We start from the raw sequence: 56,291 nt of genomic DNA, 5'->3' as shown, positions 1-56,291 counted from the left end.
GTTGTCGCCCCCTGTGGCTCCCTCGACACCGCACCACCCGGTCCGAGGGCCGTGGGGCCGACCGGAGAAAGGACCGTATCGGTGTACGCCGCCCTGGACATCGGAGGGACCAAGACCGCGGGAGCGCTGGTGGACGAAGGGGGGTCCGTCGTCCACCGCGCCGAACTGCCCACGCCCGCGAGGGAATCCGCCCGAAGCATGGCGCGAACCGTCGACGCCGTGATCGACACCCTGTCGGCCGCTCCGGCCTGGGACGCCGTGCGTGGGATGGGCATCGCCAGCGCCGGCCCCGTCGACACGGTGGCCGGCACGGTGAGCCCTGTGAACATCCCCGCCTGGCGGACCTTCCCCCTCGTCGACAGCGTGCGCGCCCATCCCATGATCTTCCCGGGCCTTGCGCCGGTCCTGCTCGGCGACGCGGTGGCGATGGCCGCCGCCGAGCACTGGCTCGGCGCCGCTCGCGGCGTGGACAACGCCCTGTGCATGGTGGTCTCCACCGGAGTCGGCGGCGGATACGTCCTGGACGGCCGGCTGCATCCCGGCCCCTCGGGAAACGCCGGGCACATCGGCCACATCTGCGTCGGCATCGACGGACCGCCCTGCTCCTGCGGTGGGCGCGGATGCGTGGAGGGATACGCCAGCGGTACCGCCATCGCCCGCTACGCGGTACAGGCCGGCTGGTCACCGCGACCGGGCTCGCAGGCTTCCGCAGCCGCGGTCGCGGCGTCGGCGCGCGAGGGTGACGAGCGCGCGCTGGCCGCCTACGACCGCTCGGCCCGAGCACTCGCCGCAGCGATCGCGGGCAGCGCGGCTCTGCTGGAGATCGAGCTCGCGGTCATCGGCGGCGGTGTCGCACAGGCGGGCGAGACACTGTTCACCCCGCTGCGCCGCCATCTGCGCGCGTTCGCGGTGCTCGACTTCGTCCGCGGCCTCGAAGTGCGCCCGGCGGAACTGGCGCGGGACGCGGGTCTGATCGGTGCGGCGGCGGCCGCCCGGCAGCAGTTCACCAGGCTGGGTGGAGCGGCACCTGCGGCTTGACCGGTTTCTGGAAGTGTTCCCGACCGGGTGCTCCCAAGAGACTGTGTTCTCGCCTCCGGCGTCCCTTGCCGCAATCCCGGCGGGCAGTTTCCGAGGCGGGGCCGGCGACGGCACGCGAAGGGGCGCGGCATGACGCCGCGCCCCTCAGCCACCCGTTTCCGCCGCCCTACGAAGGAGGCGGGGCGGTCGACGCCCGCGGTACCAGTGACGGTGTCGCGACGGGCTGGGACGTCACGTCGTGACCGGCCAGCACCTCGAACAGCACCCGGGCGACCTGTGCCCCGAAGCCGTGCACGTCGTGACTCATCGCCGACAGCGTCGGATGCGTCAGCCGGCACAACTGGGAGTCGTCCCAGGCCAGCAGCGACACGTCGTCCGGCACGGAGACACCCATCTCGGCGGCGACACCGAGCCCGGCGACCGCCATGATGTCGTTGTCGTAGAGGATGGCCGTGGGACGCCCGGCGGACAGCAGCAGGGAGCGGGTGGCGCGTGCGCCGTCGTCGCCCGAGAATCCCGTCTCGATGTGCGGCCCTCGCTCCAGACCGAGTTCGGCCATGGTCTGCTCGAACGCGGCCGTCCGGATGGCGCTGTGGCCGAGCCCCTGGGGGCCGCCCACATGGGCGATGCGCCGGTGACCCAGCACCGCCAGGTAGCGCACCGCCTCGGCGACGGCGGCGGCGTCGTCGGTCCACACGGAGGGGAACCCGCCGGTGAGGGAGGGGTGGCCGACCGCCACCGCGGGGAGGCCGATGCGCCGCAGCGGCGCGATCCGAGGGTCCTCGCGATGGAAGTCGACCAGGATCGACCCCCCGGTCTGCCGCTGACGCCACCAGCGTTCCTGGAGACCGATCTCCTCGTCGAGCGAGCCGACCAGGCGCAGCAGCAGCGAGCAGTCACGCTCGGCCAGCACGCTCTCGATGCCGGAGACGAACTCCATGTAGAAGGGCTCCAGGCCCAGCAGTCGGGCAGGCCGGCAGATCGCCAGCCCGACGGTGTCCACCGACTGGCGCGACAGGCTGCGGGCCGAGGAGTTCGGGGCCCAGCCGAGCTGCCGGGCCACCGCGAAGATCCTCTCCCGGGTGGCGTCGGAGACCCCCGGCTTGTCGTTGAAGGCCAGGGACACGGCACCCTTGGACACGCCGGCGGCAGCGGCCACGTCCTTGATGGTGACGCGTACGGACGGTCCGCTCACGCCGGTTCCACGCAGAAGAGTGCCGCTCGCACGGCGTTGGCCCCGGTGTCGGTCGCGCCCGAGACCCGCAGGCGGAGCTGTTCGCCGGGGAGCAGGGTGCGCAGCCCGGTGTCACAGACCGCGTCGGGGCCGAGCCGGTCGACCTGCAGCAGGAGGTCGCGTACGAGGGTGTGTGCGGTTACCACGACCTCGACATTACCCGTCCCGGCACCCACCGGGGACTCCACGGCCACGTCGTAGCGCGGTACCGGGTAGGCGAACTCCCGGTCCGTGACGGTGAAGTGCACGGCGCGCAGCTCCTCGCTGTCGGCGACGAGGAACTCCTTGGCCGACTGCGGCGCGGGAGCCAGGTCGCGCGGCACGGGCCGCCGGTGCACCGAGCGGGCGGGGACGGTCACGTCGAGCACGTGCTCGGCCGCCTCGGTGCCGTCCGCCCGCAGCCGGCGCAGGGTCACGCGTGTCCGCCAGGGCTCGGCCGCCTGGTTGACGACGGCGAGTACGGGGCCGCCGTCGCCGGGCTGGAGCGTGAGGAGCCGGTCCGCGTAGACCCGGCGCAGCTCGTGGTACAGCGGCTTGAGCCGGCCGTCGCCGTCGATGGCCGACCAGGAGCTGACCGGCCAGCAGTCGTTGATCTGCCAGACGACGGTACCGGCGCACACGGGCCAGTTCGCCCGCCAGTGCTCGATCCCGGTGGCGATCGCGCGGGCCTGCACGACCTGGGTGAGGTAGTGCCAGCGGTCGAAGTCGTCCTCGGGCAGCACGAAGTGGCGTTCCACGCCCCGGTTCAGCTTGCCGTTGCCGTCCTCGGCCTTCTGGTGGTGCAGCATGCCGGGCGAGTCGGGCGCCAGGCGTTCGCCGGGCAGCGCGCGCCGCAGGGTCGCCATGGCGGGCGGGGCCTGCCAGCCGAACTCCGACACGAAGCGCGGCACCGAGTCGCGGTACTCGGCGTAGTCCCGGCGGTTCCAGACCTCCCAGGAGTGGTACGTGCCGTGGGCCGGGTCGTTGGGATGCTGGTCCCAGGAGCCGGACCAGGGGCTGCCGGCGGTGTACGGGCGGGTGGGGTCGAGTTCGGCGACGATCCGCGGGAGCAGGTCGAGGTAGTAGCCGCCGCCCCAGGAGTCGCCGCGCAGCTCGGGCTCCCAGTCCCAGTCGCGGAAGCCCCAGAGGTTCTCGTTGTTGCCGTTCCACAGGACGAGTGAGGGGTGCGGCATGAGCCGGACAACGTTGTCGCGGGCCTCGGCCTCGACCTCGCCGCGCAGCGGCTGCTCCTCCGGGTAGGCGGCGCAGGCGAAGAGGAAGTCCTGCCAGACCATGAGGCCCAGTTCGTCGCAGGCGTCGTAGAAGGCGTCGTCCTCGTAGATGCCGCCGCCCCAGATGCGCACCAGGTCCACGCCCGCGTCGGCGGTCTGGCGCAGCCGGGTGCGGTAGCGCTCGGGGGTGATCCGGGACGGGAAGACGTCGTCGGGAATCCAGTTGACCCCACGCGCGAAGATCCGTTCGCCGTTGACGACGAGGGTGAAGCCGGTGCCGTGCCGGTCCGCCGAGCGGTCCAGTTCCACGGTCCGGAAGCCGATCCGCCGGTGCCAGGAGTCGAGGCGCCGCTCCGTGGCACCGTCGCCGCCGTCACTCTCCTCCACCAGCGCCACTTCCAGGTCGTACAGGGGCTGTTCGCCGTAGCCGCGCGGCCACCACAGAGAGGCGTCGGGCACCTCCAGCGTCAGCACGGCGCGTGTCCCCTGCACCACGCCGCGCGCCTCGGCGAGACCGTTCCCGACGGTGGCGCGCACGGCGAGCGGGCGGGCCGTCCCCCGCGCGGTCCGCTCGACCTCGACGCGCACCTCGACGCGGCCCGTGCCGCCGTGGACCGTCACCAGGGGGCGGACGTCGGCCAGTCGGGCCGTCGACCACCGCTCCAGCCGGACCGGGCGCCATATCCCGGCCGTCACCAGGGTCGGACCCCAGTCCCAGCCGAAACTGCAGGCCATCTTGCGGATGTACTGGAACGGCTCCGGGTAGACGTTGGGGCGCTCCCCCGTCACCGCCCGCACCGAGGCCGCCTCGTCGTAGGCCGAGGCGAACTCCACCGCCAGGAGCCCATGGCGGCCGGTGACGTCGAAGCGGTGGCGCCGGTGCATGTTCCGGGTGCGGCCCACCTCCCGCCCGTCCAGGGTGATGCTCGCGGCGGTGTCCAGACCGTCGAAGACCAGGTCGGTCCGCTCGTACTCCTCACCCGCGGTGCCGGCGGCCGGCAGGTCGCGGACGTAGGTCCAGGCCCGCCGGCCGACCCAGGCCACCTCGGACTCGTTGACGCCGAGGAAGGGGTCCGGGATCAGGCCGGCCGCGAGCAGATCGGTGTGGACGCAGCCGGGGACCTGAGCGGGCAGCAGGTCACCGCTGTGGCGCAGACTCCAGCCCTCGGCGAGCGGGACGACTTCCTTCATGTACGGCTCCTTCGGCGGGACGGGCCCGGTGTCGTAGGCAACGCGGCTCAACCTAACCCCACAGAAGTGAACCGGTCTAGCCCTCTTTGCACGACAGAAGCCCTCTCACGGAAACACGAATTACCTGAACAACCCACCTACGTCTCTCATCTGAGGTAACGATTGAGTATCGCGAGGGATTGGGAAGCTTTACCGGTTCACGAGCGGCTGACATAGTCGCCGTCAACCACCACCGGAGCCCGAGCCGTAATCCTTGGAAAGGAGCTGGGCACATGGGGAAGAGGACGCTGAGCGTCGCACTGCTCGCCACCGCGGTGCTGACCGTCGCGGGGTGCAGCGGAGGGGGAAGCGCGGACGCCGGCGAGACCGCCGCCGCGCCGGTGAACCCGGACGGTGTCTCGGGAGACATCACCGTGCTCACCAATCGCACCGACCTGGTCGAGGACGGGACGATGAAGAAGTACGCCGCCGAGTTCAACAAGACCTACCCCGATGTGAAGGTGGAGTTCGAGGGCCTCACCGACTACGAGGGGGAGGTGAAGATCCGCATGAACACGGAGGACTACGGCGACGTCCTGCTGATCCCGTCGGCGGTGGCCAAGGGCGACTACCCGAAGTTCTTCGCGCCGCTCGGCGAGACCTCGTCGATGAAGCCCACCTACCGCTTCACCGACAAGACCGACGTCGGCGGCAAGACCTACGGCATCGCCACCTTCGGAACGGCCAACGGCGTGGTCTACAACAAGGCGCTGTGGAAGCGGGCCGGGATCACCGACTGGCCGGCGACGACCGAGCAGTTCCTCGACGACCTCCAGGCGGTCAAGGACAAGACCGAGGCGGTTCCGTACTACACGAACTTCAAGGACGGCTGGCCGCTGGAGAGCCCCTGGACCAACAGCGTCGGTTCCGTGAGCTGCGACACCCAGGGCCACGACAAACTCGCCGACATGGACAAGCCCTGGGCCCCGGGCAACGACCTCAACGCCCTCGACACCCTGCTCTACGACATCGTCCACGAGGGGCTGTCGGAGAAGGACCCGGCCACCACCAACTGGGAGAGCTCCAAGACCCTCCTGGCCAAGGGCAAGGTGGGCAGCATGGTGCTCGGCTCCTGGGCCGTCAACCAGATGCGGGGCGCGGCCGAGAAGGACGGCGAGAACCCCGACGACATCGGCTTCATGCCTCTCCCGTCCCAGCGGGCCGGCAGGTTCTGCTCCACCCTGGTCTCCGACTACCAGCAGGCCGTCAACATCCACTCCGACCACAAGGAAGCCGCCCGAGCGTGGATCGACTGGTTCACCGAGAAGTCCGGGTACGCGGCCAAGGAGGGCGCCGTCTCCGCCCTGAAGTCCGAGGGGATGCCGGAAACTCTCCAGGACTATGTTGACAACGATGTCAAGATGATTGAGCGCTCCGCGGAGCGGACGGCCGAGGTCGACGCCATCGACAACGCCTCCGAGATCGGACTCAACAAGCCGGACTACCGCAAGAAGCTGATCGACATCGCTCGCGGCGCCACCGACGGATCGCTCGAGGAGTATTTCGACGAGTTGAGCGAGCGCTGGTCCGAGGCGAGGCAGACCGTCGGCTCCTGACCCGGCACCCGCCTGTACCCAGCACCCGCCGGGTCCCCTCCCCGGTGAGCGGGACCCGGCACCCAGTGCCCTCAGCGGACGACGAAAGGCCCTGGCTCCGCAATGACCCGAACCGCTTCCACCGCTTCACCGCCCGCCCCGGCCGCCGCGCCGGGCCGGACCGGAGAACGCCCCTCCCGGCACCGCTCGCGGGCCGGCGCCTCGTGGTACGACCGGCCCATGCGCAAGCTCACCCCGTGGCTGTTCCTGCTGGCGCCCCTGGCCCTGCTGATCACGTTCACGTACGTGCCGGTGGGCAACATGATCTACTACAGCTTCACCGACTGGGACGGTGTCAGCCCCGACCGCGACTATGTCGGGACCGAGAACTACACCGAGATCCTCACCCGGCCCGAGCTGCTGCGGGTGTTCGCGGTGAGCTTCTACTACCTGGCGGCATCCGCCGTACAGATCGTCATCGCCCTGTACTTCGCCGCCGTCCTCAGCTTCGACCTGCGCTTCAGGAACCTGTTCAAGGGCATCCTGTTCTTCCCGTACCTGATCAACGGCGTCGCGATCGGCTTCGTCTTCCTGTACTTCTTCCAGGACGGCGGCACCCTCGACTCCGTCCTGTCCTGGTTCGGCGTCGGCACCGACCATGCCTGGCTGGGCAGTCCCGAGTCGGCCAACACCTCCATGGCCGGGGTGTCCGTGTGGCGGTTCACCGGCCTGAACTTCGTGCTGTTCCTCGGCGCGATCCAGTCCATCCCGGGCGAGCTGTACGAGGCCGCCCAACTGGACGGCGCCGGCCGGTGGAAGCAGTTCCGGCACATCATCGCGCCGAGCATCCGGCCGGTGCTGAGCCTGAGCGTCATCCTGGCGATCTCCGGCTCCCTCAGCGTGTTCGAGATCCCGTACATCATGACCGGCGGTGCGACGGAGACCTCGACGTTCGTCATCCAGACGGTGAAGTTCGCCTTCCAGTTCAACAAGACCGGCCTGGCCTCGGCCTGCGCGGTGGTGCTGCTGGCGATCATCCTGGTGATCACCTGGCTCCAGCGCCGCCTCGTACCCGACGAGAAGGTGGACCTCGTATGACCCTCACCGCCCCCACCCGCCGCGCGCTGGAGCCGGCCCGCCGCCGCCCGCGTGTCAGCACCGCCCTGACGTACCTGTCGCTGGTGGTCGCCTCCCTGGTGGTGCTGCTGCCGCTCGCCGTGGTCTTCCTGACCTCGCTGAAGTCCTACGCGGAGATTTCCGACGGCCAGGGCGCCCTCGCCCTGCCGGACGACTGGCTCAACTTCTCCAACTACGCCACGGCCTTCACCGACGGCCACATGCTGACGGCCTTCGGCAACACCGCCTTCATCCTGCTGTTCTCCATCACCGGCACCGTGATCATCGGTTCGATGACCGCGTACGCCATCGACCGCTTCGACTTCCGCTTCAAGAAGCTCGTCATGGCCCTCTTCCTGATCGCCACGCTGGTGCCGGCCGTGACGACCCAGGTCGCCACCTTCCAGGTCGTCAACAGCTTCGGGTTGTTCAACACCCGGTGGGCCCCGATCCTGCTGTACATGGGCACCGACATCGTGGCCATCTACATCTTCCTGCAGTTCATCCGCGGCATCCCCCGGTCGCTCGACGAGGCCGCGCGGCTCGACGGCGCCAACTCCTTCACCATCTACCGCAAGATCATCTTCCCGCTGCTGAAGCCGGCCATCGCCACCGTGGTCATCATCAAGGGCATCACCACGTACAACGACTTCTACATCCCCTTCCTCTACATGCCCTCCGAGGAACTCGGGACCATTTCGACGGCTCTGTTCCGGTTCAAGGGCCCCTTCGGAGCGCACTGGGAGAACATCTCCGCCGGAGCCGTCCTCGTCATCGTGCCGACACTCGTGGTCTTCCTGTTCCTCCAGCGCTACATCTACAACGGCTTCGCTCAAGGAGCCACGAAGTAGCGGTTCCCCCGCGATGCGTCAGTCCTCGACCCACCCGTGGCTCTCGCTGAACTTCATGAGTTCATGGCGCAGTTGCAGGATCTGCTCCCCGGTCAGGCCCGGTCCCGCCTTCAGCAGCAGCTCGGTGACGTCCCGGGTGAACTCCTCGCCCGTGAGCACGTCGCACACGGGATAGTCACCGTCCGACGCGGCGCCCTGTGCCGCCTGGGCCGCCCCGGCCGACGCCGACCGGGCGGGCGAGGGCGCCGCGGACCTGCCCGCAGCGGGGACGACGGGCGCCTCGGCCCCCTCGGGGAGCCTGATGCGGGACGCCCGCTGCCCGCGGTCACCGTCCGCGATCTCGAAGGCGACCGTCAGTCCCGGGCGCAGACAGTCCTCGGGAATCAGCAGGTCGTTCACATGGAGGAAGATGTCCTCGCCACCGCTCTCCGGAGCGATGAACCCGTACCCCCGCGTGCTGTCGAACCGCACCACACGCCCCGTCGCCATGAGACACACCCCCAGCCAGCCGCCCCGGGCCCCTTGCCCGCCGCGCTCCGATCGTAGTTTCCCCGGCGCGGCGGTGAAGCGGCACCGGCAGTCTCGCCGAGGAGCCGAGCCTGCCGCCCGACGCGACCGGCCCCGAACAGCCCATGGCCGTCCACGGCCCGGACCCGGTCCGGGCCATCACCCGGATCACGGAGGCCGAGGACCGCGGGGGCCGCGAACCCGACCCCGACTGCCTGCGGGAGGCCCCCGCCGTGGTCCCGTTCGCCCGTCTGCTCGCCGAGCACGTCACCCGGCACCGTACGGCGTCGTGACCCGCGGGGCGGCCGGGGTGCCCGGACGGGGCGGGCGGTTCACGCCGCTCCGCTGAGCAGTTCCCGGGGCCGCCCGGCGGTCGCGTCCCGCAGCTTCGCGCACTTCCCGCGGCGGGCGAGGGCCGCCGGGGCGCGCAGGTCCTCCAGTTGGGCGAGGAGCTGCTCGCGTACAGCCGTCAGATCGTCGATGCGGCGCTGGATCACGGCCAGGCGCTGCTCGAAGACCTCGACCTTGGCGGCCGGGTCGGCGCAGTGGTGGCCGCCGATCACCTCGTCGCGCAGGCAACCGCCCAGCAGCAGCAGGTCCTCGGTGGTCAGACCGGCGGCGAGCAGGAGGCGGATGTTCTCCACCAGCTTCACGGCATCGGGCGGATAGCTCCGGTACCCGTTGGCCGAGCGTTCGGGGTGGAGCAGGCCGTGCTCCTCGTAGTACCGCAGCGCCCGGGTGGTGGTGCCGGTGGCTCGGGCGAGTTCTCCGATGCGCATGGGGCGACTCCTGTCGGGAACGGGTCGTCGGCACGGCGTCCGCCGGCCCGGGGGCCGGGCCGGCGGACGCCGCCGTCACTGGCCGACCGTCTCGGCGGCCGGGTGGGCGCCGCCCCCCTCCTTGCGGGCGGGCGCCGAGGACTTCGCGGCGGACACCGGCCGCGAGGGCTGGGGGGCGGGCTTCGTGCCGCGGCGGCGTTCGCCGGCCTGCTCGCCGAGGGCGAGGACCAGGGCGACCGCCGCGACGATCGCGCCCGCCACCGGCAGCCAGCGCAGCCCGGCTCCGGCGGCGATGACCCGCCCGCCGAGCCAGCCGCCGAGCGCGGTGCCCAGGTTGAACGCCGAGCTCTGCACGGTCAGCGCCAGGGTGCGGGCCTGCTGCGAGGCGACGTTGAGCAGCCGGGTGTTCACCGCCGGGATGACCGCGTAGTACGCGGCGCCGAACAGGAAGAGGAACACCACGGCCGGCACCTTCAGGGACGCCGTGACGCCGAGCAGCAGCAGGGAGGCGCCCAGGGCCGCCACCGACACGGAGACCGCGCCGAGCACCGAGCGGTCGGTGAGCCGGCCGCCGACGAGGTTGCCGACGGTGCCGCCGATGCCGAACAGCAGCAGGAGCACGGTCACCGTCGACTCGTCGAAGCCGACGCTGTCGGTGAGCAGCGGGGTGACGTAGGTGTACGCGGTGAAGGAGGCGGCCGCGGCGAGCGCGGTGACGCCGGTGACGATCTGCACCCGGCGGTCGCCCAGGACGCGGAGTTCACCGAGGCGTCCCCGGTCGTCCTCCTCGGAGATGCCGGGGGTGTCGGGCGCGAGGGCGGCCACCGGGACCGTGACCGCGAGGGTCAGCAGGGCGACGGCCCAGAAGGTGGCACGCCAACTGAGCCACTGGCCCAGGGCGGCGCCGATCGGCAGGCCCGCGATCATGGCCAGGCTGAAACCCAGGGAGACCCGGGCGACCGCGGAGCCGCGCCGCTCGGGCGGGACGATGTCCGCGGCGATGCCGAAGAAGAGCGGCATCAGGGCCGAGTGGGCGAGGGCCGCGACGATCCGGCCCGCGGCCAGCGGCAGGAACGACGGGGCGAGGGCGGACAGCACGTTGCCCACGGCGTAGCAGGCCATGAGCGCGATGAGCAGCCGCCTGCGCCGGGCGCGCCCGGTGGTCAGCGCGAGGACCGGGCCGCCGAGGACGACGGTCATCGCGAAAGAGCTGACCAGCAGGCCGGCGGTGGACAGGGACACATCGGCGTCCGAGGCGATGTCGGGCAGCAGACCGGCGATCATGATCTCGCCCGTGCCGAGGGTGAAGGAGCACAGGGTCAGTACGGCCAGTGCCCAGTTGGTGCCGCGCTCGGAACGCGTGGGAGTGGGGTTGTGGGAAGTCTGCATGTCTTCGAGGGTCAACCTTCACGCCGGGGTCAAGGTCAAGTCGGCGGCGGGGCGGGACGGCCGTCCGGCGGTGTCCCGCGCCGGCCCGGACGCCAGAGTGATCTCGGCGTCGAAGCAGGTGCGTTCGTGCTGGCGGATCACCACGCACACCCGGTCGGGGCCCAGCTTCTCGGCGTGCACCCAGCACGGCGCGTCGAGTTCGACGTACCGCGTGAAGCGGGTGCGCATCCCGGCGGTGCGCACCGGGCGCGGGTGGCGCAGGGCGCGGGCGGCCTGCCGCGCGGCGTCCAGCAGCAGGATGCCGGGGACGTGGTCCACCGGGTGGTCGAAGAGGACGGGGTGGTCGAGGTCCACCCGCAGCCGCCAGCGGTCCGTGGCGCCGCCGGCCGGGGCGAGCACGACGTCCTCGGGGCGAGTCCGGCCGGTGAGCCGGTGCGGCAGCGGTTCCGGTACCGGCAGGGCGCGGGCCCGCGCCCGCTCCAGGTCGGCGTACTCGCCGCGCAGCCTGCGGTAGACGGCCGGGGGCTGGATGTGGAAGCGGGTGACCGCGGTGCCCAGCGGTGTCCCGCCGTGGCCGACCCGGGTGCGCAGGGTCATCGCGGTGGTGCGGGTGCCGCGGCGGCGGATGTCGGCGCAGGTGATGTCCAGCGTGACGTCCCGGTCCGGGGCGGCCGGGAGCACCGCGCCGGGCACCAGGTCGAAGTCGTAGCTCTCCCAGAGCAGATGGTGGCCGAGGGGCACGTCGTGCAGGGCGTGCGAGACGAGCGGCAGGGCCTGCCGGACGGTCTCGGAGAAGAGCAGCGGGTCGATCTGCCCGGCGTCGCCCCCGCCCGGGTAGAAGGCGTGGCCGCGGGGCCAGCGAGCGCGGACGGCGAGGGTCTGCTCGCCGGTCTCCCGCCAGGCGGTCAGCAGGACCTCGGCGGGGTTGAGCTTGTGGACGTACTGTTGCGGCACGGATGCCCACTGCGGCATCGCGTGGTCCCGGGCGTTCCGGGTCACGATCCCTCCCTGTGGTGACTTCCGGCGCGGCCTTCGGGGTACGTCACCGCACACGGGCGCCCCCCGAACGGCCCGCCGACCGACATCCGGGATATTATAAAGGGCGATTGTTTTGTTTCTGTGAACTGGCAAGGGAGCTGGTGCGGTGGGACGGCCCAAACAGGCGCGGGCGGTGCGAACGCGTGAGGCGCTGCTGCTGGCCGCGGCCGAGGTCTTCGACGAGTTCGGGTATCCGGCGGCCAGCGTCAGCAAGATCCTCGCCCGAGCCGGCATAACCCAGGGGGCCATGTACTTCCACTTCAAGTCCAAGGAGGACCTGGGCCGGGCCGTCCTGCTGGAGCAGGCGTCCATGCTGGAGCTGCCGGCCACGCCGGCGGGCCTGCAGCAGCTCATCGACATGACGCTGTACCTGGCCCATGAACTCCAGCACAACGTGCTGTTCAGCGCCGGGGTGAAGCTGGCGGTCGAGCAGAGCGAGGCGGGCCTGGGCGACTTCTCCGTCTACCAGGACTGGATGGACCGCTTCCGCGCGGAGCTGGACCACGGGGACACCCGGGGCGAGCTGCTGCCGCAGGTGGACACCGCCGAGTTCGCCCGGGTCCTGGTGGCCTCCTACACCGGCACCCAGCTCATGTCCCGGCTGGAGTCCCGCCACCGCGACCTGCCCCGGCACATCGCCGTGCTCTGGTCCTACCTGCTGCCCGGCATCGCCACCCCCGCGACCCTGGCGCGGCTGGTCGTCGACCCCAAGCGCGGGGAGGTCCCGGCGTGAGCGGCGGGGCGGTCCTGGTGACCGGCGCCACCGGCTTCGTCGGGTCCGCGGTGGTCCGGGCGCTGGCACGACGGGCCGCGGCCGGGGGCCCGCGGGTGCGCGCCGCGGTCCGGTCGGTGCCCGGGGACGGGCCGCCGGGGGTGGAGTGGGTGCGCGCGGACCTGACGGAGCCGCGTTCGCTGCGCGGGATCGCCGAAGGCTGCTCGGTGCTGCTGCACCTGGCGGCGCGGGTCGCCGGCCCCGAGGAGGCGTGCGCGGCGGTCAACGTGGACGGCACGTCCGCGCTGGTGGCGCAGGCCCGCGCGGCCGGTGTGCGGCGCGTGGTGCAGCTCTCCACGGCGGCGGTGTACGGCGCCGGCCCGCACCACGGCATCGCCGTCGGCGGGGAGCCGGCGGTGCCGGTCTCGGCGGCCAGCCGGACCCGGCTCGCGGGTGAGCGGTTCGTGCTCGACGCGGGCGGGACCGTCCTGCGCCCCGGCCTGGTCCTGGGCGCAGGCGACCGCTGGGTGGTGCCGGCGCTGGCGGAGGCGCTGGCCCGGGTGCCCGGCCGCTGGGGCGGCGGGCGGGCGCTGCTGTCCGTCGTCGACGTGACGGACCTGGCCCGGCTGATCGTCGCCGCCGGCCTCTCCCCCCGGCCGCTGCCCGGGGTGCGGCACGCCAGCCATCCGGTGCCGGTGCGCGTCGGCGACCTGCTGGACCGGCTCGCGGAGCTGGAGATCCTGCGGGCGGGCGGCCGGGAGCGGCGCCGACTGCCCCTGGAGCGCTGCCTGGAGCTGCTGCGGAGCACGCCCGGCAGGGTGTCGGAGCGCCAGTTCCGGCTGCTCGCCGAGGACCACTGGTACGACAGCCGGGAGGTGTGGGACGCGGCCGGGTGCCCCCCGGGGCCGGGCCCGCTGGAACGGCTCGCCGAGGCCGCCGACTGGTACCGGGGCCACCTGGGGGCGGCCCGACTGTGACACGGGCCTCACCAGCTTTACAAAACAATCGATCGGTTTTATTTTCGGAGAGTGATCAGTGACTCTCCCGCAGTGAGTGAAACCCGCGGCGGACCGTGGCCGGTGCCCGGCACGGCGGCTGACACAGCGGCCGTGGCCGACATAGGAATACGCCACCTGCGTTCCTTCCTGGCCCTCGCCGAGCACCTGAGCTTCACCCGGGCCGCGGCGTCCCTGAGGACCAGCCAGCCGTCCCTGACGCGCTGCATCCACCGTCTGGAGGAGTCCCTCGGTGTGCGTCTGTTCCACCGCACCACGCGCAGCGTCCGGCTCAGCGAGGCCGGGCTGAGGCTGCGCGAGGAACTGAGGGTCCTGGTGCCCCGGCTGGAGTCGGCCCTGTCCTTGCCGGCCGACATCAGCACCCTGCGCATGGGCTTCGCCTGGCTGTTCCCCGACCAACTGCTGGACGGCGCCGTCGTCCGCTTCGAGAAGACCTTCGGCGTCACGGTGGAACTCGCCCGGCGCGATGTGCGCAACGCCGGCCTGGACGACGGGGACGTCCAGGTCGCCGTCCTGCGGGGGCGCCGGCCCGCCCGGGGGCTGCGCTCCGTGCTGCTCGCCGAGGAACGGCAGGTGGCGGCCGTGGCCCGGACCTCACCGCTGGCCCGCAGACGCGCGATCGCCTGGACCGAGCTGGGCAGTCACCCGGTGGTGCTCAACACCGTCAGCGGGGCCACGCAGCCCGGGGACTGGCCCCCGGACGCCCGGCCCGCCCGGATCAGGCCGTGCGGCAGCTTCACCGAGTGGCTGGAGCTGATCGCCGCCGGGCACGGCGTCGGTGTCGCGCCGGAGCTGGCCCTGCACCGGCGCCCGCACCCCGGCGTGCAGTTCGTGCCCCTCACCGGGGCGCCGGCGCTGCCGCTCTGGCTGGCCTGCCCGTCGGCGGGGGCGCATCCGCTGGCCACCCGGTTCCTGGACCGGATGAGCCGCTCGGCGACGCGGTCGGCGGCATGACGGGCGCCTGACGGGCGGATCGGCGGCATGACGGGCGCCTGACGGGCGGGGGGGGCGGCGCCGCGCGCCGGTCCGGGGCGCGGGGTGCCGGGTGCCGGGTGCCGGGTGCCGCCGGGACACCGACCCCGTCGACCGCGCTCACGGCATACGAGGGGTCACTCGCCGCGCCACTGCGCGATGGCCAGCTCGTAACTGTCCAGGGCGCGTTCGACCAGGCCGCGCCCGGCGGCCGGCAGCATCGTCAGGACCCGGGTGATCCCGGCCCGTTCGCAGCGCTCCAGCACCCGCGGGTCGTGCGGCACACCGGCGAGGACCACCGGGATCTGCCCGCGGCCCGCGTCCCGGGCCCGCGCCCGCAGCTCGCCGACGCGGTCCAGGGTGGCGCGCAGGGTGTCCTCGTTGCCGTAGTCGGGCAGCCAGACGTCACCGTACGCGAGCACCCGGTCGAGCACCTTCGGGCCCATGCCGCCGACCATGACCGGCGGGTGCGGCCACTGGCGGGGCCTGGGCAGGGAGAGCACCCCGGTGAACGCGACGGACCGGCCGGCGTAGGACGCCTCCGGCTCGGTCCAGATGGCCTTCATCGCCTCCACGTGCTCGCGCATCCGGGCGAACCTGCGGTCCGGGTCCACGCCGTGGTGCCGCATCTCCTCTCGCGCCCAGCCGCCGCCGACGCCGAAGTCGACCCGGCCGCCGGAGAGCTGGTCGACGCTGGCCACGGTCTTCGCCAGGACGATCGGGTCGTGCTGCGCCACCAGGCAGATCGCGCTGCCCACCCGCAGCGAGCGGGTGGCGCAGGCGGCGGCCGTGGACGCCACGAACGGGTCGAGCGTCTCGCGGAACCGGTGCGGCGCCGCCGCGGCCCCCGGGCCCGCCACGGCGTGCGTGTGCTCCGCGAAGTACAGCGCCGTATGGCCGCGTTCCTCCAGCAGTCGGGCCAGCGGCCCGGGGGGCATGGTGGCCGTGGTGGCGAACACCGAAGCGCCGGTCTCCATCGGGAAGTACTCCGAATCTCCGCCCCGGCGGGGGCGGTTGCGGTGGTGCGGGTACGCGACGTGCCGGGAGCCGGCGCGCCGGGACGCCGTGTGCGGGAGGGACGGGCAGGGCGGGTGCCGGGGCTTGTGGCCGTGACACCCGCCGCTGCGGTGGTGCCGCGGGCGGTTCCCGTCGGCGGCACCGTGGTTCAGGCGCTCAGTCGGGTGATCGACCGGGCGAGCGCCTTCAGCATCGAGGAGGCCCGCTTGTCGTCGGGACCGACCGCGATGAGCCTGTTGGTGATGTACGAGACGCCGACCCCCGCGCCGGGCCAGGCCAGGTGGGCGGAGCCGCCGCCGCCGTCGTGGCCGAAGGAGTCGCCGTCCGCCCCCTCGCGCGGCGTGGCCCGCAGCCGGAAGCCGGCGCCGCCGTAGACCATCCGGATGTCGATCAGCGGGTCGGTCATCCGGACGTACTCGCGGCGCGCGTCGTCGAGGACCGCGCGGGAGGCGAGGGCGTACTCCTCGCCGGGCTCGCGGGTGGCGTCCGCGGCGAGCAGGGAGTAGAGGCGGGAGATGGCACGGGCGGTGCCGATGACGTTCGCCGCCGGGATCAGCGAGGTGCGCCGCTCCGGGCGGTTCCAGACCATCTCCTCGTGCGGGAACGGGATCGGGTTCTGCCAGATCCGCTGGGTCATCGGGTCGTCGCTGGTGAAGAACCCGGTGTACTGCTCCAGGAAGTGCGTGCCGTACTGGAGCTGCGCGACCTCCTCCGCCCGGTCGGCGGGGATGCCGTAGGACATGTCGAGCCCGTGCGGGCCGGCGATCTCCTCGGCGAAGTAGCGGTCGATGGTGCGGCCGTCGACGCGGCGGACCACCTCGCCCGCGATCCAGCCCGCGGTGTACGGCCCGTAGAGGATGCCCCCGGCGCGCTCGTCCTCCTCGGGGGCCTGGCCGGCGATGAGGCGGGCCATGGCCTCGGGGTCGGTGATGTCCTCCTGGCTCAGCCGGGCGCGTACGCCGGGCAGTCCGGCGGTGTACGTCATGACCTGGCGCAGGGTGATCCGGTCCTTGCCGTGGGCGCCGAACTCGGGCCAGTAGTGCGCCACCGGGGTGTCGAGGTCGATGACGCCCCGGTCGACGAGGACCAGCAGGGTGATCGCCACGATGCCCTTGCTGCCGGAGAAGATCAGGGACTTGGTGCCGGCCTCCCAGGGGCGGCCGGTGCCGGCGTCGGCGGTACCGCCCCAGATGTCGATCACCTTGGTACCGCGCCACCAGGCGCAGAAGGCGCCGCCGAGTTCGTCGCGCTCGCGCAGGTTGCGTTCGAACTCCTCGCGCACCGACTCGAATCCCTCGGCGACGAAGCCGTGCACGGCGGTCGATCCGGTGCCGGTGCCGGTGTGGAGACCGGCGGTCAGGGTCTCGGGGCTGGTGTCGGACAGGGTGGTCATCGCTGTGCTCTCTCTCCTACGGGTGGTCGGTAAGCGGGGCGGGCCGGGTCAGGCGGCGGGGGCGGGGGCGCGGCCCAGGGTGACGTCCAGGGCCCCGGTGGCGGTGCGGCGGACGGTGACCTCGCGCAGGTCGCGGACCCGGGGCAGGCCCCGGGCGGCGGGGCCGCCGTGGCCGCCGACGACCACGGGCGTGGCGCCCGAGGCGCGGGCGGCGCGCAGGCCGGCCTCGGCGTCCTCGAAGACGACCGTGCGGGCCGGGTCGACGCCGAGGGCGGCGGCGGCCGCGAGATAGCCCTCGGGGCTGGGCTTGCCCTCGGTGACGTCGTCGGCGCTCACCAGGACCTCGGGCACGGGCAGGCCGGCCGCGGCCATCCGGCGGTGCGTCAGTTCCCGGCCGGCGGAGGTCACCACGGCCCAGGTGCCCGCGGGCAGGGCGGCCAGCAGGCCGGCCGCGCCGGGCACCGGCACGATGCCGTCCACGTCCGCCACCTCCTCGGCGACGAGCCGGGCGGTCTCGGCCGCCGCGTCGGTGCCGGGGGGCGCGTAACGGGCCACGGTCTCGCCGGTGCGCCGGCCGTGCGCGGTGGCGAGGATCTCCTCGGCGTCGAGGCCGTGCCGGCGGGCGAAGCGGCGCCAGGTGCGTTCGACGACGACGGTGGAGTCGACGAGGGTGCCGTCCATGTCGAACAGCAGTGCCACGGGGGTCAGGGTCGTGCTGGGGGTCATCGGTGCACCTTCACGGGTCGGGTGGGGCGGGCGGCGAGGCGGGCGGCGGCGCGCCTCGCCCAGGCCAGGTCGGTGTCGAGGCGGCCGGGGCCGCCGTCCCGGTAGTCGTTCTCCAGGACCAGCGCCCGCGGGCGCGGCCCGGTGCGCGCGTAGGCCGCCAGTACGTCCTCCAGTCGTCCGTCGCCGGCGCCCAGCGGCGGGCCCGGCAGGCCGTCGCGGCCGTCCTTGAGGTGGACCTGGTCGGCGAGGTACGGGCCGGTGGCCTCGGTCCACCGGGCCGCGTCGAGGCCGGCCGCGCGCAGGTTGTAGGTGTCCAGCAGCAGCCGGAACGCCGGGGAGCCCACCCGGTCCACCAGCTCCAGCGCCCGGTCGGCGGGCAGGGCGTTCTCCGAGGCCAGCAGCAGCCCCCGGGCCTCGGCCTCCCGCGCCGCCCGGCCGAGGACGGCCGCGGTGCGCGCGAGGTCGGCGGGGGTGCCGATGGCGCTGCGCCGGAAGCTGGGCACGAACACCTGCCCCACGCCGAGCAGTTCGGCGGTGTCCAGCAGCCGGACCAGTACGGCGCGGGCGCGGGCGGCGGCGGCCGAGCCGGGCGCCGCCGTGAGCCCGATGTCGTTGAGCGTGTTGGCGGTCAGGGCCAGCAGTTCCACGCCGGTCGCGGCGACGGCCTCGCGCACCGCCCCGGTCGCCGCGGGGCCGTCGAGGGGCTCCCCGCGCCCGGGGCCGCCGAGGTCGAGCTGGACGCCGTCGGCACCGGCCCGCGCGGCGAGCCGTACCGCCTCGGCGCCGCCCGCGGGCAACCGCCACCCGGTGACACCGACGCACGGCCGGCCGGGGTCGGTGACCTGGCCGCTCATGCCGTGAGCACCCGGCTCTGCGAGACGGGACGGGCCTCCCGTACGGAGTGCCACCGGCCGCCGCGCTCGACGACCAGGCTGTCGCCGTGGTGGACGGACGGGTCGGCGGTGACCAGTTCCCGGGCGAGCGGGGCGAAGTCGGCGGGCACCATGTAGTCGCCGTAGTCGAAGTCCGCCGGGCGGCGCCTGCGGATGCCCGGGGTGTCGACCATGCCGGCCGGCAGCGCCTGGACCACGCGGATGCCGTCGCCGGCCCGGTCGTTCTCCTCCTGGGCGACGGAGTCCAGCAGGGCGGCGGCGGCGGCCTTGGTGGCGGCGTAACCGGCGCGGCCGGGACCGGCGTTGTAGACGACCTCGGAGGAGATGCCGAGGAAGACCCCGGTGCCGGCCCGGCGCAGCGGGCCGAGGGTGGCGGAGAGGGTCAGCCACAGGCCGTTGAGGTTGACCTCCACCTGGTGGCGCCACTCGTGTTCCCCGGTCTCGTCGAAGAGGGCGCGGCGGGTGCCGTAGGAGACCGCGGCGTAGCAGACCGCGTGCAGCGGGCCGGCGGCGGCGCGGGCCAGGGCGGCGTGGGCCGCCGCACTGTCACCGAGGTCGACGGCGGACCAGCGCAGCGCGTCTGCGCCGGGTCCGGTGGGCCGGCTGCGGCTGAGGACCGTGACGTCCAGGCCGGCCGCGGCCCAGGCGTCGGCGACGCCGCGGCCGATGCCCGTGGACCCGCCCACCACGAGGGCGCGGCGGCCGGCCGGGGAGTGCTGGGGGTTGGCGGACATGTCAGTTCTCCAGGTCGGGGGCGGTCGGCGGGGCGAGGCGTACGGCGAGCTTGACCAGACGGCGGCCCTCCCAGGTCCGGTCGCGTCCGGCCGCCAGGTGGCGCATGATGCGGGCCGCCTGGTCGATGCCGGTGACGTGGGTGACGAGGTCCCGGTAGCGGTCGGGGGCGGCGCCGAGTTCGGCGGCGGCGGTCCGCAGGTGCCGGTCCGCGACACCCCGGTGGCCGAACAGGCGGACCCGGGCGCCGGTGGTCGCGGTGAGCGCGACGCTGTGCGGCGGGTCGGGCCGGCCGCCGCAGTTCGCGGCGCGTACGGCGGCGAGGGCGACGCCGGGCAGGAGGGGGGTGGTGGCGTCGGCGGGCAGTCCGCCGAGCAGGTCGACGGCGAGGTCGCGGGGGGCGGCCCGCAGCACCTGTTCGAGACAGGTGGGGGTGGCGTCCCGGGGGGTCGCCAGGACGACCCCGAGCGGGCCTTCGCCGAGGGCCTCGCGCAGCGGTTCGCGGCCGTTCCGTCCCGCCGCCAGGTCCTCGGCCGTGAGCAGCGTGTCGGCCCGGTGGGACCGGTCCCGGCTCCAGCGGAGGCCGGCCTCGGTGTGGTGGACGTGCACGGTGCGCACGGCCGGTCCGAGGCGGCGGGTGGCGGCCCGGACGGCGAGGTGGCCGACCGTGCCGTCACCGACGACCAGCAGCGTGCGCGGCCGCTCGGCGGCCAGCACCGACAGCGCGTAGCAGACCGTGGCGAGCGGTTCGAGCAGGGCGGCCAGGTCACCGGCGGCGAGGTGCTCGGGCAGCGGTGTCACCAGTCCCCCGTCGACCGCGGTCGCGGGGATGAGGGCGCGTTCCTGGAGCAGGCCGTCCACGTGGTGGCCGAGCAGGAAGGACGGGTCGGACGGATGGGTGGGGTTGATCACCACGCGGGTGCCCGGGGCGAGGCCGGGGTCGACTCCGGGGCCGGCCGCCAGGACCACGGCCGAGCCCTCGTGGCCGATGACGGGGGCCGGGTCGTCGCGCAGGCCGCGCAGCATCTGCAGGTCGGTGCCGCACAGCCCCGCGGTCTGCGGCGCCACGAGGAGTTCGCCGGCGACGGGGCGCGGGGTCGGCCGGTACTCGACCCGGACCCGGCCGCCGGAACGGACGATGGCACGGTGTGCGGCCCGGGTCATGGGGTCACCTCCGGGGAGTGCGGGGCGGTCGTGGTCGCGGCGCGGGTCCGTCCGCCGGCGCGGGCCGGGACGCCTTGAGCGGTCCGGTCCGCACGGCCGCCTCCGCCGGTGCGTGCCCGTTCGCCGTGGGTGCGGTGGGTGCCGTGGTTGCCGCGGGTGCCGTGGGTGCGGTGAGTGCCGCGGGTGCCGTGGGTGCGGTGGCGGGCCGGCCGGTTCATGCCGCCACCTCCGCCGGGGCGTCCAGCGCCGCCCTCGACGCGGCGATCCCGGCGCCCGCCAGGGGGTCGGCCTCGCCGGGGCCGGCCAGGGTGATCCGGCGTTCGATCCAGTCCGGGGCGCGGTCGCTGGTCAGGTAGAGGCCGGTCCGGTCCAGGTGTCCCAGCAGTGCCTCGCGGTAGTGGCGGCCGAGGCCGTGCACCACTCCGCCGGTCAGCACGGCCTCGTCGATCTCCGGGTCGAGGCAGAGCGCGGTGCGCAGGACGTCGGCCATGGGCGCGGTCGCCGTGGCGAGCAGGTCGCGGGCGAGGGCGTCACCGGCGTCCAGGGCGGCGCGCAGGGCGGCCTCGAACTCCTGTCCTTCGCCGGTACGTCGGCCGAGTTCCGACCCCGCCCAGCGCCCCGGGTCCCGTTCCCGGGCCAGCGCGGCGAGCCTGTTGATGCCGGGGCCGGAGGCGTAGGCGGCCACGTGTCCGGGGCGGCCGCAGTCGCACACCGGTACGGTGCCGGGGGCGCCCGGCGTCGGGACTTCGGAGTCCGCCGGGACCGTGGCGGCCCCGGTGGCACCCGGGATCGCCGGGGCCGCCGCGGTCGCCGGGTTCGCCGGCAGGTGGCCGATCTCGCCCTGGAGGCCGGCGCCGTCGACGGGGACGGTGCCGGTGCGCAGGTCCAGGGTGCGGCAGGCGACCCCCGTGCTGACGGTCGCGAGCAGCAGCTTGCGGTGTTCGCGGCGGTGCGGCGCGGACGCGGCGTGCAGCAGTGCCGCCGTCACGTCGTTGACGATGTGCCAGCGCACCTCCGGACGGCGTTCGCGCACCGCGCCGAGCAGGTCGAAGGAGCCGCTGTGGCCGCCCCACAGCGGCGCCGAGGCGTACACGGTGCCGCCGCGGTGGTCGAGGGCGGCGCCGAACGACACCCCGGCCACCGTCTCCCGGGGCCCCACCGCCTCGCACAGCGCGTCGGCCATCCGCCGCTGGAGCGCGGGGACCGGCTCGCCCGGGTGGGTGCGCATGCCGGGCGAGGGGCGGCGGGTCACCTCGCGTACGCCCCGGCCGGGCGACCAGGTGGCCCGGCGCAGATGGGTGCCGCCCACGTCGATGACGGTGATGTCGTCGGCCACGTCTCCTCCGTTCCTCGTCTCTCGGGTCCGGCGCCGGGCCGGCCACGGCCGGCCCGGTCCGGGCGGCGTCAGGACGCCACGGCCACCAGGTCGTCGTCGGCGGCCGGGTCCCGCAGCGCGGCGGCGCGGCGGTGCACGAACTCCAGGGCCCGTTCCAGTTCGCCGCGGGTGAGGTCGTTGACGAACCGGACCCGTCCGATGCCGTCGGTGAGGGGCACCCGCTGGAGGCCGTCGCGGTGCTTGACGGCGTCCCGCAGCGCCTCCTCCAGCAGGTCGGGGGTGAACACCGGGTGGGTCAGGGGCAGTCCGGTGGTGTGCATCAGGCGCAGCGCCCGGTCGGTGTCCTCGGCGCCGAGCAGGCCGCGCAGGTGGGCGAGGGCGACGCAGATGGCCATGTCGACGGCGACGGCCTCGCCGTGCAGCAGCGGCGGGTCGGCCCGCAGTTCCAGCGAGGGGCTGAAGGTGTGGCCGTAGTCGACCGACCGCTCCAGGACCCGCTCCCACAGGTTGGGTTCGAGTTCGTCGAGCATGCCGGCGATGGCCCGGGAGATGATCTCCGTGGCGGCCGGGCCCGACGCGGCCAGCGACCGGGGGGTGCTGTGCGCGGCGTGGGACTCCAGGAGCCGGAACAGGGCCGCGTCCTTGACCAGCGCCATCTTGATGATCTCGGCCATGCCGTTGGTGATGTGCCGGGGCTCGACCGTGCCGAGGAACTCGGGGTCGATCAGCGCGGTCTCGGGGGCGTAGTAGGTGCCGAGCCGGTTCTTGTGGTGGCCGTGGTTGACGCCCGTCTTCACGCCGACGCCGGCGTCGACCTGGCCGAGCAGGGTGGTGGGGACCCGGATGTAGGGCACGCCCCGGCGGTAGAGGCTGGCCGCGAAGCCGGCGATGTCCAGGACGACTCCGCCGCCGACGGCGAGGATCTTCTCGGTGCGGCGCAGCAGCCCCATGGCCGTCATCGCCTCGGTCACCTCGACGGCGCTGGCGAGTTCCTTGGCGGACTCGTCGCCGGGCAGGACCTTCCAGGAGGCGTCGATCCGCCAGGTCTCCAGGTAGCCGCGCAGACGGTCGCCGTAGAGGGCGTCCACCTTGTCGTCGATCACCACCAGGCAGCGGGCCGGGGTGCGGCCGTCGGCTCCGCAGGCGCGGGCGAGGACGGGGTTCACCGGGTTGAGCAGCCCGCGCACGATGCTGACGTCGTAGCCGACGGGTTCGCGGGACTCCACCCGCCAGGTGAGTCCGGGCGGCTTGGGCAGGTCGGCGGGGAGCGGCGTGCCGACCGGTGCCGGGGAGACGGCGGGGGCCGGCGCGGGGGCGGCGGGGGCCGGCGCGGGGGCGGTGGGGGCGGAGACGGACATGTCACAACCTCTTTCCTGGCAGGGCGGGGCGCGGTGGCGCGGTCCTGCCGTGGAGTCGCGTGGGTACGGGTTCGGACCCGGGTCCGGTGGGCGCCGTCCGCCGCCGGTCGCGCGGCGGTGGGCGCCGGGGCGCGGGTGACGGCGGCGCCCCGTGCCCGGGGCGGGGTCAGGGCCGGACGGACTGGCGGTGGCGGAAGACGTCGTTGGGGTCCCAGCGGCGCTTGACCTGCCGCAGCCGCCGGTAGTTGTCCTTGTAGTAGAGGTGGTGCCAGGGGACGGCGGACCGGTTGAAGCGGGGGTCGCCGAGGTCGGCGTCGGGGTAGTTGACGTAGCAGCCGTCGGTGCGGTCGTCGGGCACCGGGACGCCGCCGGTGGCGGCGTAGACGTCCGCGTAGACCTCGCGCACCCAGCGGATGTTGGCGGCGTCGTCGGCCGGGTCGTCCCAGTACGCCTCGTAGGTGACCTTCATGATGGAGTCGCGCTGCGCGACCGCCGTGGCGCCGGGGGCCACCGAGGCGATCCGGCCGCCGGTGGAGGGGATGACGAGCCCGGCGATCCGGCTGTGCTGTCCGGCCGTGGTCAGGTGCTCGTGGATGGTGTCGATCTGGGCGCGAGTGAAGCCCTTGCGGTGGTACGCCGACTTGTGCTTGCCGCGCATGTTCGGGTCGGTCTGGGTGGGGCTGCCGGTCCCGACGTACCGGGTGGCGCGCAGCCAGGGCAGGCGCTGGACGGCGAAGTGGCGGGAGCGGGCGGGGGTGCCGACGCGGTCGGGCACGCGGACGCTGTCGGCCAGGCCCAGCGCGGTGTTCAGGCCGTCGCAGAAGTCCCGCAGCAGCCCGGGGGCGTCGGCGGCGGTGGCGTCCATCTGCGCCAGCAGGGTGATGTCGCCGGTGGCCCGGTGGTTGGGCATCAGCCAGGAGCACAGGCCGGCGTAGGGCGAGGCGGCGTCGCTGTGCTCCTCCAGCCAGGTGCCGTAGTGCTCCAGCAGGCCGGTGAAGCCGTCCTTGGTGATGTCGTCCCAGGGCCAGGCGGCGGAGGCGATGAACACCTCGGCGGGCGGTCGGGGCAGCAGGGCGCGCGGGTCGTCGCCGGTGGCGTCCGGCGAGCGGAACCAGTAGCGGGTGATGACGCCGAAGTTGCCGCCGCCGGCGCCGGTGTGCGCCCAGAACAGGTCGTGGTGCGGGTCGTCGGGGTCGCGGGTGGCGACCACGCCGCGGGCCCGCCCGTCCGCGCCGACCACGACCACTTCCACGGCGTGCAGGTGGTCCACGGTCAGGCCGTGGGCGCGGGAGAGCATTCCGTAGCCGCCGCCGCTGACGTGCCCGCCGACGCCGACGGAATAGCAGGCGCCGCCGGGAAGGGTGACGCCCCAGCCCTGGTAAAGGCATTCATAGACGTGCAGCAGAGTGGCGCCGCCTTCCACGGCGAATGCGGAGCGGTCGGTGTCGAAGGACACCCGGTCCATGAGCCGCATGTCGATGACGACCCGGGTGTCGGAATGGAAGACGAAATCCTCGAAGCAGTGCCCGCCGCCGCGGATGCTGATGCGCTTGCCCTCGTCGACCGCCCGCTGTACGGCGTCGACCACCTGCTCGGTGGTGCGGGGCAGCACCACGCGGTCGGGGTCGGCGACGAAGCGCTGGTTGAGCCCGGATATCAGGTCGCCGAACCGGCTGTCGGCGCGGGTGACGACGACGGCTTCCGGGCCGGCGGTCCCGGCCGGCCGGGCGGCGGCCGGGGCGGCGGAGGCGGGGCCGGCCGCGGTGACGGCCGCGCCGACGGCGGCACCCGATCCGGACAGCAGAAAGCGGCGGCGATTCAAGCCAGTCATGCGAGAACTCCCCCGAGCGGTGGACTTGCGTCCGCGACGTACGCATGGGATTCCGTGTCCGCCGTCCTGCCCGGCGGATTCGGAATCCGAAAGACGCGAGAAAAGTAGAACGCTCTGCCGGGGAAGACAAATACAGGTCGTCTTCTTCTTATGCGGTTGCCGCAATACCGCCGCCGTTCATTCGGGCGGCGCAACGATCGCGGTGCCGTTCCCGCATGTCGTGGCGGGTGCGGGGCGCGGGGCCGGGCGGGCGGGCCGCCTCCTATGCGCCGCCCGCATGAACGCGGGTGCCACCCGCAAGGGACGGGGGCACGTTCACCCGGGGCGGGTGTCCCGCCCGGCCAGGGGGTTGGGCAGCGGGAGGTAGCGGGCGGCGGCGCCGTCGGCGCCGGTCCAGCGCAGCAGCAGGTTGGTCTTGCCGGGCAGGGTGGGCGCGGTGAGCAGGGCGGCGGCCTCGGGCAGGCCGTGCCCGGCCAGGACGCGGCGGACGGCGGGCCAGGGATCGAGGCCGGGGTGGCGGTCGGCCAGGGTCGCGGCGATCTCGCTGAGGTGGTTGACGACCAGGCAGTACACCAGGCGTTCCCAGCCCGCCGCCCGGTCCGTGCCGGGGAGCAGCTTGACGCCCTCGGCGTCGCGGAAGAGGGCCTGCACGGGCATGCCGTCCGCGTCCACGGCGACGAGGGTGTTCTGCAGGTGTGCCTCCAGGACGACGCCGTGGTCGGCGAAGACGGTCAGCGCCGGGGGCACCACCCGCGCGAGGTACGCCTCCCACCAGGCGGCCGGGTCGGCGGCGGTGTCCAGGGGGCTGCCCGGGAAGCCCTCCGCGAGGGCGGCGGCGAGCAGCGGGGTGGCGCCGGGCAGCAGATGGTCGCGCAGCCCGTCGCGGACCAGGACGGCGAGTTCCTCGAAGGCGAAGCCCGCGGTGCGGTAGCCGCGGTCGGAGAGCCAGGCGGCCGGTCCGCCGAGCGCCGCGAAGGCGCCGCTGACGGCGGTGTCCGTGCGACGCAGCCCCAGCAGGTCGTGCTGCCAGAGCCGGCGGATGTCGTTGGTGATCCGCACGTCCAGGCTGAACTTCAGGAACAGGTCGCGCCCGGGGGCGTACAGGGTGCGGATCGCGGCCGTCGGCCGGACCGCGAAGGGTGTCTCGCCGAGCCGGATCAGGCGGCCGTCGGCGAAGGCGGGCGCGAGGTCGCGGGCGGCCAGGTCGAGCTGCCAGGGGTGGGCGGGCAGCAGCCGGTAGCCGGGCGGGGCCTCGCCGAGCGCGTCCAGGGCGCTGGTGTCGCCCTCCTCGACGACCGTGTCCGCGCGCACCCCGAGCAGCGTCAGCGGGAAACGGGCGTACGCCTCGGGGGCGTACGGCAGCCAGGCCGCGACCGGGCCGCCGCCGCGGGCCTTGGGCGCGGGGTGGTGGGGGTGGCCGGTGACCAGGGACTGCTCGGAGCGGACGTAGGGGTCGTCGGGGGGTGTGGCACGCGTGCGTGCGGTGAGCAGCGCGGCGAGGGCGTCCCGGCTGTCGATCATCTCGGCGGGCAGTTCGTGGTTGGGCAGGCCGGTGTGGCGGCGCAGTTCCTCGGCGACCAGCTTGACCAGTTCGGGGTGGCCGACGCGGTGCCAGGCGCCGGCCGCGCGGACCTCCGGTTCGGCGGGGCGGCGTCCGGCGCGCACGCGCAGCAGCCTGCCGCTGGGCAGTCGGTACCCGGGCCGCCCGGCGGGGGTGTCCGGCAGGGGCCGGGCCACCTCGCGCAGCAGGCAGTTGAGCAGGGGCGCCGCCGCGTGGGCGTCGGCGCGCGCCGCGACGTCGGCGGGCGGCGCGGCGTCGGCGGGCGGCGCGGCGTCGTCGTCGGCGGGCGGGGGCAGGACATCCACGCGTTCCACTCGTCCCTACGGTCCGTCAGGTCTCGGAGATGATCAGTGGACCAGTATGTCTGCGGTCGTCACTCCCCCGTGACGCCCTGCGGCCGTGCCGCGATGACGCCGTGACGTCCTATGCGTACCCGAGGAGCCCGCCCGTGCACCGTCCCCCCACCGCCGAGACCGAGGTCGCCGGCGAACTGGCCGCCGTGCGGCCCGGTCTGCTCCCCCGGTTCACGGCCGGACTGCCGGGCGCCCGCGCGGCCGTGCTGTCCCGGCTCTGGCGGGCGCTGGTCCACGAGCCGATGCCGTGGCGCGCGGACCGCGCGCCGGGACGGGACGGTACCGTCCTGCGGCTCCGGGACGGCCGGACGCTGTCCGGGCCGGACGCCGACCCGTACCGCACCGACGGGTACGTGACGTCCGTACGCCTCGACGGGGCGGTGTACGACGACCCGGCGCGGCTGACGGCGGACCTCGCGGTGCCGCACGGTGAGGCGCTGGCGGCCGAACTCGACCACAGTGTGGCGTCCTTGGCGTTGTCGAGGGCCGGGCGGGAGATTCACCCGGACGAGTGGCCCCGGGAGGGGTGGGAGTGGGAGCAGCGGGTGGTGGACGGGCATCCGTTCCACCCGAACTGCCGCTCCCGGCCCGGGTTCTCGGTGGCCGAGCAGTTGGCGTACGGGCCCGAGCACGGGCCGGTGGTGGCGCTCGGGCTGCTCCCGGTGGCGGCCGGGGAGTGCCTGGTGAGCGGGGAGTGGCCGGCCGGGCTGCGGGACGGGGGGCGACTGCTGGTGCCGGTGCATCCGTGGCAGGCCGCGCATGTGCTGAAGAAGGCGGGCGGCGGGCATCTGGACGCGCGTCCGCTGATGTCGCTGCGCACCCTGGCGGTGCCCGGCGGGCCGCACGTCAAGACCGCGCTGAGTGCCCGGCTGACCTCCTCGGTGCGGGACATCTCGGTGGCGTCGGTGGCCGCGTCGGCGGCCCTGTCGGCGTTCGGCGAGCGGCTCGCGGCGCGCGGCGACGGCCTGCTGCACATCACCCGCACGCTGGGCGCGGCCACCGCCCACTCCCCCGACCTGGCCGCCGTCCTGCGGGAGCCGCCGGAGGTGTACGCGGGGCCCGGGGAGCGGGTGGTGCCGGTGGCGGCGCTGGCGACCACCTCGCTGCCCGCGTCGCCCGCCTGGCTGGCCCGGTTCGCGCGGCTCGCCCTGCGGGTCGGGCTGCGGGCGCTGGAACTGGGCGCGGCGCTGGAGGCGCACGGCCAGAACCTCCTGGTCGTGCTGGACCCGGCGGGCGAGCCGCTGCGCCTGGTCTACCGGGACCTGGCCGATCTGCGGGTCAGCCCCGCCCGGCTGGCCCGGCACGGCATCGCGGTCCCCGACCTGCCCGCCCGGATGGTCACGGACGACGCCGAGGTGCTGCGCCGCAAGCTGTTCGGGTCCCTGGTGGCCGGGGCGCTCGCGGGGACGGCCGGTGACGCGGCGGCGCTGCGGGCGGCGCTGGCGGCGGCCGTGCGGGAACTGCCGCGCACGCCCGATCTGGTGGCGCTGTGCGAGCGGCCGCTGCCCGCGAAGGCGCTGACGCTGATGCGGCTGACGCCGGGGCGGTCCGGCGACCTCTGGGCGGAGCTGCCCAATCCGCTGCGTCCCCGGTCCGGTTGAGGACGTCCCGTTTTGGAGTCCGGCGGCCCCGGTCCATAAGATCCGCCGATGATCACAAGTAAACGCTTCGCGGCGGGCGTGGGTGCCCTGCTCGCCGCGCTGGCGGCCCAACTGGCCCTGCCGGCCGGGGCCTCCGCCGGCGAACCCACGGGCGAGGACGCGCCGAAGGTCAACCTCGTGCTGGACGTCAGCGGTTCCATGCGGACCCGGGACATCGACGGCGGGTCCCGGATGGCGGCGGCGAAGCGCGCGTTCAACGAGGTGCTCGACGCCACTCCCGAAGAGGTCCGGCTGGGCATCCGCACGCTCGGGGCCGACTACCCGGGCGACGACCAGAAGCGGGGCTGCCAGGACACCGCGCGGCTCTACCCGGTGGGGCCGCTGGACCGCACCGAGGCCAAGGCGGCCGTCGCGACGCTCGCGCCCACCGGCTGGACCCCGATCGGGCCCGCCCTGCTGAAGGCGGCCGACGACCTCGACGGCGGCGCCGGCTCCAAGCGGATCGTGCTGATCAGCGACGGCGAGGACACCTGCGCCCCGCTCGACCCGTGCGAGGTGGCCCGCGAGATCGCCGCCAAGGGCATCGGGCTGACCATCGACACCCTCGGCCTGGTCCCCAACGCCAAGATGCGGCAGCAGTTGAGCTGCATCGCCGAGGCGACCGGCGGGACGTACACCTCGGTCGAGCACGCCGACGAACTCACCGACCGGGTCAACCAGTTGGTGGACCGGGCCGCCGCGCCGGTGGTGACGCCGGTGGCCGCCGAGGGCGCGGACACCTGCGCGAAGGCACCGGCGCTGAAGTCCGGGCTGTTCACCGACCGCGAGGAGTTCGGGCAGCAGCGCTGGTACCGGGTGGAGGTGCCGCCGGGCCGGGAGCTGCGCGCGTCGGTGAGCGTGTCGGCGGACCGCGCGGTGGCGCCCTCCTACGGGGTGCTGCTGCGGGCGGTGACCGCGCACGGCCGGGAGATCGTGCGCGGCGAGGCGGCGGGCGACGGCCGCACCGACGTGGTCTCCACGGGCCTGCGCTACCCCAAGGCGGAGGCCGGTGACGAGGACGGGGAGCGCGCCGAGACGGTGTGCCTCCAGGTGACGCACTCCTTCGCGGCGGGCGCCGGTGTGAAGGCCGCGCCGGGGCTGCCGCTGGAGCTGACGGTGGACGTGGTGGACGGCCCGTCGGACGCGGACGACGTGGCCTCGTTCGGGCTCGGGCGGGGCTGGTGGCTGCTCGGCGTGCTGGTCCTGGCGGGCTTCCTCGCCGGACTGGTGTGGGGCTGGGTGTCCCGCTGGCGGGTCGCGGTCTGGAGGACCAACTGATGCGTATCGCACGAGTGCTGGGCGCCGCGGCGCTGCTGCTGGGCCTGGCCGCCGCCCCGGCGGCGGCCGACTCTTCGCCGTCGCCGTCGGCGGACGGCGGGGCGCCCACGGAGGCGGGCACGTCGTTCCGCACGGCGACCGAGATCGAGCAGGGGCAGCGGGCCACCGCGAGCGGCTCGGCGGGCGACTACCTGTACTGGTCGTTCCCCGCCGACACCGGGCAGCGGCCGACGGTGCGGGCGACCGTGAAGCTGCCGGACACGCACGCCGCCCAGACCTGGCAGGTGGACGTGTACGACGGGCTGCGCCGCCGCCAGGCGTGCCAGTACGGGGCGCAGACCCGCACCGCCGCGCCGGGCACGTCCTCGGTGGAGCTGGCCTGCGTGCTGCGCACGGTCCGGGCCTGGTCCGAGCCGTGGGCGGACGACCCGCTGCCGGGCACGTACTACGTCCGGCTGACGGTGACCGGCGTCCCCACCTCCGACCTGGGGCTGCCGGTCGACGCCGAGGTGCGGGTGGACTCGAAGGACATGGGCGGCGCGGCGGCGGTGGACGGTTCGCTGGCGGAGCCGCTGGTGCCGGGCGTGGCCGTGAAGTCCGACGACGAGGCCGCGCTGTTCGACCTCGACCCCGACGACGGCTGGTCCTCGGGATGGTGGTCCGACCGCTGGGTGTGGACGGCCGTCGGCGGCGTGCTGGCCGCGCTGGCGGGCGTGGGCGGGTACGCCCTGACCCGGGGGTCGGGACGGCCCCGGCACGTACCGCCGGGAGTGTGACCCGCGGGGGCCCGCCGCGAACGGGCCCCCGTCACCTTCGTGTTCACCCTTCCCGCAGCGCCTTCGCCAGGGTGCCCTCCCCGCTCACCTCGGCCCGTCCGGTGCGGACCGCCTCGGCCAGGCTCAGTTCGCCCCGGCCGACCGCCGCGCAGGTCGCGGCGTCCAGGACGAGCCGGGCGTCGGGTGCGGCGGGGGCCGGGCCCTCGCCGTACACCGGGCCCTCCTCGGCACCGGCGTACAGGTGGAACTCGCCCTCGTCCAGGCGTACTTCGACCAGCCCCTCGCCCGGGAGCCCGCGCAGCAGGGGCAGCGCGAACCAGTGGGCGCGCACCGCGTCGGTAGGCCGGCGCTCCCCCAGCTCGTCCGCGCCCCACGCGCCGAGCGCCTGGAGCACGGGCAGCAACGCGCGTCCCCGCGCGGTGAGTTCGTAGACGAAGACCGCGCCGGGCGGGGGCAGCCTGCGCCGGGTCGTCAGGCCCTCGCGCTCCATGTCCTTCAGCCGGGAGGCGAGGACGTCCGTACTGACACCCGGCAGGTCCGCGTGCAGGTCGGTGTAGCGCCGCGGTCCGGCCAGCAGCTCCCGGACGATCAGCAGGGTCCAGCGGTCGCCGACCGCGTCGAGCGCGCGGGCGGCGGAACAGTACTGGTCGTAGCTTCGGCGAGGTGACATGCGACGCAGTGTAGACAACGTGTTGGACTTTCCAAGCGCGTACTTGGTAAAACCAAGCAACACCAGTCACCGGAGGGGATGCGGCGCATGGAGTTCCGTCAGTCCAACAAGCTCAGCGAGGTCTGCTACGAGATCCGCGGCCCGGTGATCGAGCACGCCAACGCGCTGGAGGAGGCGGGCCACAGCGTGCTCCGCCTGAACACCGGCAACCCGGCCGCGTTCGGCTTCGAGGCGCCGGAGGAGATCCTCCAGGACATGATCCGGATGCTGCCCCGGGCGCACGGCTACACCGACTCGCGGGGCGTCCTCTCCGCCCGCCGCGCGGTCGCCCAGCGCTACCAGACCCTCGGCCTGGAGGTCGACGTCGACGACGTCTTCCTCGGCAACGGCGTCTCCGAACTGGTCTCCATGGCCGTACAGGCCCTCCTGGAGGACGGCGACGAGGTCCTGATCCCCGCCCCCGACTTCCCCCTCTGGACGGCGGTGACCACCCTCGCGGGCGGCAAGGCGGTGCACTACCTCTGCGACGAGCGGGCCGAGTGGTACCCCGACCTCGCCGACATGGAGGCGAAGATCACCGACCGCACCAAGGCGGTCGTCCTCATCAACCCCAACAACCCCACCGGCGCGGTCTACCCCAAGGAGATCGTCGAGGGAATCTGCGACCTCGCCCGCCGCCACGGCCTGATGGTCCTCGCCGACGAGATCTACGACCAGATCCTGTACGACGACGCCGTGCACCACTCGGCCGCCGCGCTCGCGCCCGACCTGGTCGTCCTCACCTTCTGCGGGCTGTCCAAGACCTACCGGGTGGCCGGGTTCCGCTCCGGCTGGCTGGTCGTCACCGGGCCCAAGCAGCACGCCAGGGACTACCTGGAGGGCCTGACCATGCTGGCCTCCATGCGGCTGTGCGCCAACGCGCCCGCCCAGTACGCCATCCAGGCCGCGCTCGGCGGCCGGCAGTCCATCCACGAGCTGACCGCGCCCGGCGGACGGCTGCGCGAGCAGCGCGACGTGGCGTGGGAGAGGCTGAACGAGATCCCTGGCGTGTCCTGCGTCAAGCCCAAGGGCGCGCTGTACGCCTTCCCCCGGATCGACCCCCGGGTGCACCGTATTCACGACGACGAGAGATTCGTCCTGGACCTGCTGCTCCAGGAGAAGATCCAGGTCGTCCAGGGCACCGGCTTCAACTGGCCCGCCCCCGACCACTTCCGCATCCTGACCCTGCCCCACGCGGACGACCTGGAGGCGGCGATCGGGCGGATCGGCCGGTTCCTCAGCGGGTACCGGCAGTAGGCGCCCGCCGGGCCATCCGGTGTCCGCCGTTCCGGGGCGCACGGCGGGGGCGATGCCATAGAGTGCGGCCACCGGTCCGGGGGGAACGGGGAGGGGGCACGCAGTGGGCTTGCGCACACGCCTCGCACTGCCGGTCGTGCTCATCGTGCTCGCGGGCAGCCCTCCGGCTCAGGAACCGCTCTCGGACTTCTACGCGCAGAGGTTCTACGGCGAGGGGTTCGCGAACGAGCCGCTGCGCTGGCTGCTGCTGGCCGCCTTCACCCCCGGATGGGACATCGACCCCGAACGGTACGGCGGCGCGTCCGCCCTGGTCGCGGTCGACCTCGGCGTGCTGGTGCTGCTCGCGGGCCTCGTCCTGCTCGGCCGGTGGCTGTCGGCCCGCCGGCGACCCGGGTGGCCCGGCTGTCTGGCGGTGGGCGTGTCCGCCACCCTGGTCGCGAACTTCGCGGGGCTGGGCCTGTACACGGGCCTCGTCGACGAGGTCCGTCTGGCGCCGGCCGGCACGCTGGTGACGAACGCGCTGCGCGGCGCCCTGATCTTCGGTCTCGCGGCCGGCTCGCTGCTGGCGTGCACGCTGGCCGGGTGGTCGGGGGAGAGCACCGGAGCGCGGCCCGGAGCACGCCGCGCGGAAGGGGGAGCGACCATGACGACCGCACCGATCCACCTGCCGGTCGGCAGCGCGCCGGGGGACGCCACCCGGTACCTGTGCGCCGGGGCCTACCTGGACGAACGCTTCGCCGACCGGGTCCTGGAGGAGGTGCTGGCCGACGAGACCAGCGCCGTCGCCGCCTCCCCCGGCGTCGACCCGGCGGCGGTGGTACGGCACTGCCTGACCGCCCAGGAGCTGCGGTACCGGCGCGATCTGCGCCTGGCCGGGGCCTTCGGCGCGGTGGTGCTGCTCGCGCCGGTGTGGCTCGTCGTCGTCCTGCTGGTCCTGGCCCTTCCCCGGCAGGCGGCCGAGGGCCGGCCGAGCCCGACGACCCGGGGACGGCCCCAGCCCGCGGCCGCGGTCCTGGCGGGCGCCGCCGTCTCGGCCGGCGTGGCCGCGCTCATCGCCCTCGGCCTGGGTGTCGCCGCCGCCGCCCTGCCGGTGGACGGCTTCCCGGCCTGGCTGCTGGGCACCTATCTGGCAGGCGTACCGGCCGTGCTCGTCTCGGTGGGCGCCGCCGCGTTCGCGTACGCCACGGTCCTCGGCCACGACCTCGACGTCGACGAGCTGCTGCGCACCACCCTGACCCGTGAGACGTTCACCGCGCCGGCCGGCCCCGTGGCGGGCCGGCCGCAGTGGGTCGGCGACCGGCTGGCCGCCATCGAGGAGGCACGCGAGGGCAACGTCACCGTCTACAGCGGATACAGCCCGTTCGTCGGCTACGCGGCGACCGATTCCCAGTGGTCCCTGGCGGTGCCGCTGCTGCCCGCCGAGAACGCCGCCGGGCTGCGGGCGCGCCCCGCCGCTCCGCGGCCCTTCACACCGGCCGAACTCGTCGGCGAGATCCGCGAACGCCTGCACGCGGTCGCCGCGCGGCAGCCCGGCACCGGGACCCCCGCGGAGGCGCTCGGTTCCCTCACCGTGGAGGACCGGGTCTTCGTGAGCGGCACCGCCCTCGGCGACGACGAACGGTTCTTCGGCACCGCCGTGTCCCCGGCCGCCCGGCTGCCGGCCGAAGCGGTCGAGGAGATCATGCTCCGCCCGACCGGCACCCGCCGCCACTTCCTGGCCGTCCACGTGCCCCTGTGGGGCGGTGACGTGGTGCCGAGCACCTTCCTGCACTTCGCGGTCGTGGGCCGCACGCTCCACCTGCACACCGACAACCACGTGCTCGGCCCGGTGCGCTCCGACTTCCACGTCGTGGACCTCCTCGGCGGTGCCCTCTCCCCCGCCGCGAAACGGGGGCTGCTGGTGAACGCCCTGCGCCGCACCGGCGCGGCGCTCGTCTCCGCGCCCTTCCGCGCGCTGCGCCACGCCCGCTTCGAGACCCGCCACGACAGACGGATGGCGGACGAACTGACCGCCATGCGGGAGAACCCGGTGTACGACTTCGGCGCCCGGGTCGGCGTCCGGGAGCTGGCGGTGAGCCCCGACTACCACAACTACTTCCAGGTCGTCGACGCCCGGCGGATCACCGCCCTGGTCGAACGCCACACCCTCGCCGCCGTCCGCGAGTTCCTCGACCGGCACGGCTACGACACCACCGACTTCCGCGCCCAGCAGCAGACCATCCTCAACCAGGGCCTGATCCAGCAGGGCGGCACCAGCATCGTCGGCAACCAGGCGATCGGCACCGGTGCGCGCGCCACCCAGCAGGTCCCCCGGCAGGCCGGCCCGGCCGCTTCCGGCGCCGCCGCCGTCCCCGACGAGTAGGCCGATGAGCCGCGCGCGAGCAGGAGGTTCATGTCATGCGTGACGACCGAGGCCGTCAGGAGCCTGCCGTCAACAACGGACTGGTCATCAGCGGAGGCACCCATTACGTGGGCAACCAGGCGGTGGGGCAGGGCGCCCAGGCGTTCGCCGGCTCGGTCTCCTTCTCGCCCCAGGACGCCGAGCAGGCCGCCAGGACGGCCCGGCTCCTGGACCAGGTGGAGAGCTTGCTCCAAGAGCACCGGGAGGCGCTCGCCGACCCGGAGGCGACCAGCAGGGAACTGCGGCGGCTGCGGGAGGAACTCGACGAGGAGGAACCGCAGCCCACGGTCCTGCGCCGGGCCCTGGACCGGCTCACCGCGTTCGTCCAGCCGGTGGGCCCGCTGGTGACCGCGGTGGGACAGCTCGCGCAGTCCGTGCAGGGCCTCCCCATGCCCTGAGCGGGGCCCGCCGGGCGGCCGTCCGGACCAGTACGCCGGGCGGGGTCCCGGCACGCTGTGGCACCGTGCCGGAAGACGAGCGAAAGGCAGGCAGGTGGGTGATCTCTTCCTGGTCCGGCACGGCGAGACGGAGTGGTCGCGGTCCGGGCGGCACACCGGCTCCACCGACGTCCCGCTGACCGACCAGGGCCGGGAGCAGGCGCGGCGGCTGGTGCCGCTGATCCGCTCGCACCGCGTCGGGGCCGCGTTCGTCAGCCCGCTGCAACGCGCCCGCGAGACGGCCGAGCTGATCGGGCTCCAAGGCGTACGGATCGACACCGACCTGCGGGAGTGGGACTACGGCGGCTACGAGGGCGTCACCACCGTCGAGATCCAGCGGACCCGGCCGGACTGGTTCCTGTTCACCGACGGGGTCGCGCCCGGACCGCCGGAGCACCCCGGGGAGACACCGGAGCAGGTCGGGGAGCGGGCCGACCGGGTGCTGGCCAAGGCGGACGCCGCGCTGGCCGACACCGAGGGGTGCGTGGTGCTGGTGGCGCACGGGCACTTCCTGCGGGTGCTCACCGCGCGGCGCCTGGGGCTGGCGCCGTCCGCCGGGGCGCTGTTCCAGTTGGCCACCGGGACGCTGTGCCGCCTGGGCACGGAGCACGGGCGGCCGGTGATCGCCGCCTGGAATGTCAGACCCCCGGCGTAGCCTGCGCAGCAGATCTCCGGACCGGGAAGGGGGGCCGCCATGGCACGTCCGCCGACCGCCGCGCAGCGGCGGGTCGTCGACGCCGCCGATCCCGTCACGGGGCGGCTGAAGGGCACGGGGGCGCAGCTCGCGGCACTGGTGGAGCGGGGGCTCGCCTTCCGGCACCCGCGGCCGCCGCACGACCACTTCCTGACCCCGGCGGGGCAGCGGATTCGACAGGCCCCCGCGGCCGAAGTGCCGGCTCCGGCACGGGAGACGGGCGGCGTCTTCGCCGCGCGGGCCGGGGGCGGGGAGGAGCCCGCGGACAGCGGGCCGGCGCGGCTCAGGGAGGTGCGGGGCGCCTGGGACGGGCTGCTGGAACTGCGCCGGATGACCAATCCGGACGGCTCCACGGAGAGACCCTGCGCCTGGGAGCGCTCGCATCTGGTGCGGGCCGCCGCGCTCGCCCTGGAGGCGGCCGGGCACCGCCCGGCGGACGCCGAGGGCGACGGCTACCGGGTCCGGGCGACCCCGCAGCCCGAGGCCGTCGCGGTGTACGCGCCGGACGCCGGGGCGCTGCGGGCGGCGGCGGCCACTCTTGAGGGGGCGGGGTGGCAGGCCGGTGAGTACACCGAGCCGCGGACCAGGGTCCGTTATCTGCTGGCCTCCCCGCGCAAGGTGTGACGGACATGCCAAGATCGGGGGCATCGCCCCCGGGGGACGTCCACGACGAGAGGCAGCAGTGGTGAGCGAACCGTTTTCCGTTCCGGTGACCGTCCGCGGGTACGAGACGGACGTACAGGGACACCTCAACCAGGCCGTGTACCTCAACTACGCGGAGCACGCCCGCTGGGCGCTGCTGCACGCGGCCGGGATCAGCCAGTCCGCCCTCGTCGGCAAGGGCGTCGGCCCGGTCGCCCTGGAGACCACCATCCGCTTCCGGCGCGAGCTGTTCGCCGGCGACGAGGTGGAGGTGAGCTGCGCCTTCGAGTGGCGCGGCGGCAAGACGTTCCGCATCCGGCAGACCGTGCGCAAGACCGACGGCACGGTGGCCGCCGAGGTCGAGGCGCTCGGCGGGCTGATGGACCTCAAGGCCCGCAGACTGGTCGCGGACCCGAGGGAGTACTTCAGGGCGCTGGCCTCCGACCCGGCGCTGTTCGGCCTGTAGCGGCGCGGGCCGGACGCCGTGGGCCGGCGTCCCCCCGAGGGGGCGCCGGCCGGTGCGTCTGCGTCAGGGGGCCGCGGTCGCCCGGGTGGCGCCGGTGATCTCCTCCCCCGCCTCCATCGGATGGGTCACGTCCTGGGCCTCGCGGCCCTTGCCGAGGTGGTTGAAGACCAGGTTGAGCAGGACGGCGGCGACACAGCCGGTGGAGATCCCCGAGTCCAGGATGATCTTCGCGGTCTCCGGGAACGCGTGGTAGAACTCCGGCGCGGTGATCGGCACGATGCCGACCGCGAGGGAGACCGCCACGATCAGCACGTTGTTGTCCTTCTCCAGGCCGGCCCGGACCAGGGTCTGGATGCCGCTGGCCGCGACCGAGCCGAACAGCACGACGCCCGCGCCGCCGAGCACCGGGCGCGGTACGACGGCGATGAGCGAGGCGGCGATGGGGCACAGGCCCATCAGGACCAGGAAGCCGCCGCCGGCCGCGACGACGAACCTGCTGCGGATCTTCGTCATCGCCACCAGCCCGATGTTCTGGGCGAAGGCGCTGCACATGAAGCCGTTGAACAGGGGGCTGAGGGCGGAGCCGAGGGTGTCGGCGCGCAGTCCGGCCGCGATCGTCTTCTCGTCGGCGGGACGCCCGACGATCTCGCCGAGGGCGAGCATGTCCGCGGTGGACTCGGTCATGGACACCACCATGACCACGCACATCGACACGATCGCCGCGATCTGGAACTGCGGCGCCCCGAAGTGGAACGGCGTCGGGAAGCCGACCAGGTCCGCGTCGGCGACCGGCCCGAAGTCGGTGACGCCGAACGGGATCGCGATGAGCGTGCCGACGACCAGGCCCAGCAGGACGGCGATCTGCTTGACGAAGCCCCGGGTGAAGCGGCGCAGCAGCAGCACGACGGCCAGGGTGAGGGCGGCCAGGCCCAGGTTGGTCGGGGAGCCGTAGTCGCCGGCCCGGGTGTCGGGGCCCTGGGCCCAGCCGAAGGCGACGGGCAGCAGGGATATGCCGATCAGGGTGATGACGGTGCCGGTGACGACCGGCGGGAAGAAGCGGACCGCCTTGCAGAAGACCGGCGCGGCGAGGAAGCCGAGGAGGCCGGCGACGATGACCGCGCCGAAGATCAGCGGCAGCGCGTCGGACTTGTCGTCGGTGGCGGCGACGACCGCCGTCATGGGGGCGACACCGGCGAAGGTGACACCGTTGACGAAGGGCAGCCTGGCGCCGATCTTCCAGACGCCGAGGGTCTGGAGCAGGGTGGCGAGACCGGCGGTGAACAGACAGGCGCCGGTCAGGAAGGTCAGTTCGGTGCCGGAGAGGCCGACGGCCGCACCGACGATCAGGGGTGGGGCGACGACCCCCGCGTACATGGCCGCCACGTGCTGGAGACCGGTGGTCGCCATCTTCACGGGGGGCAGTTTCTCGTCAACTGGGTGGTCGGCCACGGCGGGTCGCCTCCGGTCGGTTGCACGTCGACTCTGACGTGGGTGTCATGGAGGTGGTACAGGGGGTCGTGCGGGACCAGGGACGGGTGCGCGGGTGCGGAACCGTCCCGGGGCGCGCGTCCCCGCGCGCCCCGGTGCCGGCCGCCGGGTCCCCTGGTGGGGGTCCTCGGCTGCCGGCCGGGAGCCGTCCCTCCCGGCCGGAGATCAAGTGCCGTACGTGACTTACGGTGCCGGGTCGTCCGGCGCGCACGGGGTACGGCTGCCCGTCGTGCACGGGGTCGGGTCGTCCGCCGTACTAGGGGGTGCGGTCGCCCGCCGCGATCCGGGCGAGGCGGCGGGCCTCGTCGCGGGTGGCACGGGCGATGGCGTCCTCGTCGGCGGTGAGCAGGCGGCCGTCGGCCACGATCTGGCGGCCGTCGACGAAGGAGGCGGTGACGGGGGCGGCGGCGCCGAGGACCAGGGCGGTCACCGGGTCGGTGATGGAGGCGTGGGCGAGGGTGTCCATCCGCCAGAGCACCAGGTCGGCGAGCTTGCCCGGCTCCAGGGAGCCGATCTGCGCCGCCCGGCCGAGGACCTGGGCGCCGCCGTAGGTGCCCAGGCGCAGCGCCTGCCGGGCGGTGAGCGCGGCCTCGCGGTGGCCGCCGAGGCGGTTGATCAGCAGGGCGTTGCGCAGTTCGGTGTGGAGTTCGCCGGACTCGTTGGAGGCGGTGCCGTCGACGCCGAGGCCGACCGGGACACCGGCGGCGAGCAGGTCCGGGACCCGGGCTATGCCGGCCGCGAGGCGGGCGTTGGAGGAGGGGCAGTGGGCCACGCCGGTCCGGGTCCGGGCGAAGGCGGCGATGTCGGCGTCGTTCATGTGGACGCAGTGGGCCATCCACACGTCCTCGCCGAGCCAGCCGGTGGACTCGAAGTAGTCGGTCGGGCCCATGCCGAACAGCTCGTGGCAGAACTTCTCCTCCTCCACCGTCTCCGAGCCGTGGGTGTGCAGCCGCACCCCGAGCCGGCGGGCCAGCTCGGCGCCCCGGCGCAGCAGTTCGGTGGAGACGGAGAACGGGGAGCAGGGCGCGACGGCGACCTGGGTCATCGCGTCGGAGGCCGGGTCGTGGTGGCGCCGGACGGTCTCCTCGGTGGCGGCGAGGGCGTCGTCCAGGCTCTCCACCGCGAAGTCCGGCGGCAGTCCCCCGTCGGACTCGCCGCGGTCCATGGAGCCGCGGGCGAGGGTGAAGCGGACGCCCATGTCCCGGGCGGCGCCGATGATCGCGCCGGACAGGTCGCCGGTGCCGCGCGGGAAGACGTAGTGGTGGTCCATGGCGGTGGTGACGCCGCCGCGGGCCATCATGGCCAACGAGCCGTTCGCGGCCGCCCGGACCATCTCCTCGTCGATGCGCGCCCAGGTCGGGTAGAGCGCGACCAGCCAGTCGAACAGGTTGTGATCGGTGGCCAGTCCCCGGGTGATCCACTGGTAGAAGTGGTGGTGGGTGTTGACCAGTCCGGGGGTCACGAGATGACCGGAGGCGTCGATACGGCGGACGACGTTCTCCAGGCCCTCGGGGGCCGTGCCCGCGCCGACCGACTCGATGCGGTTGCCGGCGACGACGACGTATCCCGTGGCGTACTCGGTGTCCCGGGCGTCGACGGTCGCCACCGCGCCGTTCTCGATCACCATGCGCTGGACTGCTGCCATGATGCGTCCTTTTCTCATCGTGGGCAGGGCACGGCAGGACCCTAGGAGGATTTGAGTGCCGGAGCCGTGGAGCCGCTCCGGGTGCCGAGATGATGGAAGAACAGGTTGAGCGCGACCGCCACGATCGCGCCGGCGCTGATGCCGGAGCCGAGCACGGTCTGCGCCCAGGCCGGGAAGTCGGCGTAGAAGGTCGGCGCGGCCAGCGGGATGATCCCGGCGCCCAGGGCGACGGCCACCAGGATGATGTTGGAGCTGTCGTCCAGTCCGGCCTCGGACAGGGTGCGGATGCCGCTGACGGCGATCGACCCGAAGAGCACGATGCCCGCGCCGCCCAGGACCGGCATCGGCACCAGGGAGACGACCGCGCCCAGGACCGGGAAGGCGCCGAGGACCAGCAGGGTGGCGCCGGCCGCGGCGACGACGTACCGGCTGCGCACCCGGGTCAGGGAGACGACGCCCACGTTCTGCGCGAAGGCGGAGGTGGGGAAGCCGCCGAAGACGGGGCCGACCAGGGTGGCGATGCCGTCGGTGCGCAGGCCCCGGGTGATGACCTCGGCGTCCGCGCGGCGGTCGCAGATCTCGCCGAGGGCGAGCATGCCGGCGCTGGACTCGGTCATCAGCACCAGCATCACGATGCAGAGCGACAGGATCGCGGCGGGCTGGAAGACCGGGGCGCCGAAGGCGAACGGCGTGGGCAGCGCGGCGACTGGCGCGGCGCCGATGGCCGAGAAGTCGGCCATGCCGAACGGAATCGCGGCCAGGGTGCCGATCAACAGGCCGGCCAGCAGCGCTACTTGCTTGAGGAAGCCCCGGCCGAAGCGCTGCATCAGCAGGATCACGGCGAGGGTGAACGCGGCGAGCGCGAGGTTGGACATGGAGCCGAAGTCGGCCGCGGTCTCGTCGCCGCCCTGGGCCCAGCCCACCGGCACCGGCATCAGGGTGACCCCGATGAGGGTGATCACCACGCCGGTGACCAGGGGCGGGAAGAAGCGGAGCAGTCGCCCGAAGAACGGGCCGATGGCCAGGCAGAAGACCCCGGCGACCATCACCGCGCCGTAGATGGCGGGGAGTTGGTCCGCCTTGTCGTTGGTCTCGGCGATCGCCAGGATCGGGGCGATGCCGGCCGAGGAGGCCGCGTTGACGAACGGCAGTCGGTTGCCGACGAACCTGCCTGCCCCGAGGGTCTGTACCAGGGTCGCGACACCGGCGATGAGCAGCGACGCGGCGATCAGCCGGGTGCGGGCCGCGAGGTCGAGACCGCAGGCCTGGCCGATGATGAGCGGAGGAGTGACGACGCCCGCGTACATGGCGGCGATGTGCTGGAGCGCGGCGGGGACGAGCCGCGAGGGGTGGAGCTTCTCGTCCACCGGGTGCACGGACGTGACGGCGTCCTCGATGTGCTCCGGCGGGGTGGAACAGGGGGCTTTCGCCGGCCCCTTTGCAGGCTGTGCCATGGTGTTCCCTCCGGTGTGGCGGGCCCCGGTCCCGGTGCCGGGACCGGGGACCCGCGTCCCGCGTCAGAGGTTGGTCATGTCGACCGGGATTCGGGCCTCGCAGCCGTCGCGCAGTACGGTGGCCTCGATCAGGCCGTACGGGCGGTCGGCGGCGAAGTACACCTCGTTGTCGTTCTTGAGGCCGAACGGCTCCAGGTCGACGAGGAAGTGGTGCTTGTTCGGCAGCGAGAAGCGGACCTCGTCGATCTCGCCGCGGTTGTTGATGATGCGCGAGCCCATCTGGTACAGCGTCTGCTGCAGCGAGAGCGAGTACGTCTCGGCGAAGGCCTGGAGCATGTGCTTCTTCACCTGCTCGTAGGACTTCTCCCAGTTGGGCGCCTTCTGCTCGTCGTCGGTCCAGTTGAACCGCCAGCGGGCGGCGACCTGGGTGGCCAGGATGCGGTCGTACGCCTCCTGGAGGGTCGTGTACTTGTCCTTGACGTAGCCCCAGAACTCGGAGTTGGTCGAGTTCATCACCACCAGGTCCTTCAGACCGGAGATCACCTCCCACTTCTCACCGTCGTAGGTGATCTGGGTGAGGCGGGTCTCCTGGCCCTTGCGGACGAAGGAGTGCTTGACCTCGTCGGCGCCGATGAACCGCGAGTTGGCGTCCGAGGTCTCGATCCGCTCCCAGGCGTACTCCTCGATCCGGATTCGGGCGCGGTGGATCGGCTGCTGCGAGGTGACGAAGTGCCGGGCGAGGTGGATGCCGAACTGCTCGGCGGACTCGATGCCGTACTCCTTGGCGAACGCGAACACCGTGTTCTTGGTGGTGTCGGTCGGCAGGACGTTGGCGTTGGAGCCGGAGTAGTGGACCTCCTCCATGTCGCCGGACAGGGCGACGGAGACGTTGAGGTCCTTGATGTGATGGGTGGCGCCGTCCCGCGTGATCTTGACGACTCGGTTCTCGGCCTTGCCGTACTGGTTCTGTCCCAGGATCGTGGGCATTTAGCTAGCTCCCTCGGTAAACGGAGTAGCCGAACGGGTTGAGCAGCAGCGGTACGTGGTAGTGCTCGCCGGGCTTGACGGCGAAGGTGATGGCCACCTCGGGGAAGAACGCACCGCTGTCCCGATTCGCGGGGGCGTCCTGCTGCGTATCGGCTTGCTGATTCGCGGTTGTGATGAAGTACGGCTCCACCGCGAAGTCGAGCCGTACATGGGTCGTGCCCTCCGGCAGTGCCGGGAAATCCTTGCAGCGCCCGTCGGCGTCGGTCGCCGAGCCGCCGAGGTCCCGCCAGTCCCCCTCGTGCCCGGCGCGGGCGGCGAGGCGGACGGCGATGCCCTCGGCGGGGCGGCCGGCGCTGGTGTCCAGTACGTGCGTGGACACGGAGGCGGTGGTGCTGGTGCTCATGGTCGGGCGTCCTCTTCGACGAGTCGGGCCAGCCGGATGCGGTTGATCCTGCCCAGTTCGGTGCGGACGGTCTCCCGCTCCTGCTCGGGCGAGTTGCCGATCCGCTCCTTCACGGCGTCCCGCATCTGCTCGGCGCTCCGGCCGGTGGCGCAGATGAGGAACACATGGCCGAACTTCTCCTGGTAGGCGAGGTTCAGTTCGAGCATCTCCGCCTTGAGCTGCTCGGAGGCGCCGGCCATGCCGCTCTGCTCCCGGGCGGACGTGGGGTCGCCGGGCTTGGGGCGGCCGATCGGCGGGTGCCCGGCCATCGCCTCCGCGAGGTCCGCCGCCGTCAGCTCGGCCATGGCGGCGTCGCTCGCGGCGTACAGGTCCTCGACGGTGGCGCAGGGGCGGGCGGCGAGCAGCCGGCGTACCCACGCCGTGGAGGCACACGCCTCGTGGAGCGCGGCGAACGCCGCGGTTTCCTCGAGGGTGTTGAAACGGGCCAGGCCCGGCGGCGGGGAAGTGGACGTCACGGGAGAGCCTCCGTGGCCTTGTGCTGAACTGGCGTGCCGATAGCTAACGCGCTCCGAAACACAGCGTCAACAGTTTGTTGAAAATTCGCGGTAAACAAAGCCTCCGTCCGGTTGCCGGACGGCGGCCTGTGCTACGGGACGAAAGCACAGGTCAGACGCCCTTCTCCCGGTTGAGGTAGTTGTAGACGGTGAAGCGGCTGACGCCGAGGGCGCTCGCGACGGTCTCCACGCCGTGGCGCACGGAGAAGGCGCCGCGCGCCTCCAGCATCCGGACCACCTCCTGCTTGGCCTTGCGGTCCAGATCGGCCAGGGGCCTGCCCTGCCGGCGCTCCAGGGCGGCCAGGATGTGGTCGAGGGAGTCGGCGAGCTGCGGCAGCCGTACGGCGACGGCCTCGGCACCCGCCCAGGAGAGCACCACGTCGTCCTGGCCCGCCTCGTCGGGCGGGACCAGCTCGCCGCCGATGGCGTCGACCAGGGGCTTGACGGCGGCGATGAACGACTCGGCCGAGCCGCCGGTCACCGCTCGTCCGCCCCGAGGACGTTGACCTGGAGGGAGATCCGGGTGGCGCCCGCGTCCAGGGCCCGGCGCAGCAGGGCGTCCAGGGCGGTGAGCACCGTGTCCGCGCCGCCCTCCGCGGTGTTGCCGAAGGGGCCGACGTCCACCTCGTCCAGCCCCGCCGCCTCGATGACCTCGCGGGCGACCAGCGCGTGGGCGGGCGCCTCGTCGAGGTCGAAGGGCTCGGTCGTGAACTCCACTCTCAATCGCACGCGCTCAACCTAACGCGCGGCGCCGGATTGTGCCGACCCCTCTTGACAACCCCGGACACCCGACGGCAATCTTCCATTACGCAGAAATGAACTTCCGTAATACGGAATCACGACCACGGAAGGGAGCGCGGGACCCCCATGGGATTCGCAGACCAGCGCTTCAACGTCAACCTGTCGATCCTCTTCACGGAACTCCCGCTCCTGGAGCGCCCCGCGGCCGCCGCCGCGGCCGGCTTCACCGCGGTCGAGCTGTGGTGGCCGTGGATCGACTCCCCCACCCCCGAGCAGTCCGAACTGGACGCCCTGAAGCGGGCGATCGAGGACGCGGGCGTCCGGCTCACGGGCCTGAACTTCTACGCCGGGCGGCTCCCCGGCCCCGACCGCGGCGCCCTGTCGGTCCCCGGCGCGGAGTCGGACCGGTTCCGCGCCAACATCGACGTGGCCGCCGGCTTCGCCCAGTCGCTCGGGTGCACGGCGCTCAACGCGCTGTACGGCAACCGCGTCGAGGGCGTGGACCCGGCCGAGCAGGACGCGCTCGCGCTGGAGAACCTGGTCCTCGCGGCCCGCGCGGCCGACCGGATCGGCGCCGTCCTGCTGATCGAGGCGCTCAACGAGCCCGAGTCGCCGCGGTATCCGCTGGTGTCGGCGCCGGCCGCGGTCGGCGTCGTCGACAAGGTCAACGAGGCCACCGGCCTGGGCAACGCCAAGTTCCTGATGGACCTGTACCACCTGTCGATGAACGGCGAGGACCTGCCGGAGGTGATCGAGCGGTACGCGGCGAAGACCGGCCACGTGCAGATCGCCGACAACCCCGGCCGCGGCGCCCCGGGCACCGGCTCGCTGCCGCTGGAGGAGCTGCTCGGCCTGCTGGCGAAGGCGGGTTACGAGGGCTGGGTCGGGCTGGAGTACAAGCCCGGCGACCGCCCCAGCGCCGAGTCCTTCGGCTGGCTGCCCCCCGGGGCACGCGCCGCCCGCTGACCACCGTCCCCGTCATTCGAGTCGTTCGAGAGGCACCCTCACCATGAGCACTCTTCCCAAGGTCGCCTGGATCGGTCTCGGCATCATGGGCTCCCCCATGTCCGAGAACCTGATCAAGGCGGGTTACCAGGTCACCGGTTACACGCTGGAGCAGGAGAAGCTGGACCGGCTGGCCGCCGCCGGCGGCACCGCGGCCGGTTCGATCGCCGAGGCCGTCCGGGACGCCGACGTGATCGTCACGATGGTGCCCGCCTCCCCGCAGGTCGAGGCCATCGCCTACGGCCCCGACGGCATCCTGGAGAACGCGCGCTCCGGCGCGCTGCTGATCGACATGTCCTCGATCACCCCGCAGACCTCCGTCGACCTGGCGAAGGCCGGCCAGGACAAGGGCGTGCGGGTGCTCGACGCCCCGGTGTCCGGCGGCGAGGCCGGCGCCATCGAGGCCGTGCTGTCCATCATGGTCGGCGGCGAGCAGGCCGACTTCGAGGAGGCCAGGCCGCTGCTGGAGGCGCTGGGCAGGACCATCGTGCTGTGCGGTCCGCACGGCTCGGGCCAGACCGTGAAGGCCGCCAACCAGCTCATCGTCGCCGTGAACATCCAGGCGTGCGCCGAGGCCGTGGTCTTCCTGGAGAAGTCGGGCGTCGACCTCAAGGCGGCGCTGGACGTCCTCAACGGCGGGCTGGCCGGCTCCACCGTGCTGACGCGGAAGAAGGACAACTTCCTGGACCGCGACTTCCGGCCGGGCTTCCGCATCGACCTGCACCACAAGGACATGGGCATCGTCACCGACGCCGCCCGCAACGTGGGTGCGGCCCTGCCGGTCGGCGCGGTGGTCGCCCAGTTGGTGGCGTCCCTGCGCGCCCAGGGCGACGGCGGCCTGGACCACTCCGCCCTGCTGCGGGCCGTGGAGCGCCTCTCCGGCGCCCAGGTCTGACGCACCCGGACCTCCGGGCGGCGCCGCCGCCGACATCTGTCCTGTCGCGCCCAGGCGGTGGCGCCGCCCGGAACCTTTATCAACAAACTGTTGACGTTCTAACACCTCAAACTTAGGCTCCACGAAGCGGAAACGGTTTTCCGCTTGACGTTTTCGCTGACACCCGCACGGAAGGTCCACGATGTCGCAGCGCGTGCTCACCACCGAGTCCGGCGCCCCGGTCGCCGACAACCAGAACTCCGCCTCCGCCGGCGTCGGCGGACCGCTCCTGATCCAGGACCAGCACCTGCTGGAGAAGCTCGCCCGGTTCAACCGCGAGCGCATCCCGGAGCGCGTGGTGCACGCCCGCGGCTCCGGCGCCTACGGCCACTTCGAGGTCACCGACGACGTCACGGACTACACGCACGCCGAGTTCCTGGACACCGTCGGCAAGCGCACCGAGGTCTTCGTGCGCTTCTCCACCGTCGCCGACTCGCTCGGCGGCGCGGACGCGGTGCGCGACCCGCGCGGCTTCGCGGTGAAGTTCTACACCCGCGAGGGCAACTACGACCTGGTCGGCAACAACACCCCGGTGTTCTTCATCAAGGACCCGATCAAGTTCCCCGACTTCATCCACTCGCAGAAGCGTGACCCGTTCACCGGCCGCCAGGAGCCGGACAACGTCTGGGACTTCTGGGCCAACTCCCCCGAGGCCACGCACCAGGTGACCTGGCTGATGGGCGACCGCGGCATCCCGGCCTCCTACCGGCACATGGACGGCTTCGGCTCGCACACCTACCAGTGGACCAACAGCGCGGGCGAGGCGTTCTACGTCAAGTACCACTTCAAGACCAACCAGGGCATCCGCTGCCTGTCCGCCGAGCAGGCGGCCGAGACCGCGGGCCAGGACCCGGCCTCCCACCAGACGGACCTGCTCCAGGCCATCGAGCGCGGGGTGCACCCGTCCTGGACGCTGCACGTGCAGCTCATGCCGGCGGCGGAGGCGGCCGACTACCGCTTCAACCCGTTCGACGTGACCAAGGTGTGGCCGCACAAGGACTACCCGCTGCGCCGGGTGGGCCGGCTGGTCCTGGACCGCAACCCGGACAACGTGTTCGCCGAGGTCGAGCAGGCCGCGTTCTCCCCGAACAACTTCGTGCCGGGCATCGGCCCCTCCCCCGACAAGATGCTCCAGGGCCGCCTGTTCGCCTACGCGGACGCGCAGCGCTACCGCCTGGGCGTCAACCACACCCAGCTCGCCGTCAACGCGCCCCGCGCCACGACCGCGGAGAACTACGGCCGGGACGGTCTGATGGCCGCCAACAACCAGCCCCGCTACGCCAAGAACTACGAGCCGAACTCCTACGACGGCCCCGTCGAGACCGGCCGCCCGCTGGCCGCGCCGCTGCCCGTCTCCGGGCACACCGGCACCCACGAGGCGCCGCTGCACACCAAGGACGACGACTTCTTCCAGGCCGGTGAGCTGTACCGGCTGATGACCGAGGACGAGAAGAAGCGCCTGGTCGCGAACATCGCCGGCGGCCTGTCCCAGGTCTCCCGCGACGACGTGATCGAGAAGAACCTCGCCCACTTCCACGCCGCCGACCCCGAGTACGGCAAGCGCGTGGAGGCGGCGGTCCGCGCCCTGCGCGAGGACTGACCCCACCGGCTCGCGGACGGCACCCGACGGGAGGTCGGGGCCGTACGCGTGGCCCGCGGAAGCACCGGCCGGCCCGGATGAGGGGTGGCCACCGGCGCGCCGCGGGCGGGACCCGAGGACCGCGGCGGCCGGCGAGCCAGTGCGGTGGTGAAGGGCCCGGCGCCCGCTCCTACGACCTGAGGGGAGCGGACCCGGTCCCGTCGCCGCCCGCCGCGGTCCCGGCCGGGGCCGCCCCACGGCCCCCCACAGCTCCGTCCGGCGGCGCGAACGACCTGTCGCGCCCAGCCTCGCGCCGTCGGACGGCCACCACCACGGCAGCACGGCAGCACCCTCACCGGTCCCAGGAGCGCCGGATGCGGAACCCCCGCGTCCGGCGCTTCTCGGCGTCCCGCCGGGCTGCCTCAAGTCTTCCTCTGAAACCGGCGCCCGCGCGCTTGGAGCACCCCCGCGGCCGGGCACATACCCGGACACACGGGGGGTGGGGCCGATGGACACCGGCACGGATTTCGGACTGGAGCCGTACGAGACGGCGCTGCTGGCCGGCGGCCCGCGGGCGGCCGTCACGGTGGCGGTGGTGGCCCTTCGGCTGCGGGGCCTGGTCGAGACCGGCCCGCAGGGGACCCTGTGCGCGCCGGAAGCGGTGGACGAGGAGGTGCCCCCGTTCGTGGGAACGGTGATGGACTGCCTCCGCGAGCCGCTCACCGTACGCGAGCTGGTCCGCCATCCGGACGTCAAGCTCGCGCTGGCCCTGGCCCGCATCCCGCTCGCGGACGCCGGACTGCTCGGCCGCCCGCGGCTCGCCCCGAACCGGACCGCCCGCCGCCGGGTGGCGTTCCTGCGGGAGCGGTACCCGCTGCCGGACGCCCCGCACGGGCTGGGCGACGAGGACACGCTGCTCGCCGTCGCCCTGCACGGGGAGGCCGCGCTGCGCCTGCTGCTGCCGCGCTTCGCCGGGCGGGCCGGGCTGCTGTCCGGCCCCGGGACGGACCCGGGGGGCGGCGTACGCCCGCGCCGCCGGGGCCGGTTCGCGCGGCGCCCGGGGACCGGCGCGTACGAGGACGCCGCCGGCCCCCGGGACCACTCGGGCGGCGAGGGCTGAACAGACGGGAGGGCGGCCCGTCCCGGGGGGAACGGACCGCCCTCTTCCCATCGCCCGTGCGGCGTCAGACCTTCAGCGTCCGGACGGCGGTCGGGGCGTGGCCCGGCTCGGTGGCCAGTTCCTCGAACTCCACCACGTTGGAGATGTCGTTGGTGCCCGACATGGAGATGTTGGTGACGCGCTCCAGGATCGCCTCCACGACGACCGGCACCCGGTACTCGGCGGCGAGCTTCTTGGCCTGCTCGAAGGCGGCGCCCAGCTCGGCCGGGTCGGTCACCCGGATCGCCTTGCAGCCCAGGCCCTCGGCGACCTTGACGTGGTCGACGCCGTAGACGCCCAGCTCGGGCGAGTTGATGTTCTCGAACTCCAGCTTGACCTGGAAGTCGATGTCGAAGGCCCGCTGCGCCTGGCGGATCAGGCCCAGGTAGGAGTTGTTCACCAGCACGTGCACGTACGGAATCCGGTGCTGCGCGCCGACGGCCAGTTCCTCCAGCATGAACTGGAAGTCGTAGTCCCCGGAGAGGGCGACGACCTGGGCCCCGGGGTCGGCCTTGGCGACGCCGAGCGCGGCGGGGACGGTCCACCCGAGGGGGCCGGCCTGGCCGCAGTTGATCCAGTGCCGGGGGCGGTAGACGTGCAGCATCTGGGCGCCGGCGATCTGCGAGAGGCCGATGGTGGAGACGTACCGGGTCTCCGGTCCGAACGCCTTGTTCATCTCCTCGTAGACGCGCTGCGGCTTGATCGGGATGTCGTCGAAGTGGGTACGGCGCTGGAGGCTCGCCTTGCGCTCCTGCGCGGACGCGGCCCAGGCGGAGCGGTCGGGCAGCTTGCCGGCCGCCTCCAGTTCCCGCGCCACCTCGATGAACAGCTCCAGGGCGGCCTTGGCGTCGGAGGCGATGCCGTAGTCCGGGGCGAAGATCTTGCCGATCTGGGTGGGTTCGATGTCGACGTGGACGAACTTCCGTCCGGCGGTGTAGACGTCGAGCTTGCCGGTGTGGCGGTTGGCCCAGCGGTTGCCGATGCCGAGGACGAAGTCGGACTCCAGGAAGGTCGCGTTGCCGTAGCGGTGCGAGGTCTGCAGGCCGACCATGCCGGCGTTCAGTTCGTGGTCGTCGGGGAGCGCGCCCCAGCCCATCAGGGTGGGCACCACGGGGATGCCGGTCAGCTCGGCGAACTCGACCAGCAGGGCGGCGGCGTCGGCGTTGATGACCCCGCCGCCCGCGACGATCAGCGGGCGCTCGGCGGCGTTGAGCATCCCGAGCGCCTTCTCGACCTGGGGGCGGGTCGCGGCCGGCTTGTAGACCGGCAGCGGCTCGTAGGTCTCCGGGTCGAACTCGATCTCGGTGAGCTGGACGTCGATCGGCAGGTCGATCAGGACCGGCCCGGGACGCCCGGAGCGCATCAGGTGGAACGCCTTCTGGAAGACGCCGGGGACCTGCGCGGCCTCCAGCACGGTCACCGCCATCTTGGTGACCGGCGCGGCGATGGAGGCGATGTCGACGGCCTGGAAGTCCTCCTTGTGGATCACCGCGGTCGGGGCCTGGCCGGTGATGCACAGGATCGGGATGGAGTCGCCGGTCGCCGAGTACAGGCCGGTGATCATGTCGGTGCCGGCCGGCCCGGAGGTGCCGACGCAGACGCCGATGTTGCCGGGGTGGGTACGGGTGTAGCCCTCGGCCATGTGGGACGCGCCCTCGACATGGCGGGCGAGGGTGTGGGTGATGCCGCCGGACGCCTTGAGCGCCGCGTAGAACGGGTTGATCGCCGCGCCGGGCACACCGAACGCGTCCGAGACGCCCTCGCGCTTGAGGATCTCAACTGCCGCGCGGGCAGCGGTCATACGAGCCATCGAGTACTCCTGCTTCGGCTGTCGGATTCGCATTCCCGTCGCGCCCGCGGTGAGCAATTCCGTATAGCGAAATTTGACTTCTACTATCTGGAAGTAATGTAAGTGGGCGAGCTGAGGGGCGTCAAGAGACGGAACGGCCGCGGCGCCGGGCGCCGCGGCCGCAGGAGACAGCCGGAGGTCAGGCGCCGTAGCGCTCGCGCAGTTCGACCTTGCGGACCTTGCCGGAGACGGTCATCGGGAAGGAGTCCACGATCCGCAGCCCGGTGGGCACCTTGTAGTGGGCCAGCCTGCCCTCGCAGTGGGCGCGCACCTCCTGAAGGGTGGGCGGCGCGGCCGGGTCGGCCGGGATCACGCAGGCGAGCACCTCCTCGCCGTACCGCTCGTGCGGCACCCCGACGACCTGGACGTCCGCGATGCCGGGGTGGGTGTGCAGGAACTCCTCGATCTCGCGCGGGTAGATGTTCTCCCCGCCCCGGATGATCACGTCCTTGATGCGGCCGACGATCTCGACGTACCCGTCCTCGCGCATCACCGCCAGGTCCCCGGTGTGCATCCAGCGGCCGGAATCGATCGCCTCGGCGGTCTGGTCCGGCTCGTTCCAGTAGCCGAGCATCACGCCGTAACCGCGGGTGCACAGTTCGCCGGCGGCGCCGCGCGGCAGGGTGACGCCGGTCGCCGGGTCGACCACCTTGACCTCGATGTGCGGCAGCACCCGGCCGACGGTGCCGGTGCGGTGTTCCAGGTCGTCGTCCCTGCGGGTCTGGAGGGAGACCGGGGAGGTCTCGGTCATGCCGTAGCAGATGGCGACCTCGGCCATGTGCATCTCGGCGACCACCCGTTTCATCACCTCCACCGGGCAGGGCGAGCCCGCCATGATGCCGGTGCGCAGCGAGGAGAGGTCGTACGCCGCGAAGTCCGGCAGGTGCAGTTCGGCGATGAACATGGTCGGCACGCCGTACAGGGAGGTGCACCGCTCGGCCTGGACCGCCTCCAGCGTCGCCCCCGGGTCGAAGGACGGGGCCGGGATGACGATGCAGGCGCCGTGGGAGGTGGCCGCCAGGTTCCCCATGACCATGCCGAAGCAGTGGTAGAAGGGCACCGGCAGACAGATCCGGTCCTGCTCGGTGTACCCGACCAGCTCACCGACGAAGTACCCGTTGTTGAGGATGTTGTGGTGGGAGAGGGTCGCGCCCTTGGGGAAGCCCGTGGTGCCCGAGGTGTACTGGATGTTGATCGGGTCGTCGCAGGACAGCTCCTCGTACGCCGGGCCGGGGGTGGCCCGGTCGAGCAGCGCCCGCCAGCTCGGGTCGCCGAAGTACACGGTCTGACGCAGGTCGGGGCATCTGCCGCGCACCTCCTCGGCCATCGCCCGGTAGTCGCTGCCCTTGTGGCTGAGCGAGGCGAACAGCAGGCGGACGCCGGCCTGTCTCAGGACGTACACGACCTCGTGGGTGCGGTAGGCCGGGTTGATGTTCACCATGACGGCGCCGACCCGGGCGGTGGCGTACTGGACGAGCACCCACTCCGGGCAGTTGACCGCCCACACACCCACCCGGTCGCCCTTGCGGACGCCCGAGGCCAGCAGCGCGGAGGCCAGTTCCCCGACGTCCGCGCCGAACTCGGCGTAGGTCCAGCGGCGTCCGGACGGCACGTCGACCAGGGCCTCGCGGTCCGGCCAGGCGGCCACCACCCGGTCCAGGTCCGCCCCGATGGTGTGGCCCAGCAGGGGTGTCGTGCCGGTGCCGTGCGCGTAGGAGTTCACCGGAAGTCCTCCTCGCGGTACTCCGCCGCCGAGCCGGCCGCCGTCGCCTCGCGCAGCTCGATGCGGCGGATCTTGCCGGAGACGGTCTTGGGCAGGTCGGCGAACTCCAGGCGGCGGACGCGCTTGTAGGGGGCGAGGACCTCGCGGGAGTGCTCGAACAGCACCTTGGCGGTGTCCGGTCCCGGCTCCCAGCCGGCGGCCAGCACGATGTACGCCTTCGGCACCGCCAGGCGCAGTTCGTCGGGGGCGGGGACGACGGCGGCCTCGGCGACCGCCTCGTGCTCCAGCAGGGCGCTCTCCAGCTCGAAGGGGCTGATCTTGTAGTCGCTGGCCTTGAACACGTCGTCGGCGCGGCCCACGTAGGTGAGGTAGCCGTCGGCGTCCCGGGAGCCGATGTCGCCGGTGCGGTAGTAGCCGCCGGCCATCGCCTCGGCGGTGCGCTCGGGGTCGCCGTGGTAGCCGGTCATCAGGCCGACCGGGCGGGCCGACAGGTCCAGGGCGATCTCGCCCTCGGTGGCGCCGGGTTCGCCGGTGACCGGGTCGAGGAGTTCGACCCGGTAGCCGGGGCTGGGGCGGCCCATGGAGCCGGTCTTGAGGACCTGGCCGGGGCTGTTGGCGACCTGCACGGCGGTCTCGGTCTGCCCGAAGCCGTCCCGGACGGTCACCCCCCAGGCCCGGCGGACCTGCTCGATCACCTCGGGGTTGAGCGGCTCACCGGCCGCGACGACCTCGCGGGGCGGGGTGGTGAGCTGGGTGAGGTCGGCCTGGATGAGCATCCGCCAGACGGTCGGCGGGGCGCAGAAGGTGGTCACCCGGGCCCGGGTCATCTCGTTCATCAGCCGGGCCGGGTCGAACCGCGTGTAGTTGTGCACGAAGACGGTCGCCTCCGCGTTCCACGGCGCGAACAGGTTCGACCAGGCGTGCTTGGCCCAGCCCGGCGAGGAGATGTTCAGGTGCACGTCACCGGGGGTCAGGCCGATCCAGTACATCGTCGCCAAGTGGCCGACCGGGTACGAGACATGGGTGTGCTCGACCAGCTTGGGCCGGGCGGTGGTGCCCGAGGTGAAGTACAGCATCAGCGGGTCGTCGGCCCGGGTGGGCCCGTCCGGCGTGAAGGCGTCGGAGGCGGAGTCCACCTCCTCGTACGGCAGCCAGCCCGCGGGCGCCCCGCCGACCGCGATCCGGGTGTAGTCGCCGGGGACCTGGTCGAACTTGCCGGTGTCCGCGGCCCGGACCAGGACGTGCCGGACCCGGCCGCGCTCGACGCGGTCGCGCAGGTCGGCGGGGCCGAGCAGCGGGGTGGCGGGGATGACGACGGCCCGCAGCTTCATCGCGGCCAGGGCCGTCTCCCACAGCTCGACCTGGTTGCCCAGCATGACCAGCACCCGGTCCCCGGCGCCGACACCCCACGCGCGCAGCCGGTTGGCGGCGCGGTCGGAGCGGGCGGACAGCTCGGCGAAGGTGCGGCGGGTCTCGGTGCCGTCCTCCTCGACGATGTGCAGGGCCGTGCGGTCGTTGTCCGCGGCGATGGCGTCGAACCAGTCCAGCGCCCAGTTGAAGTGCTCGGGGCGGGGCCACTCGAAGCCGGCGCAGGCGGCCTCGTAGTCCTCGCGGTGCTCCAGCAGGAAGTCGCGTGCCCTGCGGAAGCTCTCCGTCGCCGTCGTCATCGTGCTCTCCTCCTCGGTGCCGGGCCGGGTCCGGGCGGCTCGGCCGTCGTCGGTGTTCCCGTGACGGAGGTCTTACCATCCGACAAGGGCGTCACGCCCGCACGGGCCCGAAGCGGATGCCGTACGAGGCGTCCGGGTGCATCGCCGCCAGCAGTCGCTCCGCCTCCTCGGCCACCTCGCGGCGCTGTACGGCGGTGAGTTCACCGAACGCCTCGATGACCAGGGCGTCGGCGTCCAGGCGCCACAGCCCGGCCAGGAAGCCGTCGACGAGCAGGGTGCGGTGGGCGAGGTTGCCCTGCCAGGCCCGGCCGCGGTGGGCGGGCGGGACGACGCGGGTGCGGTCGGCGTGCGACAGCAGGAGGTTGTCGAACTCGGGCAGGAAGCGCGGCGGGGCCGGGGTGTCCGGGTCGGGGCGGGGCGCGTCGGGCAGGTCGAACAGCTCGGTGCCGGCCGGGTCGCGGAAGGTCAGCAGCCGGGGGCGCAGGCGTTCGAAGGCGGGGCGCAGCCGGGTCAGTCCGGCCCAGGTCTGCATGTCCTTGACGGAGGCCGGGCCGAAGGCGGCGAGGTAGCGCAGCACGGTGGCGTCGGGCGCGGGGACGGGGGCGGCGGGGCGGCCGAGCCAGTGCTCGGCGGTGGTGAGGGTGACCTGGCCGCTCCTGCCCCACAGTCCGCGCGGGGTGATCTGCACCAGCGGCAGCAGACAGCGGGCGGCCACCGCCAGGGCCCCCGGGTCGGCGTCGGGCCACTGGGCGCCGAGGGCCTCGCGCAGCTCCCGCATGGTGCGCGGCTCGGCCTCGACCAGGTCGCGGGCGAGCCGGGCGAGCCGGTCCGGGTCGACGCCCGTCAGGCCCCCGCGGAACTGGTTCAGCTCCCGGTCCCGGGCGGCCTGCACCAGGGGGCGCAGGGTGAGGCAGTCGTCGGCGGTGTGGGTGTGGATGGTCGAGCGCAGGGTGACGATGCGGACGACCCGGCGGTCCGCCATCGGCGCGGACAGGGCCTCGGGGGTGAAGCCGGCCAGGCGGGCGGCGAGGGCGTAGTACGGCGGTTTCACGTTCTGCGCCTGGAGGCCGACGAGGTGGGTGACGGCGGCCTCGGCGGACAGGTCCGCGCGGCGCAGCAGCAACTGCCGGGCGAGGGTCGCGCGGTTCAGGGCACGGATGCCGAGGACGGGGGCCGTGGGCGCCTTGGTCGTCATACCCGCACGGTAGCGCCGCCCGCGGACAGGTACGGTCCGCGAGGGCGCCCCGGGGTGAGCGGTCCGGGGCGGGGTGAGTGGTCCGGGGCGGGGTGAGTGGTCCGGGGCGGGGCGGGCACCCGGGGGCACTGTGCACGGACGACGGAAGATCCTGGTGACCGGCTGGTTCAGCTTCCTGCACGGGGAGGCGACCGCCGGGGACGTGCTGGCCCTGGACCGGGTGCGGGCGGTGCTGCGGTCGGCCGGGCTCGACCACGACGTGGTGTGGAGCCCCGGTTTCCGGCCCGACGGCCGGCACTTCGAGGACCTCGACCCGGCGGCGTACACGCATCTCGTCTTCGTGTGCGGGCCCGTGCACGGGAGGCAGGTCGAGGAGTTGCACCGGCGGTTCGCGCACTGTACGCGGATCGCCGTCGGCGTCTCGGTCGTCGACCCCGGCGCCGCGGCCGTCACCGGCTTCCACCGGGTGCTGCCGCGGGACGCGCCGGGCGCCGAGCCGGCCCCGGACCTCGCGGCCCGCGCCCCCGCGCTGCCCGCCCGCCCGGTGGCCGGGGTGATCCTCACCCACGGGCAGCGGGAGTACGGGGACCGGCGGCGGCACGCCGAGGTCGCCGGG

Annotated in this window: 52 protein-coding genes (1 of these 52 only partly in view); 22 read left to right on the top strand and 30 right to left on the bottom strand. The window is 73.4% G+C overall.

The genetic code is table 11. The features are described from left to right. The first annotated feature begins 81 nt into the window (after positions 1-81). Positions 82-1,038, top strand: a complete 957-nt coding sequence (locus tag ACFY32_RS18495) for an ROK family protein (protein ID WP_390674723.1) — start codon at positions 82-84, stop codon at positions 1,036-1,038. 166 nt (positions 1,039-1,204) lie between these two features. Here ACFY32_RS18495 and ACFY32_RS18490 read toward each other — a convergent pair whose 3' ends face one another. Beyond that, on the bottom strand, positions 1,205-2,233 hold the full coding sequence (locus ACFY32_RS18490) for a LacI family DNA-binding transcriptional regulator (RefSeq protein ID WP_359198609.1): 1,029 nt from the start codon (positions 2,231-2,233) through the stop codon (positions 1,205-1,207). Beyond that, positions 2,230-4,674 (bottom strand): glycoside hydrolase family 2 protein, encoded by a 2,445-nt coding sequence (locus tag ACFY32_RS18485; protein WP_390674722.1) that lies wholly within the window; start codon positions 4,672-4,674, stop codon positions 2,230-2,232. The genes ACFY32_RS18490 and ACFY32_RS18485 overlap by 4 nt, the downstream gene beginning before the upstream one ends. Before the next feature lie 272 nt (positions 4,675-4,946). Here ACFY32_RS18485 and ACFY32_RS18480 point away from each other — a divergent pair, with 272 nt between their 5' ends. From ACFY32_RS18480 to ACFY32_RS18470, 3 genes are all read left to right on the top strand, one after another. After that, the gene (locus tag ACFY32_RS18480; protein WP_390674721.1) at positions 4,947-6,269 is read left to right on the top strand and encodes an ABC transporter substrate-binding protein; all 1,323 of its coding nucleotides are present in this window, start codon (positions 4,947-4,949) and stop codon (positions 6,267-6,269) included. 102 nt (positions 6,270-6,371) lie between these two features. Then, entirely contained in the window at positions 6,372-7,346 is a 975-nt protein-coding gene (locus ACFY32_RS18475) for a carbohydrate ABC transporter permease (protein WP_390674720.1), read from the top strand. Beyond that, the gene (locus ACFY32_RS18470; RefSeq protein WP_390674719.1) at positions 7,343-8,215 is read left to right on the top strand and encodes a carbohydrate ABC transporter permease; all 873 of its coding nucleotides are present in this window, start codon (positions 7,343-7,345) and stop codon (positions 8,213-8,215) included. Before ACFY32_RS18475 ends, ACFY32_RS18470 begins: the two co-directional genes overlap by 4 nt. Before the next feature lie 18 nt (positions 8,216-8,233). Here ACFY32_RS18470 and ACFY32_RS18465 read toward each other — a convergent pair whose 3' ends face one another. Further along, on the bottom strand, positions 8,234-8,704 hold the full coding sequence (locus ACFY32_RS18465) for a cold shock domain-containing protein (protein WP_359198596.1): 471 nt from the start codon (positions 8,702-8,704) through the stop codon (positions 8,234-8,236). 143 nt (positions 8,705-8,847) lie between these two features. On the opposite strand from ACFY32_RS18465, the gene ACFY32_RS18460 reads away from it, so the two are divergent. Continuing rightward, a complete protein-coding gene (locus ACFY32_RS18460; RefSeq protein ID WP_390674718.1) occupies positions 8,848-9,015 on the top strand; it encodes a hypothetical protein in 168 nt (55 codons plus the stop codon). 39 nt (positions 9,016-9,054) lie between these two features. Here ACFY32_RS18460 and ACFY32_RS18455 read toward each other — a convergent pair whose 3' ends face one another. The 3 genes from ACFY32_RS18455 to ACFY32_RS18445 form a co-directional block, all read right to left on the bottom strand. Next, entirely contained in the window at positions 9,055-9,501 is a 447-nt protein-coding gene (locus tag ACFY32_RS18455) for a MerR family transcriptional regulator (protein WP_390674717.1), read from the bottom strand. Positions 9,502-9,576: 75 nt separating this feature from the next. After that, positions 9,577-10,890: an MFS transporter gene (locus ACFY32_RS18450; protein WP_390674716.1), complete on the bottom strand. Its 1,314-nt coding sequence runs from the start codon at positions 10,888-10,890 to the stop codon at positions 9,577-9,579. Positions 10,891-10,908: 18 nt separating this feature from the next. Continuing rightward, positions 10,909-11,889 carry a ScbA/BarX family gamma-butyrolactone biosynthesis protein gene (locus ACFY32_RS18445; RefSeq protein WP_359198585.1) on the bottom strand — a complete coding sequence of 327 codons (981 nt, stop codon included), beginning with the start codon at positions 11,887-11,889 and terminating at the stop codon, positions 10,909-10,911. Positions 11,890-12,061: 172 nt separating this feature from the next. On the opposite strand from ACFY32_RS18445, the gene ACFY32_RS18440 reads away from it, so the two are divergent. From ACFY32_RS18440 to ACFY32_RS18430, 3 genes are all read left to right on the top strand, one after another. Then, positions 12,062-12,661: a ScbR family autoregulator-binding transcription factor gene (locus ACFY32_RS18440; protein WP_390674715.1), complete on the top strand. Its 600-nt coding sequence runs from the start codon at positions 12,062-12,064 to the stop codon at positions 12,659-12,661. Then, positions 12,658-13,617: an NAD-dependent epimerase/dehydratase family protein gene (locus ACFY32_RS18435; protein ID WP_390674714.1), complete on the top strand. Its 960-nt coding sequence runs from the start codon at positions 12,658-12,660 to the stop codon at positions 13,615-13,617. Before ACFY32_RS18440 ends, ACFY32_RS18435 begins: the two co-directional genes overlap by 4 nt. Before the next feature lie 132 nt (positions 13,618-13,749). Continuing rightward, a complete protein-coding gene (locus ACFY32_RS18430) occupies positions 13,750-14,610 on the top strand; it encodes a LysR family transcriptional regulator (RefSeq protein WP_359198577.1) in 861 nt (286 codons plus the stop codon). A 155-nt stretch (positions 14,611-14,765) separates the two neighbouring features. Here the strand turns inward: ACFY32_RS18430 and ACFY32_RS18425 are convergent, their stop codons facing one another. The 11 genes from ACFY32_RS18425 to ACFY32_RS18375 all read right to left on the bottom strand — a co-directional run bounded on the left by ACFY32_RS18425 (position 14,766) and on the right by ACFY32_RS18375 (position 26,953). After that, positions 14,766-15,605, bottom strand: a complete 840-nt coding sequence (locus ACFY32_RS18425; RefSeq protein ID WP_359198574.1) for a TIGR03619 family F420-dependent LLM class oxidoreductase — start codon at positions 15,603-15,605, stop codon at positions 14,766-14,768. A 188-nt stretch (positions 15,606-15,793) separates the two neighbouring features. Then, entirely contained in the window at positions 15,794-17,038 is a 1,245-nt protein-coding gene (locus ACFY32_RS18420) for a serine hydrolase domain-containing protein (protein ID WP_359198571.1), read from the bottom strand. A gap of 48 nt (positions 17,039-17,086) precedes the next feature. Further along, positions 17,087-17,764 carry an HAD-IA family hydrolase gene (locus tag ACFY32_RS18415; RefSeq protein WP_359198568.1) on the bottom strand — a complete coding sequence of 226 codons (678 nt, stop codon included), beginning with the start codon at positions 17,762-17,764 and terminating at the stop codon, positions 17,087-17,089. Next, positions 17,761-18,618 carry a sugar phosphate isomerase/epimerase family protein gene (locus ACFY32_RS18410; RefSeq protein WP_390674713.1) on the bottom strand — a complete coding sequence of 286 codons (858 nt, stop codon included), beginning with the start codon at positions 18,616-18,618 and terminating at the stop codon, positions 17,761-17,763. The genes ACFY32_RS18415 and ACFY32_RS18410 overlap by 4 nt, the downstream gene beginning before the upstream one ends. Next, positions 18,615-19,391 carry an SDR family NAD(P)-dependent oxidoreductase gene (locus tag ACFY32_RS18405; protein ID WP_390674712.1) on the bottom strand — a complete coding sequence of 259 codons (777 nt, stop codon included), beginning with the start codon at positions 19,389-19,391 and terminating at the stop codon, positions 18,615-18,617. Before ACFY32_RS18405 ends, ACFY32_RS18410 begins: the two co-directional genes overlap by 4 nt. A 1-nt stretch (position 19,392) precedes the next feature. Further along, positions 19,393-20,553, bottom strand: coding sequence for an alcohol dehydrogenase catalytic domain-containing protein (locus ACFY32_RS18400; protein ID WP_390674711.1), 1,161 nt, complete (start codon positions 20,551-20,553; stop codon positions 19,393-19,395). Next, positions 20,550-20,771: a hypothetical protein gene (locus ACFY32_RS18395; protein ID WP_390674710.1), complete on the bottom strand. Its 222-nt coding sequence runs from the start codon at positions 20,769-20,771 to the stop codon at positions 20,550-20,552. The genes ACFY32_RS18400 and ACFY32_RS18395 overlap by 4 nt, the downstream gene beginning before the upstream one ends. Continuing rightward, positions 20,768-21,889: an ROK family protein gene (locus ACFY32_RS18390; protein WP_390674709.1), complete on the bottom strand. Its 1,122-nt coding sequence runs from the start codon at positions 21,887-21,889 to the stop codon at positions 20,768-20,770. Before ACFY32_RS18390 ends, ACFY32_RS18395 begins: the two co-directional genes overlap by 4 nt. Positions 21,890-21,957: 68 nt before the next feature. After that, a complete protein-coding gene (locus ACFY32_RS18385; RefSeq protein ID WP_390674708.1) occupies positions 21,958-23,247 on the bottom strand; it encodes a sedoheptulose 7-phosphate cyclase in 1,290 nt (429 codons plus the stop codon). Between the two features lie 166 nt (positions 23,248-23,413). Beyond that, positions 23,414-25,078, bottom strand: a complete 1,665-nt coding sequence (locus ACFY32_RS18380; protein ID WP_390674707.1) for an FAD-binding oxidoreductase — start codon at positions 25,076-25,078, stop codon at positions 23,414-23,416. Between the two features lie 315 nt (positions 25,079-25,393). Next, positions 25,394-26,953: an IucA/IucC family protein gene (locus ACFY32_RS18375; RefSeq protein WP_359198549.1), complete on the bottom strand. Its 1,560-nt coding sequence runs from the start codon at positions 26,951-26,953 to the stop codon at positions 25,394-25,396. A gap of 134 nt (positions 26,954-27,087) precedes the next feature. On the opposite strand from ACFY32_RS18375, the gene ACFY32_RS18370 reads away from it, so the two are divergent. The 3 genes from ACFY32_RS18370 to ACFY32_RS18360 are packed head-to-tail and all read left to right on the top strand — an operon-like array spanning position 27,088 to position 30,686. Continuing rightward, entirely contained in the window at positions 27,088-28,593 is a 1,506-nt protein-coding gene (locus tag ACFY32_RS18370; RefSeq protein ID WP_390674706.1) for an IucA/IucC family protein, read from the top strand. Between the two features lie 48 nt (positions 28,594-28,641). Further along, on the top strand, positions 28,642-29,910 hold the full coding sequence (locus tag ACFY32_RS18365; protein ID WP_390674705.1) for a VWA domain-containing protein: 1,269 nt from the start codon (positions 28,642-28,644) through the stop codon (positions 29,908-29,910). Beyond that, positions 29,910-30,686: a hypothetical protein gene (locus tag ACFY32_RS18360; RefSeq protein WP_359198540.1), complete on the top strand. Its 777-nt coding sequence runs from the start codon at positions 29,910-29,912 to the stop codon at positions 30,684-30,686. Before ACFY32_RS18365 ends, ACFY32_RS18360 begins: the two co-directional genes overlap by 1 nt. A 43-nt stretch (positions 30,687-30,729) precedes the next feature. On the opposite strand, the gene ACFY32_RS18355 is transcribed toward ACFY32_RS18360, so the two are convergent. Beyond that, the gene (locus ACFY32_RS18355) at positions 30,730-31,356 is read right to left on the bottom strand and encodes a winged helix-turn-helix transcriptional regulator (protein ID WP_390674704.1); all 627 of its coding nucleotides are present in this window, start codon (positions 31,354-31,356) and stop codon (positions 30,730-30,732) included. 87 nt (positions 31,357-31,443) lie between these two features. Here ACFY32_RS18355 and ACFY32_RS18350 point away from each other — a divergent pair, with 87 nt between their 5' ends. From ACFY32_RS18350 to ACFY32_RS18325, 6 genes are all read left to right on the top strand, one after another. Beyond that, a complete protein-coding gene (locus ACFY32_RS18350) occupies positions 31,444-32,652 on the top strand; it encodes a pyridoxal phosphate-dependent aminotransferase (RefSeq protein WP_359198534.1) in 1,209 nt (402 codons plus the stop codon). A 103-nt stretch (positions 32,653-32,755) separates the two neighbouring features. After that, positions 32,756-35,014: a hypothetical protein gene (locus tag ACFY32_RS18345; protein ID WP_390674703.1), complete on the top strand. Its 2,259-nt coding sequence runs from the start codon at positions 32,756-32,758 to the stop codon at positions 35,012-35,014. 35 nt (positions 35,015-35,049) lie between these two features. Then, positions 35,050-35,451, top strand: a complete 402-nt coding sequence (locus ACFY32_RS18340; protein ID WP_359198528.1) for a DUF5955 family protein — start codon at positions 35,050-35,052, stop codon at positions 35,449-35,451. Between the two features lie 94 nt (positions 35,452-35,545). Then, complete coding sequence (locus tag ACFY32_RS18335) at positions 35,546-36,145, top strand: histidine phosphatase family protein (protein ID WP_390674702.1); 600 nt, start codon at positions 35,546-35,548, stop codon at positions 36,143-36,145. Between the two features lie 39 nt (positions 36,146-36,184). Continuing rightward, positions 36,185-36,808 (top strand): hypothetical protein, encoded by a 624-nt coding sequence (locus ACFY32_RS18330; RefSeq protein WP_359198522.1) that lies wholly within the window; start codon positions 36,185-36,187, stop codon positions 36,806-36,808. A gap of 61 nt (positions 36,809-36,869) precedes the next feature. Then, positions 36,870-37,292: an acyl-CoA thioesterase gene (locus tag ACFY32_RS18325; RefSeq protein WP_359198519.1), complete on the top strand. Its 423-nt coding sequence runs from the start codon at positions 36,870-36,872 to the stop codon at positions 37,290-37,292. Between the two features lie 63 nt (positions 37,293-37,355). Here the strand turns inward: ACFY32_RS18325 and ACFY32_RS18320 are convergent, their stop codons facing one another. The 8 genes from ACFY32_RS18320 to ACFY32_RS18285 form a co-directional block, all read right to left on the bottom strand. Beyond that, positions 37,356-38,741 carry a nucleobase:cation symporter-2 family protein gene (locus ACFY32_RS18320; protein WP_390674701.1) on the bottom strand — a complete coding sequence of 462 codons (1,386 nt, stop codon included), beginning with the start codon at positions 38,739-38,741 and terminating at the stop codon, positions 37,356-37,358. A 295-nt stretch (positions 38,742-39,036) separates the two neighbouring features. After that, the gene (locus ACFY32_RS18315) at positions 39,037-40,425 is read right to left on the bottom strand and encodes an 8-oxoguanine deaminase (protein WP_359198513.1); all 1,389 of its coding nucleotides are present in this window, start codon (positions 40,423-40,425) and stop codon (positions 39,037-39,039) included. 41 nt (positions 40,426-40,466) lie between these two features. Further along, positions 40,467-41,879, bottom strand: a complete 1,413-nt coding sequence (locus ACFY32_RS18310; RefSeq protein ID WP_390674700.1) for a nucleobase:cation symporter-2 family protein — start codon at positions 41,877-41,879, stop codon at positions 40,467-40,469. A gap of 63 nt (positions 41,880-41,942) precedes the next feature. Continuing rightward, on the bottom strand, positions 41,943-42,866 hold the full coding sequence (gene pucL, locus ACFY32_RS18305; protein WP_359198507.1) for a factor-independent urate hydroxylase: 924 nt from the start codon (positions 42,864-42,866) through the stop codon (positions 41,943-41,945). A 4-nt stretch (positions 42,867-42,870) separates the two neighbouring features. Next, positions 42,871-43,269 (bottom strand): hydroxyisourate hydrolase, encoded by a 399-nt coding sequence (gene uraH, locus ACFY32_RS18300; protein ID WP_390674699.1) that lies wholly within the window; start codon positions 43,267-43,269, stop codon positions 42,871-42,873. Then, the gene (uraD, locus tag ACFY32_RS18295) at positions 43,266-43,784 is read right to left on the bottom strand and encodes a 2-oxo-4-hydroxy-4-carboxy-5-ureidoimidazoline decarboxylase (RefSeq protein WP_359198501.1); all 519 of its coding nucleotides are present in this window, start codon (positions 43,782-43,784) and stop codon (positions 43,266-43,268) included. Before uraD ends, uraH begins: the two co-directional genes overlap by 4 nt. A 151-nt stretch (positions 43,785-43,935) precedes the next feature. Further along, entirely contained in the window at positions 43,936-44,304 is a 369-nt protein-coding gene (locus tag ACFY32_RS18290) for a helix-turn-helix domain-containing protein (RefSeq protein ID WP_359198498.1), read from the bottom strand. After that, positions 44,301-44,552 (bottom strand): hypothetical protein, encoded by a 252-nt coding sequence (locus ACFY32_RS18285; RefSeq protein WP_359198495.1) that lies wholly within the window; start codon positions 44,550-44,552, stop codon positions 44,301-44,303. Before ACFY32_RS18285 ends, ACFY32_RS18290 begins: the two co-directional genes overlap by 4 nt. Positions 44,553-44,690: 138 nt before the next feature. On the opposite strand from ACFY32_RS18285, the gene ACFY32_RS18280 reads away from it, so the two are divergent. From ACFY32_RS18280 to ACFY32_RS18265, 4 genes are all read left to right on the top strand, one after another. Further along, positions 44,691-45,530: a TIM barrel protein gene (locus ACFY32_RS18280; protein ID WP_359198492.1), complete on the top strand. Its 840-nt coding sequence runs from the start codon at positions 44,691-44,693 to the stop codon at positions 45,528-45,530. 43 nt (positions 45,531-45,573) lie between these two features. Continuing rightward, positions 45,574-46,464, top strand: a complete 891-nt coding sequence (locus ACFY32_RS18275) for a 2-hydroxy-3-oxopropionate reductase (RefSeq protein WP_359198490.1) — start codon at positions 45,574-45,576, stop codon at positions 46,462-46,464. Positions 46,465-46,645: 181 nt separating this feature from the next. Further along, on the top strand, positions 46,646-48,103 hold the full coding sequence (locus ACFY32_RS18270) for a catalase (protein WP_390674698.1): 1,458 nt from the start codon (positions 46,646-46,648) through the stop codon (positions 48,101-48,103). A gap of 487 nt (positions 48,104-48,590) precedes the next feature. Next, the gene (locus tag ACFY32_RS18265; RefSeq protein WP_390674697.1) at positions 48,591-49,202 is read left to right on the top strand and encodes a TIGR04222 domain-containing membrane protein; all 612 of its coding nucleotides are present in this window, start codon (positions 48,591-48,593) and stop codon (positions 49,200-49,202) included. Between the two features lie 64 nt (positions 49,203-49,266). Here the strand turns inward: ACFY32_RS18265 and gcl are convergent, their stop codons facing one another. From gcl to ACFY32_RS18245, 4 genes are all read right to left on the bottom strand, one after another. Further along, complete coding sequence (gcl, locus tag ACFY32_RS18260) at positions 49,267-51,051, bottom strand: glyoxylate carboligase (protein WP_359198481.1); 1,785 nt, start codon at positions 51,049-51,051, stop codon at positions 49,267-49,269. A gap of 178 nt (positions 51,052-51,229) precedes the next feature. Continuing rightward, on the bottom strand, positions 51,230-52,813 hold the full coding sequence (locus tag ACFY32_RS18255; RefSeq protein ID WP_390674696.1) for an AMP-binding protein: 1,584 nt from the start codon (positions 52,811-52,813) through the stop codon (positions 51,230-51,232). Then, on the bottom strand, positions 52,810-54,480 hold the full coding sequence (locus tag ACFY32_RS18250; protein ID WP_390674695.1) for an AMP-binding protein: 1,671 nt from the start codon (positions 54,478-54,480) through the stop codon (positions 52,810-52,812). Before ACFY32_RS18250 ends, ACFY32_RS18255 begins: the two co-directional genes overlap by 4 nt. Positions 54,481-54,571: 91 nt before the next feature. Continuing rightward, on the bottom strand, positions 54,572-55,675 hold the full coding sequence (locus ACFY32_RS18245; RefSeq protein WP_359198472.1) for a winged helix DNA-binding domain-containing protein: 1,104 nt from the start codon (positions 55,673-55,675) through the stop codon (positions 54,572-54,574). Positions 55,676-55,805: 130 nt separating this feature from the next. Here ACFY32_RS18245 and ACFY32_RS18240 point away from each other — a divergent pair, with 130 nt between their 5' ends. Next, positions 55,806-56,291: the 5' portion of a polysaccharide pyruvyl transferase family protein gene (locus ACFY32_RS18240; protein ID WP_390674694.1), read on the top strand. Its footprint extends 420 nt past the window's final position; the window shows 486 of its 906 coding nt (coding positions 1-486); the start codon lies at positions 55,806-55,808; the stop codon falls past the right edge of the window.

The sequence above is a fragment of the Streptomyces sp. NPDC000134 genome, from assembly GCF_042899225.1.
In the GTDB taxonomy this organism is placed as follows: domain Bacteria; phylum Actinomycetota; class Actinomycetes; order Streptomycetales; family Streptomycetaceae; genus Streptomyces.
This window is presented reverse-complemented; position numbering and strand designations above follow the sequence as displayed.

Excerpts from the sequence above, each read along its gene's own strand:
- ACFY32_RS18485 (WP_390674722.1), bottom strand. The coding sequence starts at position 4,674 with ATGAAGGAAGTCGTCCCGCTCGCCGAGGGCTGGAGTCTGCGCCACAGC.
- ACFY32_RS18480 (WP_390674721.1), top strand. The coding sequence starts at position 4,947 with ATGGGGAAGAGGACGCTGAGCGTCGCACTGCTCGCCACCGCGGTGCTG.
- ACFY32_RS18475 (WP_390674720.1), top strand. The coding sequence starts at position 6,372 with ATGACCCGAACCGCTTCCACCGCTTCACCGCCCGCCCCGGCCGCCGCG.
- ACFY32_RS18470 (WP_390674719.1), top strand. The coding sequence starts at position 7,343 with ATGACCCTCACCGCCCCCACCCGCCGCGCGCTGGAGCCGGCCCGCCGC.
- ACFY32_RS18465 (WP_359198596.1), bottom strand. The coding sequence starts at position 8,704 with ATGGCGACGGGGCGTGTGGTGCGGTTCGACAGCACGCGGGGGTACGGG.
- ACFY32_RS18460 (WP_390674718.1), top strand. The coding sequence starts at position 8,848 with ATGGCCGTCCACGGCCCGGACCCGGTCCGGGCCATCACCCGGATCACG.
- ACFY32_RS18455 (WP_390674717.1), bottom strand. The coding sequence starts at position 9,501 with ATGCGCATCGGAGAACTCGCCCGAGCCACCGGCACCACCACCCGGGCG.
- ACFY32_RS18450 (WP_390674716.1), bottom strand. The coding sequence starts at position 10,890 with ATGCAGACTTCCCACAACCCCACTCCCACGCGTTCCGAGCGCGGCACC.
- ACFY32_RS18425 (WP_359198574.1), bottom strand. The coding sequence starts at position 15,605 with ATGGAGACCGGCGCTTCGGTGTTCGCCACCACGGCCACCATGCCCCCC.
- ACFY32_RS18420 (WP_359198571.1), bottom strand. The coding sequence starts at position 17,038 with ATGACCACCCTGTCCGACACCAGCCCCGAGACCCTGACCGCCGGTCTC.
- ACFY32_RS18415 (WP_359198568.1), bottom strand. The coding sequence starts at position 17,764 with ATGACCCCCAGCACGACCCTGACCCCCGTGGCACTGCTGTTCGACATG.
- ACFY32_RS18410 (WP_390674713.1), bottom strand. The coding sequence starts at position 18,618 with ATGAGCGGCCAGGTCACCGACCCCGGCCGGCCGTGCGTCGGTGTCACC.
- ACFY32_RS18405 (WP_390674712.1), bottom strand. The coding sequence starts at position 19,391 with ATGTCCGCCAACCCCCAGCACTCCCCGGCCGGCCGCCGCGCCCTCGTG.
- ACFY32_RS18400 (WP_390674711.1), bottom strand. The coding sequence starts at position 20,553 with ATGACCCGGGCCGCACACCGTGCCATCGTCCGTTCCGGCGGCCGGGTC.
- ACFY32_RS18395 (WP_390674710.1), bottom strand. The coding sequence starts at position 20,771 with ATGAACCGGCCGGCCCGCCACCGCACCCACGGCACCCGCGGCACTCAC.
- ACFY32_RS18385 (WP_390674708.1), bottom strand. The coding sequence starts at position 23,247 with ATGTCCGTCTCCGCCCCCACCGCCCCCGCGCCGGCCCCCGCCGCCCCC.
- ACFY32_RS18380 (WP_390674707.1), bottom strand. The coding sequence starts at position 25,078 with ATGACTGGCTTGAATCGCCGCCGCTTTCTGCTGTCCGGATCGGGTGCC.
- ACFY32_RS18365 (WP_390674705.1), top strand. The coding sequence starts at position 28,642 with ATGATCACAAGTAAACGCTTCGCGGCGGGCGTGGGTGCCCTGCTCGCC.
- ACFY32_RS18360 (WP_359198540.1), top strand. The coding sequence starts at position 29,910 with ATGCGTATCGCACGAGTGCTGGGCGCCGCGGCGCTGCTGCTGGGCCTG.
- ACFY32_RS18355 (WP_390674704.1), bottom strand. The coding sequence starts at position 31,356 with ATGTCACCTCGCCGAAGCTACGACCAGTACTGTTCCGCCGCCCGCGCG.
- ACFY32_RS18350 (WP_359198534.1), top strand. The coding sequence starts at position 31,444 with ATGGAGTTCCGTCAGTCCAACAAGCTCAGCGAGGTCTGCTACGAGATC.
- ACFY32_RS18340 (WP_359198528.1), top strand. The coding sequence starts at position 35,050 with ATGCGTGACGACCGAGGCCGTCAGGAGCCTGCCGTCAACAACGGACTG.
- ACFY32_RS18330 (WP_359198522.1), top strand. The coding sequence starts at position 36,185 with ATGGCACGTCCGCCGACCGCCGCGCAGCGGCGGGTCGTCGACGCCGCC.
- ACFY32_RS18315 (WP_359198513.1), bottom strand. The coding sequence starts at position 40,425 with ATGGCAGCAGTCCAGCGCATGGTGATCGAGAACGGCGCGGTGGCGACC.
- ACFY32_RS18310 (WP_390674700.1), bottom strand. The coding sequence starts at position 41,879 with ATGGCACAGCCTGCAAAGGGGCCGGCGAAAGCCCCCTGTTCCACCCCG.
- pucL (WP_359198507.1), bottom strand. The coding sequence starts at position 42,866 with ATGCCCACGATCCTGGGACAGAACCAGTACGGCAAGGCCGAGAACCGA.
- uraH (WP_390674699.1), bottom strand. The coding sequence starts at position 43,269 with ATGAGCACCAGCACCACCGCCTCCGTGTCCACGCACGTACTGGACACC.
- ACFY32_RS18280 (WP_359198492.1), top strand. The coding sequence starts at position 44,691 with ATGGGATTCGCAGACCAGCGCTTCAACGTCAACCTGTCGATCCTCTTC.
- ACFY32_RS18275 (WP_359198490.1), top strand. The coding sequence starts at position 45,574 with ATGAGCACTCTTCCCAAGGTCGCCTGGATCGGTCTCGGCATCATGGGC.
- ACFY32_RS18270 (WP_390674698.1), top strand. The coding sequence starts at position 46,646 with ATGTCGCAGCGCGTGCTCACCACCGAGTCCGGCGCCCCGGTCGCCGAC.
- ACFY32_RS18265 (WP_390674697.1), top strand. The coding sequence starts at position 48,591 with ATGGACACCGGCACGGATTTCGGACTGGAGCCGTACGAGACGGCGCTG.
- gcl (WP_359198481.1), bottom strand. The coding sequence starts at position 51,051 with ATGGCTCGTATGACCGCTGCCCGCGCGGCAGTTGAGATCCTCAAGCGC.
- ACFY32_RS18250 (WP_390674695.1), bottom strand. The coding sequence starts at position 54,480 with ATGACGACGGCGACGGAGAGCTTCCGCAGGGCACGCGACTTCCTGCTG.
- ACFY32_RS18245 (WP_359198472.1), bottom strand. The coding sequence starts at position 55,675 with ATGACGACCAAGGCGCCCACGGCCCCCGTCCTCGGCATCCGTGCCCTG.